Consider the following 57,671-nt stretch of genomic DNA (forward strand, 5'->3'; position numbering starts at 1 on the left):
AATCCTGTCACATCGGCGGCGATTACAACATCACCTACACCGACTGCTGGCAGTGCCATGAGACAGATTTCAACAATACGACGCAGCCGAATCATGTGAGTGCGCAGTTTGCACATGATTGCACGACCTGCCACACGACCACGACCTGGGTGCCATCGAGCTTCAATCACGCGCAGACGAACTTCCCGCTGACCGGAGCCCATGCATCGCAGGCCTGTGAGTCGTGTCACATCGGTGGTGATTACAGCATCACGTACACCGACTGCTTCCAGTGCCACGAGACGGATTTCAATAACACGACACAGCCGAATCACGTAAGCGCACAGTTTGCACATGACTGTACGACATGTCATTCGACAACATCATGGGTGCCTTCGAGTTTCAATCACGCGCAGACGAACTTCCCACTGACCGGAGCACATGCGACGCAGGCCTGTGAGTCGTGTCATATCGGAGGCGACTACAGCATCACGTATACCGATTGCTTCCAGTGTCACGAGAGCGATTTCAACGCGACCACGCAGCCGAATCACGTGAGCGCGCAGTTCGCGCATGACTGCAGCACCTGTCACACGACCACTGCGTGGGTGCCGTCCTCATTCGATCACGGACAGACACAGTTCCCGCTCACCGGAGCACACGCGACGCAGGCCTGTGAGTCGTGTCATATCGGAGGCGACTACAGCATCACGTATACGGACTGCTTCCAGTGTCATGAATCGGATTACAATGCGACGCAGAATCCGAATCATGCGGCGGGACAGTTCAGCAAGGATTGCACGACCTGTCACAGTCAGACAGCCTGGACGCCCTCGAACTTCGACCATGCGCAGACGAACTTCCCGCTGCAGGGTGCGCATGCGGCGGAGCCGTGTCAGTCCTGCCACGTTGGCGGGAACTATAACATCACGTATACCGACTGCTTCCAGTGTCATGCCGCTGATTACAACGCCACGCAGAATCCCGACCACGCGGCGGGACAGTTCAGCCAGGATTGTACGACCTGTCACAGTCAAACGGCCTGGACCCCGGCGACCTTCGATCACGCGCAGACGAACTTCCCGCTGCAGGGCGCACATGCGGCGCAGCCGTGCCAGTCCTGCCACATCGGTGGCAATTACACCATTACGTACGCGGACTGCTTCCAGTGCCATGAGACGGATTACAACGCAACACAGAATCCGGACCACGCGGCGGGACAGTTCAGCCAGGATTGCACGACCTGTCACAGTCAGACGGCCTGGACGCCTTCGAGCTTCGATCACGCGCAGACGAACTTCCCGCTGCAGGGCGCGCATGCGGCAGAGCCGTGCCAGTCCTGCCACATCGGTGGAAATTACAACATTACGTATACGGACTGCTGGCAGTGTCATGAGTCCGATTACAACAGCTCGGTCAATCCGGCGCATGCCTCGAACCAGTTCCCGCATGACTGCAGCACCTGTCATGACATGAACGCCTGGGCGCCTTCGAGTTTCGACCATGCCGCAACCGCGTTCCCGCTCACGGGCGCACATCAGGCGCGTCCATGCATCGACTGTCACACAGGCGGCAACTACGCGCTGACATATACCGATTGTTACCAGTGCCATCAGACCGATTATCAGAACACGAGCAATCCTCCACATGCGTCCAACCAGTTCCCACAGGATTGCACGACCTGCCATACCACCACCGCCTGGCAGCCTTCGACCTTCGACCACGCCAACACCGCATTCCCTATCACAGGTGCGCATACTTCAGCCACCTGTCTGGATTGTCATGTCGGTGGCAACTTCAACATCACCTATACCGATTGCTACCAGTGCCATCAGAGTGATTACAACCAGGCTACCTCGCCTGCGAATCACCAGGCCATGAATCTCAATCACGATTGCACCGTGTGTCACACGCAGTCCGCCTGGGAACCCGCATCAATCTTCCGCACCGCGCACAACGTCAACGCACCAACCGGTTTCCCGATATACGGCAGCGTGAAGCATAAGTATCAGGATGAGTGGAATAACTGTTCCGAGTGTCACACCACGAATGTAACGAGCACTTACTGCTGCACGAGCTGCCACGAGCACAGCAACAAGAATGAACTCGATAACGAACATCAGGGCGTATCGGGATACTCTTTCAGTAATTGCGTTTCCTGCGCCAACAGTGGCTGTCACCCCAACGGAAGGGAGCCATGACAGAGCAGGGCGGGTTCATGAAAGCGCTGGCGTTTTTCCTTTTCCTGCTGCTGTTCCCGGCTGCTGCGCTGCTGGCGCAGGACGACGGGACGCAGGAAGGTGGGATGAAAACGGTCGGGGGACAGGTGACGTACGTCACCAGTACGCAGGTCTACGGCAGCATCGGACGCAAGCATGGGTTGCGGGAAAACGACACGGTGCGTGTGCTGCAGAAAGGCAAATCCGTCGGCGTGCTCATGGTGGCGCACCTGGCATCGTCTTCGTTTTCCGCGAACATCCTCAGCAAGACGGGCACCATCGTCAAAGGCGACAGCGTCGTCGCCCGCGTGCCGCGCATCGTCGTGCCTCCTCGGACGGAACTCACCGGTGCCGACACCGCGAAAATGCGCACGGTGCAGCGCGAGGCGCCCCCCGCACTCGCAACGCTCGAAGCCGCTGCATCAGACAGCAGGGAATTCCGGATCCATGGACGTGTGTCCATGCAGTACTATGCATTGTTCAACAGCAGGATCAGCGGTGCGGCATTCACACAGCCTGCAGCCCGCGTCAACCTGATGATGGACAATATCATGGAGCTGCCGCTGCAGCTGCAGTATTACTCGAATCACCGCTATGACGCCCGCAGCGATGATGCACGCAGGGGAGTGACGCAGGACCGCTGGCGGCATCGCTTCTATCAGTTTGCGCTCAATTACGGGGAAGACGATGGTCCGGTGCGCGCGACCGTGGGACGTTTCGTGCCGTACACGGTGGGGGGAATAGGGACGGTGGATGGTGGAATGCTGCGCGTGCAGAACGATGCGTGGGAAGCCGGTGCCATTGCCGGATCGCAGCCGGGATATCAGAATTCGGAATTGAATTTCAGGGATCAGAAAGTCGCCGCGTACGGCGCCTACCGCAGTGGCGGGAATGCTGCGTATTTCAGGAGCAGCGCCGCGTTTGCACAGACGTACCGGGACGGTGCCGTCGACAGAGGGTATTTCTACCTCGTCAACAGCCTTTCGCTGGGCGGGAAAGTGACGCTGTATCAGAATGCGAGCCTCGACCTCTATGACGCGGACGATGGCAGCGGTCATTTCCAGCCGCATCTGACGGATTTGTACCTGTCCACAACCTGGCGTCCCATACGCTGGGTTTCCACAACCGCCTCGTATGCGAATCGCCGCAGCATTTTCTTCCTGCGCAGCTATGCAGGGATACCCGACTCCCTGTTCCGGGATGCGCGCCTGCAGAACTACAGGCTCAGTGCGGGAGTAAACATTCCCGGTGGCATGTACGCGTCGCTGACTGCGTCGCTTCGTACGCAGGACAACAGTTCGGAAACCGCACAATCGCTGGCGGGTAGGTTCACATGGTCGAATTTCCTTGAATCCCGCAGCAATGTGTACCTGCTCGGGAGCTGGGCCGACAACATATTCAATACGTCGACATCTTACGGACTCGAGATCAACAGGGATCTGCTCGAGGGATTGTACACCGCACTGCGTCTGCAGCAGTACCGTTATACCTACAGCGGGGACGGTTCCGGAGTCAATCGTACCACAGTCTCGCTGGATGCCTACTACCGGCTGAGCAGACTGTTTTATCTTTCGCTCAGCTACGAACATTACTGGGAAGGCGTCGTCACCAACGACAGGATTTACACGGAAATCAGCATGCGCCTCAGGTGAGGTGAAGCGGCGCAACAGCATGACTCGATGTTGAGACCTTGCGTCTGCGCTTCAGCTACCTGGCTTCGAGCCGTTTCATGATGAGGAATTCGGCGGTGAGGATGTAGTCGGCCGCAGTCGGGGTGTGTGGGAGGCCACCATAGTAATTCCCGGAGACAGGTTCAATCAGTTCCGGCAGCATTCCGTCATGTGCGTCGGCCTGTCGCGTCACTTCGGCGAACAGCGCTTCCGCCCGGGGGAGGTTGCCATTTGCGGCATAGGCACGAGCCAGACGCAGGGCGATCTGGGGACGCGCCTGCCGCGCGAACCAGTCCCCACCCGGCTCCGCGCTGTAGTACAGCGGCATGTCTTCGACGGCAAAACCGCGCTCGACGATATCGAGTGCCAGCGCAGCTTCCTTGCTGCCCCGCGGGAAGAGTCCCATGGTTATCGCATCGATAATGAAAGGGTGGAAAAAGCGACGCTGCACGGGAGACAGTGCATCCGCCTGATCCTGCGCGAGTATGTCGGCAGCAAGCGAAGCAACCGCATCCTCCGCCCGCTGCGCCGCCTGAGCGTAAAGGAAGCGCTTGAGATCGTCATGCATCACAGAGGCGTAACCGGACGCCAGGCGCAGGGAGCGTGCCGCGAGCAAGGTAGTCCACGGTGAAGGGAGGTCGGAGAGACCGGCGCCCCAGGGACTCTCGTCCTGCGCCAGTAGTCCCGCATCATCCAGCCTGTACATCAGCACATCAGCCACGAGCGATGAAAGCCGCGTCCAGTGTGGTGCGAGAAAGCTGCTGTCGGAAAACTGTTGTCCATCAATGATGGCGCCGCGCTTCCTTTCCTCACGCAATGCGTCGAAAGCGATCAGGTAGCGTGCCATGCCGTCATAACGCAGTACGGCATCATCGGCATTCTGCCACTGCCACTCCTCGCCCGTCCCGAAATACGCGGCGGGGGAGACGAGGTAGGGGAAGCCTACACCGTGCTGGGTGCCGAAGACATCGAAGAGCTTGTAGCGCTCATGTCCGGCAGCAGCGATGAAATCGAGTGCATGTTCCGCGGCATCGGCCATGCCGGCTCCGGCCAGTGCCTGAGCCGCCAGAAGGTGATCAGCGGCATGAGTCGCGGTGCGTGTGGGGGGCTGAAGGGCGGTGAGTATCTGTCCCTCCGCCAGACCGGGTTCCCGCACCTGGGTAGCGAGCAGGGTGCTGACGGCGCGGCGGTAGACGCGTTTCTCGGCGGGACGAAGGGATTCAGGAAGATAGCGCATGGTGGAAAGACGCCGTGTGCGCCGGGCGATTTCAGCATCGAGTCCGTACGCTTCTGCGCCACGTTCGAGAAATGCTTCCATATCGCGATCCACCAGTTCGGTGCAGCACGAATTGTACGCGAGAAGGTGATAGGTCATGCGGGAATCCGCTCCTTCCTCCTCGCGCTCTTCATAGCGCCAGTACGGGCGATCCATCACAAAAATTAATCCCGCTTCACGTTCATCTTCAGGACGCTGGCGCACGGCGACGACAAGGATGCGTTCGGCCGCATTGATCGGGTGATACCAGAATACTTCGCTGCCGAGGCTGCCCTGCGCGTGGCAGATGTCTGTTGCTCCGTAATACGAGAAGCTGTCAGGCAGCCACGCGCGCGTCACGCCGTCCGCATCCATGGTCAGTGAAAGCCGTGTCAGGATACGCTCCGTCGCAAGATCGGCATTGAAGCGCCCATAGGCATGCGGATGCGTCCAGAGTACCCGGCCACTGTCGCTGTCGATGGCTGAAACCATGACGCCGTTACTGATGAAATGCGGAGGAGTGAGTGGCGGTGCGTCAACGATTTCGTCGAGCACGCGGTGCATGTCCTGTGCGCGCACGATGCGGAAAATATTTCCCGTGATTCCGCCACGATCGCCGCGGTCGTAGACACGGACGGCGAGGAGATTGAATTCCTCACGAATGAAACGCGGCAGGGGATACACACGCAGCGATCGCAGTTCGGAACGCGCATCCGGAGGGAAGGAACCTGTTTTGCCGACGAGGACGCCGTTGAGAAAGGTCTCGTCGGCATCATCGACGCCGCTCATCACGAGCAGCAGGCTGTCATCGCGCATCGAGTCGGGGATGCGGAAACGCACGCGGTACCAGGCAAATCCGTCGACGAGGGGAAAACCATGCTGCTCCCAGGCACCAGGGACGGGAATGAAGTTCCAGTCTTCCTGTTCATCGATGTATTTCGAACGCCACACATCATCGTCACCGACGCGGAATGCCGCGAGTCCGCGCAGGTCAATGCTTGTGCTGTCCTGCGCCTCAACTGATTGGAGGGAAAAGGCGATGAGAACGAGAAAGAAGAAGGCGTGGCGCATCGGTCACCACCGTTCAAGCATGCTGTGCAGCAGTCGCGAAAAGCTGTCGGCGACGCGATCGGCCACCTCGGTAACCTCAGCATGGGAGACATGCTGAGGCATCGTGCTCGCCTTGTTGGTAATGCAGGAGAGCGCGAGTACGTCGAGTCCGAGTGCGCGCGCGGCAAGGATTTCGGGAAGGGTGGACATGCCGACGGCGTCGGCTCCGGCCATGCGGAAGAAACCGATTTCGGAGCGGGTTTCGTAGGTGGGACCCGAACAGAATCCGTACGTGCCTTCACGGAGTTCGATGCCTGTTGCTGCCGAAGCGCGGCGTGCGGCACCGAGCAGTGCGGGAGAAAATATCTCATGGCCTGGTGAAAGCGGGCTGGCGAGATAGCGCTCGAGTTCGAGTCCCATATGCTGCGTCACGGGAAGGGACAGCAGGTCGGTGATGAGCATGAAATCCCCGGCACGAAATGTCGGATGCAGGCCCCCGGCGGCATTGGTGACCAGCAGTTTCGAGGCCCCGAAATGCGAGGCGATGCGTGCGGGAAGCACGGCTTCTTCCGGACCGCGTCCCTCATACCCGTGCAGTCGTCCGCGAAACAGGAGCAGACGCTGCTCGCCGAGTTCGCAGAGTTGCAGTTCCCCCGCATGTCCCTCAACTGTTGAACGCGGGTAGGAGGGCAGATCCGTGGTCGGGATGCTGCGCAGACAGGGGAGATGCTGGCTGAAGCCGCCGAGTCCCGACCCCAGCACGACGGCGCCGTCGATGCTCCCATCGAGAAACTCACTGAGCGCCTGCTGCAATGTTCCGGGCAGGGCGTCGCCGATATGCGGTCGTTGCTGCATCAGAATCCTGTCAGTATTCCAGCGATGGTGGCTGTCATCATCGTCGCCAGGGTGCCGCCCAGCAGGGCGCGCAGTCCGAGACGACTGATGTCGGGACGACGTTCGGGGGCGAGGGGACCGAGTCCCCCCATGAGTATCGCAATCGAAGAAAAATTCGCGAAGCCGCAGAGGGCAAAGGCCGACATGGTGATGGCCTTGTCCGAGAACAGGCTTCCTGCCTTCAGCATTTCAGACATTTCGAGATATGCCACGAATTCGTTGAGCACGAGTTTGCTGCCCATGAGGCTTCCCACCTGGAAGGCTTCCGCCCAGGGAATGCCGATTCCGTACGCAAGGAATTGCATGACCAGGCCGAACAGCAGTTCGAGACTGAGTGGTTTGCCGAAGGTCGCGACGAGTGTGGTGTTGAGATCGCCGATGCGTCCTGCAAGTCCGAGCAGATAATTGGCCATTGCGATCAGGGCGATGAAGGCCAGCAGCATCGCCGCGATGTTGAGTGCAAGCTTGAGTCCATCCGACGCCCCGCTGGCGGCGGCATCGATGACGTTCGCTGCGTTTTTTTCGTGGGGAATATGCACGCGTCCGAGCGTCACCGGCTTCCCGGTTTCCGGGATGAGGATTTTGCTGATCACCATGCCTGCCGGAGCGGCCATGATACTTGCGCCCAGCAGTTGTCCCGCGAAACGCACCTGCGCCTCATGCACCGCGATGCCATGCAGTTCGGCGTATGAGAATCCGAGCATCTGCACGTATGCCGCCATCACGCCCCCTGCAATGGTTGCGAGTCCACCCACCATCACCGTCAGCAGTTCCGATTCAGTGAGGTCCTTCAGGAAAGGACGAATCATCAGCGGTGCTTCCGTCTGTCCCACAAAAATGTTGGCGGTGTTCGACAGCGTTTCCGCGCCGCTGGTACCGAGCAGCTTGACCATGATCCAGGCCATGCCCTGCACGATTTTTTGCATGATGCCGAGGTAGTACATGACGGACATCAGGGAGGCGAAGAAGATGATGGTGGGGAGTACCTGGAAGGCGAAGAAGAAACCGAGGGAGGCGGGCTGGCCGGGACTGATTGCGAGGTCGCCGAAGATGAACATGGCACCGTCGGTGGTGAATTGCAGCACCTTGACGAAGCCACGGCTGAGAAAATCGAATGCGACGCGGGGCCAGCCCAGTGGCGACCACAGGGCTGCGAGAGCTGTACCCTTGAGCACGAGGATGCCGAAAAACAGCTGCACCGAGAGTCCCTTGACCACCAGCGGCCACCGCACGCTGCGACGGCTGCGGGAAAAGAGCAGGGCGATACCGAGAATGAGCAGCATGCCCAGGAGTCCACGACCGATACTTTCGATCATCCGGCTTTCGTGACCTCCTCGAGATTGGTCGTAAAGCAGTTGCGGCAGCGGGCTTCGTAGGAATCGGCCGCGCCGACGAGCACACGGGCGTCATTACGTGTCACGCGCTGCGTCCTGTTCGCGGGATTTCCGCAGACCATGCAGATAGCCAGGGTTTTCGTGATGTATTCCGCCACGGCCAGCAGCTGCGGCATGGGTTCGAACGGTTTCCCGAGGTAATCCTGATCGAGTCCCGCCACAATCACCCGGTGTCCGTCATTTGCCAGTTTCTCGCAGACATCGACCAGGTCAAGATCGAAAAACTGTACTTCATCGATGCCCACGACATCCACATCACCGATGTTTTCGAGAATGTCGGCAGCGCAGCTGACCTGAATGGATGCAAGGGACACACCGCTATGCGACACGATGCGGTCTTCGGCGTAGCGGTTGTCAATTTCCGGTTTGTATATCGCTACGCGCTGACGCGCGATCTGCGCGCGGCGCAGGCGGCGGATCAGTTCCTCGGTTTTACCGCTGAACATGCTGCCGCAGATGACTTCAATCCATCCGGTATCTCGGGGAAGACTCTTGACGGGAATACTGTCGACCATGTGCTCTACATGCTGTAAATAATGGATATGGAGGTGCCGCGCAGCGGCAGGATCAACACGGAAACAATCGCCGCCGGCAGGAAGAAAAGTACAGCGATTTTTCTCCCGAATGAAATGCAGACGTGCAGTGGTCTGCCGTCGTGAGAAATCCCATTGCCGACTTGCAGAGGACGGCAAACATGCTGATATTTCCGTTACGACGAGAGCACATCCATTCGTGAAGAATATATACTCCATACTTACTCTCCTGCTCCTGCTTGTAGGACCCTCCTGCCGTTCGCTGTACGGACAGGAAGAGGTGTCGCTGTTCTATCTGCGTATCGACAGCGCGAGAACGTTTCTCGACACCGATCCTGTCAAGTCCGCCGCCATTGCCCAGCGGGCCTCGGCCATTGCCAGCAGGGACGAGCAGCGTCTCGAAGCCGCGGAACTGCGTGCACATGCGTTGGAACATGCAGGTGAGAATGTGATCGCGCTTTCAGCATTTGAGATGGCTGAAGGACTCTCACTTCGTCTCCATGACGCGCAGGCAAGGGGGCGGCTGCTGAACGGACTCGGCAGCGTCTATCGCAGTATGGGACGATATGATCAGTCACTCACCCTGCATCTCAAGGCGCTCTCGGTGTTCGATTCGCTCGGGAACGATCTCGGCCGGGCGCAGACCATGCACGACCTCGCGGAAACGCTGTTTGCCCTCGGACAGCTGCAGGAGGCGCGTCAGAACATCGACCGCTCCCTCCGCCTGCGGCTGGAACAGGACAACAAGCGCGGGATCGCACAGTCATACAGCAGTCTCGGCCGTCTGTATATGCAGTCCGGAGATATGGATTCCGCCCGTATCAGCTACACCCGCGCACTCGCGGAACTGAAATCCATCGGACTCCACAGTGCTCCGGTAGCGGAAAACTTCAGTCGTCTCGGCGATGTGTACCTGCGCATGGGTGATATCCGTGAGGCTCTCGATTCCTACAACCAGGCACTGTCCATTGCGGAAGCTGTCGGCAGCAGCAATCTCGCCGCGGAGATCAAAACGCATCTCGGACGCGGCTACCGCATGATCGGTGATCTGAAACGAGCCCGTGAAGCCCTGGCTTCAGCTGTGAAGCTGGCGGATGCCGGCGCAGTCGGAAGTGTGCTGGCCGAAGCGCTCGACGAAGCTTCGCAGGTCGAGAAACTTTCGGGCAATGATGACGCGGCATTCCGGCTGCTGCGCCGCTCGGTTGCCATTCGCGATTCAATGTTTTCGCTGCTCGATCGTGAACGTCTGGTCGAAGCGGAAAATCTGTATCGCAAAGAACGCAGCGGTATGGAGTTCAGGGATTTCGAGGAATCGCGCGAGCAGGATCTCCTGCTGTTCCTTCTTGTCGTTGCGGTTCTTTTACTCATCCTTGCCGGAATCGCCCTGTACCTGAGTCGCGTCAAAGCACAGGGCAGCAGGGAAATGGAGGCGAAGAGCAAGGAAATACGTGACATGAACGCCCGGCTGCAGACGCTCAACAAGGAGCTGGCGCAGTCCGAGGAAAAATACCGTATGCTCTTCGAGCGTCTTCCGGTCGGTGTCTTTCTCTACGACAATAGTCTGCAGCTCATCCAGGTCAATCAGGCCTTTGTCGATATCGTCGGCTCGACACGTGAACGCCTCGAAGGTTTTCAGATGACGGAGCTGAATGACGATCGCATCGTTCCCGCGCTGCGCAATGCCATCGAGGGCGAACTCGGTGCATACGAAGGGGAATACACAACGACGACAAGCCAGGTGCTCATCGACATTTCCATGCGCACTGCACCGCTGACATGGTCAGGAAGCAAGGCGCGGTATGGAATCGGCTTCATGCTTGATGTGACGAACTGGAAACGTATAGAACGCGATTTGATTGAGGCCAAGGAAATGGCCGAGATGGCTGATGGCATGAAGCACGCCTTCCTTACCAGCATCTCGCATGAAATCCGCACACCGCTCAACGTGATCATGGGATATTTCGGCATTCTGAAAGGCGATCTGCGCGACCGCCTGAGCGCCGATGAAATCGACCACTTCAACAAGGTCGACCTCGCGGTGCGGCGTCTGCTGCGTACCGTTGATCAGATTCTCAACCTTTCCATTCTCGAATCGGGCACCTACGCGGTCAGCAGGGAGGCATGTTCGGTTCTCGACATGATCATGGAGCTTGTTGAGGAAGTTCGTCCCCTCGCCGAGGATAAAGGACTGAAGGTGGATCTGATCCCATCCTGCGCGGATGTGACCGTGCATGTCGATCGCTACTCCATCGCGCAGGCGCTGCGCAACCTGCTCGACAATGCCGTCAAATTCACCGACGAAGGCACGATTCGCATCAGCCTCGAATGCCGGCACAGCGCATTGTCGGTCATTATCGAAGACAGCGGCATCGGGATGTCGGAAGAATACATCCAGCGCCTGTACCAGAGTTTCTCGCAGGAGGAAGGCGGGTATACGCGGGCGTATGATGGACTCGGACTCGGACTGACATTGACCAAACGCTATGTCGACGTGAACGACGGCAGCATCCTGGTCAAGAGCCGCAAGGGACTCGGTACGACTTTCACGGTGCATCTGCCTGTGGTATCCGAGGAGGAGAGGGAATCCGCACCGATACCCATCATCGACCCCGAACCTGCCAGGGAAGGCAAGGTGCATGTGCTCGTCGTGGAAGACGACATGGAGACGCAGAAATTCCTGCAGCTCATCCTCAAACCTCTGTACATGCTCTCCTTCGCTGACGACGCCATGGCTGCATGGTCCGTTCTTGAAAGTGAGGATATTGATATTATCCTCATGGATATTTCGTTGCGCGGTGATGAAGATGGACTACAGCTCACGCGACGCATCCGTCAGAATCCGGCCTATTCCGCGCTCCCCATCATCGCCGTCACCGCACACGCATTCGCAGACGATCGCCGACGCAGCCTCGAAGCAGGCTGTACCGACTATCTACCCAAGCCGTTTCGCATGAAACAACTGCGGGAAGTGATTACCCAGTACACATCCTGACTCCCTGGTGAGGAATGAAGAGAGCACTGCACTGACAGTGTCTGCAATGGATGTTTGCTTGAAAAAAAGAAATTCCTGGCTTATGGTCCTATAAAGGAGGCCGTATGAAAGACCGACCACTTAATCGCAGGGAATTCCTGGAACGCACCGGCAAAGCTGCTGGACTCGCCGTATTCGCATCAGGTGGAGCGTTTCTCCTCCATGAACCCGTACGCCATCCCTTCCGGCAGGAAGGCAGTGAAGTGCAGCGGCGTGACCTTCGGGCAAAAGGAAAAGACGCCAGACTGGCCATCGTGCGCGGATCGGAACAGTCGAAGGATCCCGCGCGCATGACTGCAGCGGCGCTTGCGGCGATGGGAGGGATGTCCGCCCACATACAGCCGGGTGAAGTCGTCGTGGTCAAACCCAACATCGGCTGGGATCGCAAACCCGAGCAGGCCGCCAACACGAATCCCGCTGTCGTCGGTGAGGTCGTCAAGCAGTGTTATGATGCCGGGGCCGCTCGTGTAGTAGTGACGGATGTCACCTGCAACGATGCCACGCGCTGTTTCAATCGCAGCGGCATTGCCGCCGCGGCGCGGGAGGCCGGGGCGGAAGTGCAGCTTCCGCAGGATGCGCATTTCCGGGAAGTGAATCTCGGTGGAGGAATGCTGGGAAAGCAGGAGGTATACGACATTTATCTCGAAGCCGACCGCTTCATCAATCTGCCCATCGCCAAGCATCACAGTCTGACACGTGCCACCCTGGGCATGAAAAATCTCTACGGCATACTCGGCGGCAATCGCAGTCGCCTCCACCAGGAAATCCATCAGAGCCTCTGCGACCTGGGCGCCTTCCTGCGTCCCACACTCACCTTGCTCGACGCCACACGCGTCCTTCTCCGTAACGGACCCCAGGGCGGCAGTCTCGCCGATGTCGAAGAACGTGGCATGCTGGTCATTTCCAATGATCAGGTGGCGCTCGATTCCTGCGGCGGCGAGCTGTTTTTCGATCTTGCGCCTGAGGACATGCCGTGGATAGCGCTGGCGGCGAAAGAGGGACTCGGCAGTGCGGACTGGCGCAGTTTGCCATTCGACGACATCACGATCTGATCCGCGGGCATGAAGACACCCAACACACGTTTCCGCACCTATCAGCGACTCCGCTGGCTTCGCCGCATTTCACAGGCGTTCTTCCTGCTTCTGTTTCTTTTTCTGCTGCTGCAGACCAATATCGGCGCGCTCGACTCGCCGGATGCCCTTCCGGAAATCTCGGCACCCGTCGATCTTTTCCTCGAACTTGATCCGCTCGTGGCCATCACCACGGTGATCAGTACGCATACGCTGTATCGCAACCTCTTTCTCGCGCTGATCGTCATTGTCGGTACGCTGTTCGTGGGACGCTTTTTCTGCGGCTGGGTGTGTCCGATGGGCACGATTAATCACATGATCGCGTATGTGCGATCCGGGGTCATGAAGGGGAAAAGGCGACTGGAGCGCAATCGCTGGAAACCGTATCAGAACATCAAATATGGCATTCTCGCCTTCATGCTGGCGGCGGCGCTGTACGGCTCGGCGCAGATCGGATTGCTCGATCCCATTGCGCTGCTGACACGATCGATGGCGCTGATCATCCTTCCCGGCTGGAATGTGCTGACGCATGACATCTATGCATGGAGCGTGCAGAGCAGCGGTCCTGCCGATTTCCTTCTCACTCCACTCGCCTGGCTCTCGCACCTGCTGTTGATCCGATCGAACGTCGTCGTGTTCGATCAGACTTTCCTGATACTGTTGCTGTTTGCCGGCATCCTGCTTGCAAACCGTTTCATTACGCGCTTCTGGTGCAGGGGACTCTGTCCCCTCGGCGCATTGCTGGGCCTCATGTCCAAAACCTCGATTCTCGGACTGGAAAAACACGCATCGCTGTGTACGGACTGTGGGAAATGCGGACTCAACTGCCAGGGTGGCGACAATCCCGAGCCGGGGGAGACATGGCATCAGACCGAATGCCATCTGTGCATGAACTGCGTCGCCAGCTGTCCCGAATCCGGTATTGATTTCCGCTTCTATCCTTCACGTGAGGAAAGCACGCAGGCGGTGAGCATCAAGCGTCGGACCGTGCTTGCTTCGGCGGGTGCCGGACTCCTGAGCATTCCCGTCCTTCGCGCAGCCACGCAGCCCGACGGCATCCCTGACCCCACGCTCGTGCGTCCCCCGGGTTCACTTCCGGAGAAGGAATTCCTTTCGCGCTGCATCCGCTGCGGGGAGTGCATGAACGTCTGTCCCAACAACGCGCTGCATCCGACCTTCATGCAGGCCGGTGCGGAGGGAATATGGTCGCCGATGCTCATGCCGCGCATCGGTTACTGCGAGCCCACCTGCGTGCTGTGTTCGCAGGTTTGTCCCACCGGCGCCATTGACGAACTCACTGAAACCGAGAAAGCCTGGGTGCCCGAAGCGGGGAAAGAGGAGACGGAGAATCCTCCGCTGCGCATCGGCACGGCATTCTACGACACGGGCCGCTGCCTGCCCTACGCCATGGCGAAAGAATGCATCGTGTGTGAGGAATGGTGTCCCACCACCCCCAAAGCCATTTACTTCGAAGAGCGCGAAGTACAGAACCGCGAAGGCGAGTATCTCTACCTGAAGCAGCCGCATGTCGATCCCGCGCTCTGCGTCGGCTGCGGCGCCTGCACCTACGCCTGTCCCGTCAAAGGCGCTCCCGCCATCACCATCAGCAGCGTCGGCGAAACCCGCAATCCCCGCAACCGCATCCTCCTTGACACCCACCGGAGCTGACATCCTATTGTGGTAGTTGTCTAACTTCCGTACGGAAATGCCGGACCAATTCCTGGCTTGACCAAAAAGAAAAGGGCTCGCATGCTATCTAATAGCAGCGAGCCCTGAAATGATGTCCAGCGGGGCGAACCCTATCGAGCCTACTCAGAGGCACTGGACCAATCTCATTCGCAAATTACTTTTCTGTATCTATATTGTCAAGTTAAAAAAACAGCTCAAGTGTTTCTGTTTGCTGTGCACTGCCCCAGGGCAGTTAACCTTTGCCCCGGGGCTGATGACCTTTGCCCCGGGGGGATTCACATTATATATTGATTCATGGTTGTGATGCGAGATGGCGCGAGGCCATATCCGCAACCTGCATAATTCCGAAAGGCACGGCAGCATATACATGACTAAATCCGTTGGTGTACTGACAGCGGGCGGCGACAGTCCCGGACTCAACGCCGCTCTTCGCGCGCTGGGCAAAGCCCTGGCCGGTTCCTACCAGATGAATCTCGTCGGTTTCCGCGACGGGTTTCGCGGACTCGTGGAGAACCGCATTATTCGTCTCGACAAGAACAATCTGTCGGGGATTCTTACGCTGGGAGGTACCATTCTGGGTACCAGCAGGGAAAAGCCGCATCGTATGCCCGTGGGCGGCAAGACGCTCGACATGCGGGATGTGATCGTCGAGAACTATCACAAGCATCATCTCGATGTGCTCGTATGCATGGGCGGCGGCGGCACGCACAAGAATGCCTGGAAGCTGGCGCAGAAGGGACTCAATATCGTCACGCTGCCGAAAACCATCGACAATGATATTGCAGGGACGGACATCACCTTCGGTTTCGATACGGCACTTTCGATCGCGACCGAGGCCATTGACCGCCTGCACAGCACGGCGCACAGTCATCACCGCATCATCGTGCTCGAAGTGATGGGACACAATACGGGCTGGCTGGCGCTCGGCTCGGGTGTAGCCGGCGGAGCAGATGTCATCCTCATCCCGGAAATCCCCTACGATCTCGACACCGTCGAAGCCAGTATTCAAAGGCGGAGCAGGGGAGGAAAGAACTTCAGTATTGTCGTTGTGGCCGAAGGTGCGCGTCCCACAGGCACCGAAGAAGGCGAAAGCGGCGATACCATGCAGCTCGCGCGTGAGCTGGAGAAGCGTACCGGACTCGAATCGCGCGTCACCATTCTCGGCCACCTCCAGCGTGGTGGGGCCCCCACGGCCTACGACCGCCTGCTCGCCACCCGGCTCGGTACCGCCTGTGCGAATTTCATTCATGAAGGGAAATACGGCATCATGGTCGCCTCGCAGGGAGAAGGTGTCGTCGCCGTTCCTCTCGAAGATGTTGTCGGCAAACGCAAATCCGTTCCCCTCGATCACCCGTGGATATTGAGTGCCCGGGGTGTGGGGACCTGCCTGGGAGACGGACGCACCCCCGGATAACCACTGCGCACACCCGGATATGCATTTCGCACACCCGGATAAGCGTTCCACACACACACACAAGTTGCTTTTTAAGCCTCATTTACCAATTATGCGGCAAAGTATTGATGTACTTGCGCATAACCGCTGCGCTATGTCGCAGCGAGACGGACCGATCCGAGCACGACCGGGAGACACTGGTGATAGAAGTCAAAAAACAGCGCCGCCTGAACAAGGAGCTCAAGCTTCTCGACGTATACGCAATTGCGACGGGCACGACGCTGAGCGCGGGCTTTTTCCTGCTTCCCGGCATTGCGGCAGCGCAGGCGGGGCCTGCCATGATTCTCGCCTACCTGATCGCCGCCATCCCGCTGATCCCCGCCATGTTCAGCATTGTAGAACTCGGCACGGCCATGCCGCGCGCCGGGGGAGTGTATTATTTTCTCGATCGCACACTGGGTCCCGTGACCGGGATGATCGGGGGACTCGGAACCTGGCTGGCGCTGGTGCTGAAAGTCGCCTTTGCACTGGTGGGCATGGGGGCGTATATCGGACTCTTTTACAGTGACCTCCCGATGACGGTTTTCGGAGTGGCGGTGGCCATCGCACTGGCAATCCTCAATATTTACGGGGCAGGGAAGAGCGGGCGTTTCCAGGTGTTTCTCGTGATTTTTCTGCTGGGCATGCTGGCCGTGTTTATCGGGGACGGGAGTGTGCATCTGCAGGCGGTGCGTTTCGAGGGCTTTTTCGATGCCGGCAGCGCCGCCCTTCTGTCGACTTCCGGACTCGTGTATATCAGCTACGTCGGCGTCACCAAGGTGGCCAGTCTCTCCGAGGAGGTGCAGAACCCGGAGCGCAATCTTCCGCTCGGCGTGTTCCTCGCGCTCGGCAGCGCCCTGGTGATATACGCGCTCGGGACCATCATCATGGTCGGCGTGCTGCCGATGGAGAAGCTCGCCGGAGATCTGACTCCTGTCGCCACGGCAGCGGAGCAGTTCCTGGGTCGTCCGGGTGTCGTCCTACTCAGTCTCGCCGCCCTCGCCGCCTTCATCTCCGTCTCCAATGCCGGGATGATGAGCGCATCACGCTATCCGCTCGCCATGGCGCGTGACCATCTCATGCCGCGCATCTTCTATCGTCTCAGCCGCAAGGGCACACCGGTCATTTCCATCCTTGTCACCCTCGCGGTGGTCGTGATCATCCTTGTATTTCTCGACGCAGCGGGCATCGCCAAGCTTGCAAGCGCCTTCCAGCTGCTGATGTTCGCCCTGGTGAACCTGGCGGTGATCGTCATGCGGGAAAGCCGCATCGACAGTTATGATCCCGGCTACCGTTCGCCGCTGTATCCATGGATGCAGATCCTGGGACTGCTGGCACCGATGGTGCTGATCGCGAATATGGGATTCATGAGCATTGTGTTTACGGTCGGACTCGTGGTTGTCGGGGTGGCCTGGTATTCCTGGTATGCGAAGGGACGCATCGGACGCACCGGAGCGATTTACCATGTGTTTGAGCGCCTGGGACGGTCGCGGTATGACGGACTCGATCAGGAACTGCGCGGTATCATGAAGGAAAAGGGCTTGAGGGATGAGGATCCCTTCGATCAGATCGTCGCACGCAGCATGGTCATCGATCTCAAGCAGCAGGTGACGTTTGAGAGTGTAGTCGACCAGGTGTCGGGCTGGCTCTCGCGCATCGTGCCGCATACAGCGGATGAAATCCGTCAACTCTTTATGGAGGGAACGCGCATCGGGGCAACGCCTGTTACCCATGGTGTGGCCCTGCCCCATCTGCGGGTCGACGGACTCGAGGAAGCAGAGATGATACTCGTCCGCGCGCGGGAAGGCATTCACATCTGTTTCAACAATCCCCTGACGGGCAAAGACGAGGAGGAAGACGTCGCAGCGACATTTTTCCTCGTCAGTCCCGAACGGAATCCCGGTCAGCATCTCCGTATCCTGGCACAGATTGCCGGACGCGTTGACGATGAGAATTTCATGAATTCATGGGAAAGTGCTGCCTCAACCGAAGAACTGAAGGAAGCCCTTCTGCATGACGAACGCTCGCTGCTGCTGACGATTCGCGATGCCGGGGAAACCGCACCGATGGTCGGACGCTCGCTGCGTGAACTGCAGCTTCCCGACGGCTGCCTGGTGACCTGGCTGCATCGAGGCGATGAAGTCATCGTCCCACGCGGCGGAACAGTGCTTGAAGTGGGCGACCGCATCACCGTCATCGGCGATCCCGCAGCCATGCGCACCTTTAGGGCCAATTATGTTGCGGGCAGTGCTCCCGCGCGGGGCTTTGCCGGACTGCGCAGAAAAATCTGACGACAGCTATAACATACTGACGACTGCGACCGTACAATGTGACGCATACGAGACACATGCGACGCGGATGTATTCACCTTCAAGCAAGGAGTTTTCATGAAACTGCTCGCCATTTGTTGTATTGTCCTGCTGTTTACCGCCTGTGACGACGACACGTCCGTCACCCCGCGCGATTGGACCGAGTTGACGCAGCAGCGTACCGCCTGGGAAAACCTGAACATCCACGACTACGAAATCACGCAATCGCGCCTCTGTTTCTGCTTCCACGGCGGAGCGCCCGTACGCCTTGTCGTCCGTGCCGACACGCTTGTCTCCGGCATGCTGCTTGAAGACAGCACCATGCTGACGCGGGAAGAATTGCAGTGGTACAAGACCGTAGACCAGCTCTTCGATTTTGCGCAGGACATCGATCCAAACGATGTGGCGCAATTCGATCTGGAATACGATTCACTGCAGCATTATCCATCACGCATCTGGGTCGATTACTCAGTGAACGTGGCCGATGAGGAGATGGGATACAACAGCGGGGACCTTACGCCCCAGTGATCCCGGAATATTGAATTCGACACACGAAAACACTTTTTCAACAACAGGACAGGATATTATGCAGGACATCTGGAACTATCTCGAGCAGGCTGTGCAGCTTTACGCGGTCGACATTGTCATTGCCATTGTCATCGTCATACTCGGACGCATTGTTGTCAAAATGCTGGGCGGCCTCGTCAGCAAACTGATGCAACGCAAGGGAGTGGACGAGACGCTGAACAAATTCGCCGTCAGCATCATCACGGCTCTGCTCATGGCTGTGGTGTTCATCGCTGCACTCGGACAGCTCGGTGTGGAAACCACGTCCCTCGTTGCTATTGTCGGTGCGGCCGGTCTCGCGGTGGGACTCGCCCTGCAAGGATCGCTCTCGAACTTCGCATCAGGTGTGATGCTCATCGTACTGCGTCCCTTCAAAGCCGGTGATTTTGTGGAAGCCGGCGGCGTGAGCGGCAGCGTGCAGGAAGTGTCCGTCATCACCACAACACTGCTGACACCGGACAAAAAGCGCGTCGTCATTCCGAACGCGCAGATCACGGGCGGCGCCATCACGAACTACTCCGTCGAGGAGACGCGCCGCATCGATTTCGTGTTCGGCATCGGCTATGACGATGACATCAAGAAAGCCAAGCAGGTGATGACGGAAGTCGTCAACAGCGACGAACGTGTGCTCAAGGATCCCGCTCCCACGATCGCCGTGCTCGAGTTGGCCGACAGCAGCGTCAACTTCGCCGTGCGTCCCTGGGTGAAAACCGCCGATTACTGGGCTGTGTATTTCGATATCACCGAGCGCATGAAGCTGCGACTGGACGAGGAAGGCATATCCATCCCGTTCCCTCAGCGCGACGTGCACCTGTTCCAGCAGACCAGCAACTGATTTGTCGATTATGAGGCAGTCCCGCAACAACGGCGGGACTGCTTCGTATGACTTGGAAATCATTCGCAACAGCACTGGTTTTCGATCGTGAGTTCAAAATCCTTTTCCCTTACATCCCGTACTGTCATTGGCGTCGTCGTGCTCATGCTCGGCGTCGTCCTTACCCTCGGCAATTTCGACATCATCGACGCCCGGGGAGTTCTCAGATTCTGGCCCGTTCTTCTCATTATTTTCGGCGGCGTTCGCCTGGTGGAACCCGGTCCGGGCAGCGGACGCATCTTCGGCGCTTTTGTGGCCGTCGTGGGCGTCATCCTGCTCCTGAACCGGCTGGACATCATCGACACGCGCATCTGGTCGTTCTGGCCACTGCTGCTGATCGCCATCGGCGGTGCGCTGATCTGGCGCACGCAGGGCTCGACCGAACATATCACCGAAGAAGCTGACGATCTCATTTCCGGCACTGCCATACTCGGCGGACTCGAGCAGCGCAGCACGTCACAGCATTTCAGGGGCGGCAATCTCAGTGCCATCATGGGCGGACATGAAGTCGACCTCCGTGACGCCGACATGCCCGAAGGCGAAATCGCCGTACTCGACATCTTCACACTCATGGGCGGCGTGGAACTCCGCGTCCCTGAGCAATGGAATGTCGCCCTCGAAGGCTCGGCCTTCCTCGGCGGCTACGAAAACAAAGCCCGCGGCAGCGCCACCTCCAACAAACGCCTCATCATCCGCGGACAATCCATCATGGGCGGCGTGGAGATAAAGAACTGATTTCTCTGTGCTCATCGTCCCCACGCTCCGCGTGGGGACGTCGCTTCCGAACGCTCTGCGTTCATTCTGACCATGGAAAGATCGAAAAATCGAAAAATGGAATCATACCAGGTCAATGCCCACTCGTGTGGCACTACTGAGCAGTCCCGTTTCGGCGGGACTGTTTTGCATTGGGGGCGAAATTGCTATGTTACCTTCTCATGTCGCGTTCATCTTTTTTCTCATACAGATCACTGATTTCCCAACTCAGAGGAGAAAACCATGGCATTTGAACTGCCCGATCTGCCCTTTGCGAAGGACGCGCTGAAGCCGTTTCTGACGGAAGAGACCTTTGACTACCATCACGGCAAGCATCACGCCGCCTACGTCAACAAAGCCAACGGAATGATCAAGGACACGCCGTACGACGACATGGCGCTCGACGACGTCATCGTCAAATCCGCGGCCGAAGGCAACACCGGCCTGTTCAACAACAGCGCCCAGATCTGGAATCACACCTTCTTCTGGAACTGCATGAGTCCATCAGGCGGCGGCGCCCCCACCGGCCAGATCGCCGAGCTGATCACCCGCGACTTCGGCGGCTTCGACGCCTTCAAGGAGCAGTTCACCAACGCGGCCACCGGACTCTTCGGCAGCGGCTGGGGCTGGCTGGCGATGAACGCCGAGAACAAGCTCGAACTGCTCCCGCTGTCCAACGCCGACACCCCCATGCATCACAACAAGCGCGCGCTGCTCACCATCGACGTCTGGGAGCACGCCTACTACATCGACTACCGCAACGCCCGCCCGAAATTCGTCGAAGGCTTCTGGGATGTCGTCAACTGGGACTGGGTAAACGCCCAGCTCTGATCCCCATCAAAATTTCACTCTCTCGAAAGAAGCACCCCGGTCGGAACCCTCTGGCCGGGGTGTTTGCTTGTGTTTCCAGTCGAAACCTTCAACCCAGTGGCGTTTGGATGCAGTGCGGAGAACCCAGGATGTGCCGGGCACTCCTGTCAGGCGGTCCGGCAGGGTACATCGTCCACACGTTGAATCGGCCAAAATGGTACTCCCTGAGACAGTTTTATGCAGATTCTGCATAATGGTGGCATCGAGGTGGGGATGGTGCTGGTGAGGTGGCGAAATTGGACCCGCTTCAATCTCGGTAAAACCTTCTCTACCAGGGTGTTAACGGCATCTGGCTTGCATTTTCAGATTTATTTCACCTTTTTTTGTCCACCATGGGCATTCGAGAGGTATATAGAGGTAAGGAAAGGCCGATGTAGATATCTCTCCCACCGGCCTGAACAGGTTTTGTGTTTCATCTATCGCAACGGTAAAGAACAATGAACTCAAATGCTATCCTGATCTGGACACTTGTTTTCTGCATGTGGGGACCGGTTGATGTGCTCGGGCAGCCAGGGGAAATCGCAAAGAACAGAGCCCTGAACGAAATATCGACCAACGAAATAAAAGAAATCGCACGAATTCGGGGTACAAACCACCCGGCCCTTGGCTGGAGTTCAGTGGAACTCGGTGATCTGAACAATGACGGGTATGACGATTACGCCATAAGCTCGTACATGGATACGACCTTCGTCTACCTCGGCGGCGACCCAATACCTGATGAACCGATATGCTTTGTACGTGGAGGTTCAGCAGGGCTGAGAGCTGGTGACGTCAACGGAGATGGGTTGGTTGATCTTGTCACGTCGATACGGCTCGGACAAGTGAATGACCCAGACCCGAATAATACAGGCAGAATTCGCATTTACATCAATACGGGGACGGCTCCATTCTTTAATTCCACTCCCAACTCGGTGTTGGAGGGCGACGGTGACAATGGTGAATTGATTTTTCTGGGAATTGGGGATGGTGGTAATAGGTTCATGGGGATAGATCTGGTAGACGTCAATGGTGATGGTGCATCAGATATGCTTGCGGTGGTATTTTCTGTGGAAGCGCATGACCAACGCTACTCAGTTTTCTTAGGTCCATACCCGTTTAGTCCGAGACCGGACATTTACCTCCCACCTCCGCATGGGGAGGAAGGGAGCGATTTGACTTCAACATATCGTACAGGGGATTTAAATGGTGATAAGTGTACAGACGTAATGATCCAAGGACTCTGGATTATTAACGACAGCACAAAGCCCATGGTCTGGGACGTGATATATGGAAATAAAAATCTTGAGTTCAATCCAAATGGTCCGACGTTACGAGCTGACACGGGATGGTATTTTGACTATGCTGGGCTATGCATAGCCGATATCAATGATGATGGATATGACGATATATTCGATACGGATCAGGATGGTTATTTACAAGGGAACGTCCCCTATTGGCACGGTCGGGCAGAAATACCGGATACCTTTGTTCCAGATGATTCATTAATGAATCCAGATCCACAGGTGCTTTACTATGCTCGTTCTGCGAATCCAGTTGGCGATCTCAATGGTGATGGAACCAGAGATGTGATGGTCGCCTGGGTAACTGATATATTTCCAGAGGCCTCGTCGTTTTATTTTTATGCGAATAGAAGCGACAACATAGGGAGGATCCCGTTTGGGTCGGTAGGCGTCAATGGTGATAACGCCTTCCTCGATGTAGGCAGAATCTACCCGGCCGGGGATGTAAACGGAGATGGGTATGATGACTTGATACTGTTGGGGCGGCCAACAAGAAAAAACGAGGTAAGTCTGAAAAATGGTTTTAGGCTCTATGGAGGAACGCCAAAGCTTGTGTCAGTTCAGCAAACTCGACCGTACCCGCAAAGCAGCAGCCTGACAGCGTATCCCAATCCTTCCTCCGGTTCAATCTCCCTCAGCTGGAACAATGCCATGAATCATCCTGCTCAACTCCGCATCGTGGACCAGCTCGGACGAGTAGTACACATTCAGAATATCCAACCAGGCACAACCTCCACTACCTGGAACGCCTCAAACGTTTCTTCAGGCGTGTACATTATGCAGATTCTGCATAATGGCGGAATTGAGGTCGGGAAGGTGCTGGTTAGGTGATGCAAGTGCGCCAAGCAGATGAATTAGTGCGCGCTGGGGAGCTGCTATTTACCTGTAAATAGGCGAACTCTATGCAGATATCACCCCGGTCGGAACCCTCTGGCCGGGGTGTTTGCGGTATGCTACCAGAGCTCGATTCGCCAGGCGGCGCCGAGTTCGACGGCGAGGTCGGTGGCGATGAGTTGGGAGAAGTCGAGGGTGGTTGAGGTTTCGCCCGGACTGTTCAGCCCGTAGGCGAAGGCGGCGTCGATTGCGAGGTTGGCGTCGGGACTCCAGGTGAGGCCGGCGTTGACGTAGTGGAGGGGAGGGGCGTGGCCGGGGAGGTCGCCGTAGAATTCGAGGAAGCCGTCGAAGCGCTCGAGGAAGTGGACGGAGACGAGGGCGGTGTAGTAGCCGATGGGGGTGGCAACGAAGCCGTCCCACCGTGAGCCGGCATTGCATGTCAGCCGCACACGCGATGAAAGTGCGTGACTCGCGACGAGCGAGAAATCGGGCGCCAGGTACAGTACCTGGAAGCCGCCGCTGCCGGTGTGCGGGAGTCCCAGCGCCGTGATCAGCGACACCGCGGGCAGCAATCCTTTCTCTTCGAAAAGCACGCTTTTGATTCCTACCGTCAGGTACTGCAATCCCGCATCCAGCTCGCGCTGCACGGGATCCGCGACTTCATCGCCGTCGTAGTAGTTGGGGTCGTAGGCCCAGTCCCACCGCCGGTAGGAGGATGAGAGACGCAGCTCGAAGGTCGGACCGAGTCCCACCCGCGCCATGCCCACGGGCAGCACAAGGATGTCATGCGAATAGATAGTACCGGGATTGACGAATGATTCCGGATCGTACGGCTTGAATTCGGCCCGCTCGTAACGGAAGCCAGCTTCGAGGGAGACTTCTCCCACTGGCAGCACGTACGGCGAATTCGTTCGGCCGGGACGCTCGGGGGACCATTGCTGTGCCTGCAAGGACAGCGTGGAAATAAGGAAAAGGGATATGAGAACGAGGGTTGCTTTCATGTCTGCTGTGCTGTCTGGTGATGCGCGGTGGCGTGGTTTCCCACACGATGCATTGTTCAGCGCAAGTTACGGTTTGGAGGGGACAAGCGGAAAGCGCCACGAGACGCCGACGCCCGCGAAATTGGCCATACGCGCATGCGGCACGTCCGTCACCGGTTCGCTCAGCGCCATTCCCGCCGAAAGATCCAGCTGCAGGTCGGGAGTGAGCAGATAGGTTACGCCGGCATCCGCACGATGCAGTCCGGGCATGTCCGCCGGCAGATCGCCGTATACTTCGGCGTAGGCGCCGAGTGATTCGGTGATTCCTGCTCCGAGCGCGAGGGAATAATACCCGATGTGTGAATCGTGTCCGGCAGCCCACGCCACGCCCAGGTTGTAGCCGAGTGAGAAGACGTCTGACAGCGTATGCGCGAAAGCGAGACGGATTTCCGGAAGAAGATATTCCATGTCGAAGTACTCCGATCCCGTTCCCGGGAGTCCGACATGCACAAGCACGGCGGACTGCGGGATGATGCCGTTTTCTTCGGTCAATGCCGCTTTCATGCCCAGGGAAAAGGGCTCGACGCCGAGTGTGTCATACAGATAATCCGGCCATTCCGCATGAGACCTGTCCTGCGGAAAATCAAACACGGTCCCTTTATCCCTCGTCACAGCGCCGCCGAGACGCAGCTCGAAATTCTCATTGATGCCGAAGCGGAGGAGGAAGCCGGGCAGCTGTGTGGTCCACGTATTGGCATAGTCCCTGCCCTGATACCGCAATGTGCCTTCCTCATACGTCACGCCCGCTTCGACCTGCAGCCAGCCGGCAGGAACGATGGATGCGCTCTCGGTCTGATCGGGACGATCGGTCACCAGCGGTTCGCGCTGCTGCGCTTGCAGTGAGGTGGAGGAGAGGATGAGCGTGATGATGAAAACGATGAATGGCGCGATGCGTCGCTGCTGCATGCTACTGTACCCTGTAGTGTATTCCTGAAAGAAACTCTTCGAAGCAGGACTGTGCCTGGGGGGTGGATGGAACGAGCTGAATGGCCTGCGTGCGTTCGATGGACAGGCTCTCCTCCCGTTCTCCGAGTTGAATCGTGGCGATGCCGCTTCCTTCATCCCTCATCTTCAGCGTGAGGGGCGCGCCGGGTACGCAACCGATATCCACCAGCCGGCGAAGGAAAAGCGTGTCGTGATCGGGCACGACCGCCACGCGTCCTTCATATCCTTCCTCCACTTCCGAAAGCTGCGTGCCTTCGAACGCCGGCATTTCCCCCTCAGCATCCGGAATCGGGTGTCCATGAGGATCGAAACGCGGCGAACCGAGCTTGCCGCACATGCGCTCTTCGAGATAATCGGACATATGATGCTCGAGCGCATCGGCTTCGTCGTGCACGAGATAGAGGGGATAATCCAGCTCCGTGAAGAGATAGCTCTCCGCGATGCGATGCCGGCGCAGAAGACGCACGGCAATCTCTCGTCCCTTCGCCGTCAGCTCAATCCCGCCATAGGAGACGTGCAGCAGCAGTTCCTGCGCCGCCAGACGCTTCACCATTCCCGTCACAGACGCCGGAGAAACCTCCAGAACGCGTGCAACATCCGTGAGCGTGGGGGAAGGACGTCCCTCATGCGTCAAAATGACCTTCAAATACTGTTCCGCGGTGCGCGTTGCCATTTTAACATATCCTAAAAATAAATTTTAACATGTGTTAAAATCCAATAACGGGCAGTGATCGGAGAAAATCAAGGGAGTGGAGGGAAAATCGCGGTGCAGGGGGAGCTAATTGACCAAAAAAGAACAGCTTAGCGGGATGCGGGGCATGTGCTCCCGCCTTGTATTTTCAGCCTCTCAATCGTACTTTTACTTTTTGCATCCAACGGGACAATTCCGGTCATGCACGAGTACATCGGCGCAGTTCATATCCACTCCAAATATTCCGACGGCACGGGCGAAATCTCCGATATCGCGCGCGCGGCGTCGGAGGTGGGATTGGATTTCCTGATGCTCAGCGACCACAACTCCCTGCGTCCGAAAAAGGATGGTCATGAGGGGTGGACCGACAATGTCGCGCTGCTCATCGGCTATGAGATCAACGATCGCGACGACCGCAATCACTACCTGGCGTTCGGGCTGGACAAGGAGGTGGGCGTGCGCATCGGGGCGAAGGAGTACGTGCGCCGCGTCAACGAACAGGGCGGCATCGGCTTCATCGCGCATCCGGACGAAAAGCGGAACAGCATGCCCGAGCATCCGCCGTATCCTTGGACGGACTGGGACGTCGAAGACTTTACGGGGATCGAGATCTGGAATCACATGAGTGAGTGGATGGAGGGACTCACGGAGGAAAACAAGTTTCAGCGCTTTATCCATCCCCTGCGATCCATCACCGCGCCGCCGCCCGAAACGCTGGCGCGCTGGGATGCGCTCAGCCGTTCGCGACGCGTGGTCGGCATCGGGGGAACGGATGCGCATGCCCACAAGGCCGACGTCATGGGCTTTTTCGACGTCGAAGTGTTTCCCTACAAAGTCATGTTCAAATCCGTCCACACACACGTGCTGCTCGACGAGCCGCTGCGCAAAGGTGATGCGGCGCATTTCGAAGAGGACAAGTGGCGGATTTACGAGGCGCTGCGCAAGGGACGCTGCTTCGTGGCCAATTCCTATCACGCCGATCCCCGCGGCTTCGCCTTCTTCGCCACCACGGCGACGGAAAGCTGGCAGCAGGGCGACGAAATTGAATTTCCCGGCGAGGGCAAACTGGCCCTGCATGTCGAAACGCCCCATCGCGCACGCCTGCGCCTGTTCTGCAATGGCGAACTGGTGCGGGAAAAAGACTCCCGGGAGATGGTACAGCCCGTGCATGCGCCCGGCGCCTGGCGCGTCGAAGCATGGCTGGAAGACAAGGGCTGGATTTTTTCCAATCACATCCGTATCGGCGATGCCGACGGAAACTGCTGAACACGGCCGCTCCGCCGCGAGGCGCGAATGCTCGCTCCGGTTCCGGCCACATCACCACCTGATATGCACTGCACGATCAATTCCCGCCTCCCACAGAACAGAGAAATCGACAAGCCGGAATCCAATTGCGGCGTCATCGGCGTCTACGGCGCACCCAATGCGTCGACGCTGACGTATTACGGACTCCATTCCCTGCAGCACAGGGGACAGGAGGCCTCGGGCATCGTTTCCTGCCGCCGTGGCAATGGCGACGAAAGCGGCACGAAGCTGAGGATATACAAAGGTCCCGGACTCGTGACCGAGGTCTTCTCGGATCCGGCCATCATCAACGACCTGCTGGTCGGCGATGTGGCGATCGGACACAACCGCTATTCCACCACCGGCTCCGATAACCTCGAGAACATACAGCCGTTCATGGTCAACTATCGTGATGGACAACTGGCCGTCGCGCATAACGGCAACCTGACCAACACGCGCTCGCTGCGCCGCAAGCTGCAGGAATCGGGCACGATTTTCCAGACGTCCACCGACACCGAGGTGTTCCTGCATCTCACCGCACGGAGCAAGGCCGAGACGCCGGAAGACCGCATCATGGACGCCCTCAATACCGTGCGCGGCGCCTATTCGCTGGTCATGATGCATGACGACACGCTGATTGCGGCGCGCGATCCCCACGGCATTCGTCCCTTGTGCCTCGGACGCCGCGGCGATGCGTGGATCGTCGCCTCCGAAACCTGCGCGCTGGATATCATGCAGGCCGAGTATGTGCGCGACATCGAACCGGGCGAAGTGCTGTTCTTCGACAGCCGCATGGAAGCCAACGGTGAGCCCGTGCAGCGCTGGCTCGACAACAAACCCGAGCAGCATCATCACTGCATTTTCGAGTACATCTACTTCTCGCGTCCCGACTCCCGCGTCTTCGAGGAAAACGTCGACAAGGTACGGCGCAAGCTCGGGAAGGTCCTTGCCGAAGAACATCCGGTCGAAGGCACGGAAGACGATCCGGTGTTCGTCATGGCCGTGCCCGACAGTTCGAATACCGCCGCGGTGGGATTCGTGCGCGGTGCGGTCAAGCAGGGCATCGAGGCGAGGGTGGAAATCGGACTCATCCGCAATCACTATATCGGTCGCACGTTCATCCAGCCCGGACAGGAGAAGCGCGAGGTGAAGGTGCGCATGAAATTCAACACGGTGAAAGGCGTGGTCGAGGGACGCAAGGTGGTGATCATCGACGACTCGATCGTGCGCGGCACCACCAGCCGTCTGCTCATCAACCTGATCCGGGAAGCCAATCCCCGCGAACTGCACGTGCGCATCAGCTCACCGCCCATCATGAATCCCTGTCCCTACGGCATGGATTTCCCCAGCTCGAGCGAACTCATCGCCGCGCAGAACGACGGCGACGTCGAGAAAATCCGCCAGGAAATCGGCGCCGACACGCTCGGCTACCTTTCAGTCGAGAAAATGCTCAGCTCCGTCAGCCACGAAGGCAAACGCAGCTACTGCACCGGCTGCTTCACCGGCGAGTATCCCGTTCCCGTCGAGGAAAACATGCGCAAGGACGAACACGAGGTCTGATGACGCGACGCCTTTCCATACTGCCTGCCATCCTCACACTCGGCGCACTGCTGCTTGCCGCTACAGGCGCCGTTGCGCAGAACAACGGCACCGCTTCGCAATCCAGCGGCACCGCTTCGCAGTCCAGCGGCACCGCTGCGCAGTCCACCGAACAGTACAGCGGACGCATCATCCTGCGTCTGCGATCCGATGCCACGCAACTGGCCGAGGGAAGCGTACAGGTGCTTTCCCCGCAGTTGCGGGAAACCCTGAGCCGCTGGCAGTCCGGTGAACTTACGCCGCTGCTGCCTCCCGCGGGTCCCACCGCCGCTCTCGCGAAAGCGGGGGAAGAGCATCCTCTTGCGGACGTCTACGTCTTCGCTCCCGCCCCGCAGTTCGACATCGAAACCGTGCTGCGCGATGTCGCCGCGCAGGGAGACGTCGTGTACGCCGAGCGTGAAGTGCTGTATCATCTGCATGCCGTGCCCAACGACAGCGCATGGTCCGCCCAGTGGGGCACACAGCGCATCGGCACCGTCGCCGCCTGGGATGTGACGCGCGGGTCGAAGGCTGTTCCGGTGGGAGTGATTGATACGGGACTCGATTACCTGCATCCTGACATGGAAGGTCAATACTGGATCAATGCGGCGGAGGATGCGAACGGTGACGGACGCTTTCAGCCGTGGCCGGTGGGGGAGACGCGCGCAGGGGTGAGCGGTGATTTTGATGGAATGGACAATGATGGAAACGGCTTCGTGGACGATGTGATCGGCTACGATTTCGTGGATCAGCCTGGCGAAGGGAATGCGGCCGGCGGGGATCACGACGTACCGGATCCCGATCCGTACGATGATATGGGACATGGCACCAGCGTGGCGAGTATTATCGCGGCGCGTGCGGACAACGGTATCGGCATCGCGGGCGTAGCGCCGGATTGTCCGGTGCTCATCCTCCGCGCTTTCGATGCGCGCGGCATCGGTGCGGAAAGCGACGTCGCCCGCGCCCTGGCATACGCTGTGCAAAACGGTGTGCGCGTCGTCAACATGAGCTTCGGCGACGTCATCTATTCCCGCGTCCTTCGCGACGTCATCCGCTGGGCATACGCGCGCAACACCGTACTCATCGGCTCGGCGGGGAATTCACAGTCCACCGCCCTGCACTACCCGAGCGCCTACGACGAAACCATTTCCGTCAGCGCCACGGCACAGAATGATATCCTCGCCGGATTTTCGAATTACGGACAGACCGTGGATATTGCCGCGCCGGGACTCGACATCGTCACCGCCGATCGTGAGGGACGCTATGGAAGCTTCAACGGCACCTCCGCATCCACGCCTTTCGTGAGTGCGGTTGCGGCACTGGTGCTTTCGGTGCATCCCGACTTCACTCCTGAGGAAGTCCGCGGCGTGCTCATCGCCTCTGCCGAGGATCTCGGTCAGCAGGGGTGGGACGAGCGTTACGGTGCGGGGCTCTTGCGGGCCGACCGCGCGGTGGCGCTGGAAAATCCTTCCTTCGTGCGGATTACCGCGCCGCGAACGGACTTCGCGACCAACGGTGAGGAAATCACTGTTGTCGGCACGGCGGCATCACCCGTGATGCGCGGTTACCGGCTGCAATACGGTGTGGGTGTCAATCCCACGCGATGGACGGACATCACCTCCACCGTGCAGCGCCAGGCCGTGGCCGAGACGCTCGCGGTGTGGAATGTGCGTACGCTGCCCGACAGCACATACACCCTGCGCCTGATGGCGGAAAGCGACCGCGGCGTTTCACTCGACGACCGCGTGGTTCTGCATATCGACCGCACAGCTCCGATCTTCCGCGGTGCCGGCATCGTGCCCGCCATCGAAGGCACGGCATACGGCGTGGGCGTGGGCTTTATCACTGACGATGTGACCATCGGAAAGGTGTGGTACCGCGAACTCAATTCCGGTCAGCAGTGGCAGTGGATCTCGGCGGAAGGGGAGACGGAAAACAATCTCTTCGCCGGCACCACGCATCGCGTGTATATGGGACCAAAGTATTTTCGTCCCGGCCGCCGCTACGAATTCTACATCAGCGCCGAGAATGCGGTGGGACTCGAATCCATCGCCCGCGCGGAAGGCGGGGGAAACTTCGAGCTGGAAATCCCCACTCCCGTGCGCACCTTCGGCTACAACCGGAAGCCGTATGGATTGCCGCTGCACCGGTTGTTCAGGAAGACGGCTGATCTCAATGGGAATGGACTGCCGGAGCTTTACGGCAACAACCTCGAAGACGATAATGCGTTTTCTGCCTGGGAGTTCAACGGACTGAATTTTACACGGGTCGATGGCGGCGCGCAGGGACAGGAGTTTCCGCGCGGCTGGGGTGATCTCGACGGCGACGGCAATGCGGAACTGCTGACCAGTTTCGTGCGCAACGGTTTTCTCTATCGCGGCGAGGCGAACGCATTTCCTTCGCAGCGCATCTGGGCGGATACGACCGACGGCGATTTCTGGTCCGTCGACATCGCCGACCCGGACGGTGACGGCGTGCAGGAAGCCATGGCCGTGATCGATGACAGCACCTTCGGATTTTTCCACTGGAACGGCACGCAGCTGGTCGAAGAAGCGCGCATCGTGAACAAGACCGGGGTTGATAGGGGTCCACGCAACAGTTACTCCGCTCCCCGCGCGGCCTACGGCGATTTCAACGCAAACGGAAAACCCGAGATTCTCGTCGGCGATGCGGATGGCGATTTCTTTATTGCCGAGTACAACGGTTCTTCCTGGGAGACCATCTGGTATTCGGAAAACGATTATACGCTGGGCAGTGAATTCGTGGAGGCGGGGGATTTCAACAATGACGGACGCGACGAGATCGCGGTAGGTTTCCGCACCGGCGGCGACGACGTCATTCCCTTCTGGTATTTCGCGATACTGCGGACGGGACCCGACAATGCGACGGATGTGCTGTGGAGCATGCAGTTTCACGGCGTGACCGAGAGCGCGGCGTACGGATCCTTCACCCGCATTCAGAACAGCCTGACCGCGGGCAATCTCGATGACGATCCCGAACCCGAACTGGTCATCACCACTTTCCCGGAACTATATGTGATCGACCATCGTCCGGGTGGCGGTTTCGAAGTCGCCTGGCAGTATCCGCTCGTGAACACCGATGCCGTAAGCATTGCGGATTTCGACCGTAACGGCATCCCCGAACTTGCCGTGGCCACGCCCGACAGCGTCATCTTCTTCGAGCGCAATCTTCCGTATGGCGGACCCCAGCCGCCGCGTGAAGTCACCGCGGTATACGAATCCGCCACCAGCGTGCGTGTCACCTGGGTGGCCGACGCCGGGGAAGCCCCGCAGTACCGTCTCTACCGCGGTTCCACTCCCGCCGCAATGGAACTCATGGGAAGCTTCAGCGGAGCAGTATCCGTCGCCGATCCCACCCTGACCGCAGGCGATACATTTATCTATGCTGTGACGGCAGTCGACAGCACGAAGGAGCCCGCGGAGAGTCCGAGAGTGTATTCCCGCATGCTGCATCCCCACGCCACACCTGTCATTTCCGAACTCACGTATTCGGGTGAAGGACAGTTGACGGCGGTGGTATCGCAGGACATGGGCAGCGTGCTGCCTTCGGTGCAGCGCTTTCTGCTCAACGGACAGCGTGAGCCGGAGAGCGTTGCGCTGATCGATCCGCGCACGCTGCTGCTTTCCTTCGGTGCGCTTGAGGACGGACAGTACGGTCTGACGCTGCGTGGACTACGCGACGAGGAAGGCATTCCATTCGAGGACCGCAGCTATGGTCCCATCGACGTGCAGAACGCCGTCCTCAGCGAATGCTTCATCGAACGCGTGGAATATCATCCTCCACGCAGTTTCGTTGTTGTGTTCAATCAGCCCGTGCAGCTGCCCGGAGCTGAAGTCGCCGCCAACTACGAACTGCAGCCCGCGGGATTTGCACAGTCCGCCGTGCTGGACAGCCAGGATCCCACCCGCGTGCGTATCGAAATGCCGGAAGGAACGCCCATCGGCGCCCTCGGCAAGGAATACGTGCTGAAAGTGCGTAATGTGCTCTGCGCCTCCGGTGCAGCATTTGGTGATGGTCCGGGAAGCACGGCCGGTGTGATACTCAACCGGCAGACACTCGAGGATGTGTTCGTCTACCCGAATCCCCTCAAGCCCGAGCACGCGCAGGATTTCATCACCTTCGCCAATCTCACGCCGCGCGCCACGATACGCATTTACACGCTGTCGGGACATTTCATCGCCGAGGTCGAAGAAACCGACGGCAACGGCGGCGTGCAGTGGGATACGCGCAGCGACCAGGGTGAGCTCGTTCCCTCGGGCATTTACGTCTACCGCGCTGCGGGCACGAACAGTGATGGAGTGGAAGTGGAAGCAGTACTACAGAAATTCGCCATTATACGGTAACACCATGGCAAAGCACGCGAACAAAGGAAACAGCAAAGGCGGAGGAAAGCAGAAGTCGCAGTCCGTCAAGGCGCAGCCTGGAAAGGCACAGCCTGGAAAGGCGCAGCCTGGGAAGGCACACTCCGGCAAGACGCAGCAGCAGCCGGCGGACCGCATCTGGACGCCATCGAACATGCTGAGTTTCCTGCGCATTCTTCTCGTTATCCCCTTCGCCATCCTGCTCGAGGATGCGTATGCGAATCAGCTCTTGCTGGGCGCGATCTGTCTGCTGGCGTATGCGACGGATCTGCTCGACGGATGGATTGCGCGCACGTTTGAAGGCGAGTCGAAGCTCGGACGCATCATCGATCCGCTGGCGGACAAGATTTACATCACCGTGGCCGTGATCATGATGGTGGTGTTGGAAATGCTGCCTGTGTGGTTCGTGCTGGTGGTCGTGCTGCGCGATCTCATCATTTTCGCCGGCGGCATGCATCTGAAATCCCGCACCGGCATTCTCGTGCAGAGCAATTGGCTGGGCAAGGCCACGGTGGTCGCCATCGGCTTCACGTTGCTGGCCACAATTTTTCATGACGGGGGACGCAACATGCCGCAGCAGGTGCTGATGATTATCAGCCTCGCGCTCATCGTGGTGTCCCTTTACAAGTACGGCGAGCGCTACCTGGATCTCATGCGCAAGCATGGATAGTCGCGCTGACGCAATTCAATCACGCATGGAACGGAAAAGAAGTATATCATGGGCTTTCTCGACAAACTGAAATTCAATCGCCTGAAGGAGGGACTCGCGAAAACGCGCGATTCCGTCATGCAGAAGGTCACTCGCGTCATCAAGGCCAAGCGCAAGATCGACGACGATCTGCTCGATGAGATCGAGGAGATTCTGATTCTCGGCGACGTGGGCGTTTCCACCACCACACGCATCATTGAGAATCTGCGCGAGCGCGTGCGCCGCGAACGTTTTGAAGACGCCGGTGAGCTGCACCGCCTGCTGCGCGAAGAAATCGCCGCGCTGTTCGAAAAGAACGATGTAACGACTGATGGAGCAGCGATCGAAATTCCTTCAGGCGTTTCCCCCTACGTCATCATGGTGGTCGGTGTCAACGGCGTGGGCAAGACCACGACCATCGGAAAGCTGGCCTACAATTACCGCAGCGCGGGGAAGAAAGTCATCATCGGCGCGGCCGACACTTTCCGCGCGGCGGCCAATGAGCAGCTCGAAGTGTGGGCGCAGCGCGCTGAAGTGGATATCATTCAGCAGAAGCACGGTTCGGATCCCGCCGCCGTGGCCTACGACACGCTGCAGAGTGCGCTGTCGAAAAACTCCGACGTGGTCATTATCGATACGGCAGGCAGACTGCACACGAAATCCAACCTCATGGAAGAGCTGAAGAAGATCAAGCGCGTGATGTCCAAGCTCATGCCCGACGCGCCGCATGAGGTCCTTCTCGTGCTGGATGCTACCACCGGACAGAATGCGATTCAGCAGGCGAAGCAGTTCGGCCTGGCGGTGGATGTGACCGGACTCGCGGTTACCAAGCTCGACGGCACGGCCAAGGGCGGCGTGGTCATCGGCATCTCTTCCGAACTCGCCATTCCCGTCAAGTACATCGGCGTGGGCGAGCAGATCAACGACCTGCAGGTGTTCGACGATGAAGCCTTCGTCCAGGCGCTCTTCGGCGACCTGCGTACCGAGGACGAAACCACCATTGAAGAGGAAGTGCGCGAGTAGACGCGGAGATAGCCCATGTTCATGCGCAAGCCCCGACATAAAAGCTTCGACTACACCCCGCGCTATTATGATCCGAAAAAGGATGAGGACGCGCGGCGGCGCAGGCGCTTTCACTTCGAAAGCAATTCGAGGAGAGGCACGACCAGGCCCATGATCGTGCTCATCCTGCTCTTTATTCTCGCGTATCTTTTATACACCAATTTCTCCTGAGTTTTATGGCATCAGTCGTACCGGCAAGTTCCATCCAGATCCTTCCGCAGCATCTCGCCAATCAGATCGCCGCAGGCGAAGTCGTGCAGCGGCCGGAATCCGTGGTGAAGGAATTGGTGGAAAACGCCATTGATGCCGGCGCCAGTCATGTCACCGTGAATATCGCCGCAGCGGGGAAGTCGCTGATACAGGTTATCGACGATGGACACGGAATGACCGAGGAGGATGCGCGCATGGCCATCGAGCGGCATGCGACCAGCAAACTGCGTTCGATAGAGGATCTCGAACAGATCCGCACCTTCGGTTTCCGCGGGGAAGCGCTGCCGTCGATTTCCTCCGTCGCGAAAGTGGAACTGCGCACGCGCATGGAAGATCAGGATGTCGCCACGCTGCTGCGCATCGAGGGAGGCGAAGTGCGCGAAGCGGATAAAGTTGAGGGTCCGGTCGGCACCTCCATCAGCGTCAAGAATCTGTTTTACAACACGCCCGCACGGCGGCAGTTCCTCAAATCCGACACCACCGAGTACCGGCATATAACGGACTGCGTGCAGCGCTTCGTGCTGTCCTACCCCGACGTACGCATCACACTCATCTCCGACGGCAGCACGGTATACGACGCGCAGCCTGCGGATCTGGCGGGACGCATCTCCTACCTCTTCGGCGACCGCGTGGCAGATTCGCTGCTCGAAGTGCATGAGGAAACAGACCTGATCACGGTGACGGGATTTGTGGGCAAGCCGAATTTTGCGAAGAAGTCCCGCGGCGAGCAATTCCTTTTCGTCAACGGACGCTACGTGGTGAGCCGCTATCTGAATCACGCCGTGGTCAGCGCCTACGAGCACATGCTCGAACAGGGTGCGTTTCCGATGTACATGCTTTTCCTGAACATCGATCCGCGGCAGGTGGACGTCAACGTGCATCCTTCCAAGCTGGAAGTGAAGTTCAGCAACGAGCGCAACATCTACACCATCGTCAACGCCGTCGTGCGCCGCAGCCTGTACAGTCACGACCTGACTCCCTCGATCGGCTTCCGTGAGAGCGGGGAAGGCGGACAGCCGCAGGACTTCACGCGCATGCGCATCGAATCGCCCGACGAAGCCTCCGCACGCACCGAGCGCAAATACGACAACTTCGATTCCCTCAGCCGCGGTATGGGAAGCAGTGGATTGGGCGCCGGATCAGGGGGCGGCAGCGGAACAGGTGGCAGCGGCGGCACGGGGTACGGCTCTCGTCCTTCAGACAGCGGCGGCGCGGGTTCGCGCATGGATCCCCGGCAGATCGACGATCTCTTCCGTTCGCTGGATGTGAGCGGTGAGGGTAGTCGCAGCGGCATGGCGGCCGAGCCCGAGCGTGAGACCGTCATCCTCCCGAGCGAGAAACCGATATCTGACACGCAGTTTCTCTGGCAGCTGCATAACAAGTATATTTTCACGCCGATCAAATCCGGTCTCATGATCATCGACCAGCACGTGGCGCATGAGCGCATCCTCTACGAGAAAGCGCTGGCTGCGCTTCAGGACGCCGCGCCGTTTTCCCAGCAGCTGCTCTTCGAGCACAGCACGCGGGTGTCGGCCGGTGATTATGCACTGCTGGAGGAGATCCGCGCCGAGTTCGAGCATCTCGGTTTCGTGCTGCGTCTGAAGGCGCCGCATGACGTCACCGTGGAAGCCGTGCCGCAGGACGTGCGTCCCGGCATGGAGGAAAGCATACTCGAAGAAATGATCGAGCAGTACCGAGAGTACAGCGCTTCTGGTGTGACCGACACCCGGCACAACGTGGCCGCTTCCTACGGCTGCCGCGCCGCGATCAAGGCGGGCGACAAACTGAATCCCGCCGAGATGCAGAATCTCATCGATCAGCTGTTCGCGACCTCGAACCCGTACGTTTGTCCCCACGGACGACCGATACTCATCAAACTCTCGCTCGGCGATCTCGACCGCCGTTTCGGCAGAAGCAGTTAACAATCATCCTTTCCCTACAGCACTATGGAAACACAGGTCTATACTCCGAAGAATCACATCCGCATCGTCACCGCCGCCTCGCTATTCGACGGCCACGACGCCTCGATCAACATCATGCGCCGCATCCTGCAGTCCAGCGGAGCCGAGATCATCCATCTCGGTCACAACCGCAGCGTCGCCGAAATCGTGGATGCCGCGATACATGAAGACGTGCAGGGCATCGCCATCTCCTCCTACCAGGGGGGACATATGGAATACCTGCGCTACATGAAGGATCTGCTGCGGCAGCGTGGGGCGGAACATGTTCGCATTTTTGCCGGTGGTGGAGGAGTGATCGTACAGGATGAGATCGACGCGCTGCACGCGTACGGTATCGACCGCGTGTTCTCGCCTGAGGACGGCAGGCAGTTGGGACTGCAGGGCATGATCAACATGGTGCTCGAAGCCTGTGATTTCCCGGCCGGCGCCGACAAGCGGCTCGACATCCGCGACGCCACGCTGTTTATCGGCGAGAAAGCTCTTACCGAGACCAACGGCGAACTGATGGCAGACCGTCGCCTTTTCGGCAGCGCACTGTCCTTGCTCGAATATCATCATGAAATTCACATCGAAGCGCCGAAAGGGAAGACCATTCCCGTGCTCGGCATTACGGGAACGGGCGGCGCCGGGAAATCTTCTCTCACCGACGAAATCGTGCGCCGCTTTCTCCGGAATTTCCCTGACATGCATATCGCCATTCTCTCGGTGGATCCTTCCAAGCGAAGGACCGGAGGAGCGCTGCTGGGCGACCGCATCCGCATGAATGCCATTGCCGCCACGGCGCCGGAGGGACACGAGCAGGTGTTCATGCGCTCGTTTGCCACGCGTGCGGCGAACACCGCGACCTCGGCCGCACTGCATCGCGCCATCGATCTCTGCAAATGTGCAGGGTATGATTTTGTGATCGTTGAAACTGCGGGCATCGGACAGAGCGATTCGGAGATCGTGGATCTGGTGGACGTCGCCATGTATGTCATGACCCCGGAATACGGGGCGCAGACGCAGCTCGAGAAAATCGACATGCTCGACCTGGCAGACCTCGTGGTGCTGAACAAGTTCGAGAAGCGCGGTGCGGAAGACGCATTGCGTGATATCCGCAAGCAGGTCAAGCGCAACCGCGGTACCTTCGAAGTGGCGGACGAAGATCTGCCCGTGTATCCGACCATCGCCAGCCAGTTCAACGACGCTGGCACCAATCACCTGTTCTATCAGATTGTGCAGTCCATCAACGAACGCACCGGCACGACATGGGAAACCGCATTCGGCCGGGAAGCGAAGGAACCGGATAAGTCCGCCGTCATTCCCCCCGAACGCGCGCGCTATCTTTCGGAAATTTCCGACACCGTACAGAAGTACAAGGCATGGATCGAGGAGCAGGCGGGCTTTGCCGAGCGTCTCGATCAGCTCGAAGGCGCACGCGCTTCGCTGGTGGAAGCCGGTTCGCGCCGCGAGCTCAACATCAGCGGCGAAGGCGGCGTGGTGGAAATCGGCAGTCACCAGGTGCGAGAGGAACTGCTGTCCGAGCTCGACCGCCAGATCGAGTATTACCGCGAGAACATCGCGCCCGAGAATCGTGATCTGCTCGAGCAGTGGCCCAATGCAGTGGAAGCGTATCGGCAGGACACCCTGACCACGCGCATCCGCGACCGGGAAATCGTCAGTCAACTGTTCCGTACCTCCCTTTCGGGGACGCGTATCTCACGCGTGGCCATGCCGCGGTATAAAGGACGCGGGGACATCCTGCGCTGGATTCTTCTCGAAAACGTGCCCGGCAGTTTCCCGTACACTGGCGGCGTGTTTCCCTTCAAGAGGGAAGGCGAGGATCCCACGCGCATGTTCGCGGGTGAAGGAACGCCTGAGCGCACGAACAGACGTTTTCATTACGTGTCGGAGGGACTCCCCGCCGCGCGGCTTTCAACGGCTTTCGATTCGGTTACGCTGTACGGTGAGGATCCCGATGAGCGTCCCGACATTTACGGCAAGATCGGCAACTCGGGTGTGAGCATCTGCACGCTCGACGACATGAAGAAACTGTACTGCGGCTTCGACCTCACCTCGCCGACGACTTCCGTATCGATGACCATCAATGGTCCCGCCCCCATGATCCTGGCCATGTTCATGAACACGGCCATCGATCAGCAGATAGAGAAGTGGCTGGTGCAGAACGGCAGCTTCGATGCGGCGCAGAAAGCCATTGATGCGCATTACAAAAAGATTGATCTGCCTCGTCCCACCTACACCGGAGCGCCTGATCTCGCAGCAATGCTGACGGAGTTGAACGACGTGGCGCAGTTCGAAGACGGCGGCAAGCCGCACCGGTATTTCGGACTCGGTACGCTGGGCGTATGCGGCGATTTCTTCGTGAGTGAAGGTCTGCTGCCGCAGGAGGAATACGACCGCATCCGTGCGGCGACAATGTCCTCCGTCCGCGGCACCGTGCAGGCGGACATCCTCAAGGAAGACCAGGCGCAGAACACCTGCATTTTCTCGACCGAATTCGCATTGCGTATGATGGGCGACATACAGCAGAACTTCGTGCGCAATCGCGTGCGGAATTATTACTCGGTATCGATCAGCGGTTATCACATTGCCGAGGCCGGTGCGAATCCCATCACGCAGCTGGCCTTCACCTTGGCGAACGGCTTCACCTATGTCGAGTATTATCTTTCGAGGGGAATGCACATCGACGAGTTCGCCCCGAACCTGTCGTACTTCTTCTCCAACGGCATTGACGCCGAGTACGCCGTGATCGGACGCGTGGCGCGGAGGATATGGTCCGTCGCCATGAAGCGTCTTTACGGCGGCAACGACCGTTCACAGAAGCTGAAGTATCATATCCAGACCAGCGGACGCAGTCTGCACGCCATGGAAATCGACTTCAACGACATCCGCACCACGCTGCAGGCGCTGTACGCCATTTACGACAACTGCAACAGTCTGCACACCAACGCCTACGACGAGGCCATCACGACTCCGACAGAAGAGAGCGTGCGCCGCGCCCTGGCGATACAGATGATCATCAACCACGAGCTGGGACTGGCGAAGAACGAGAATCCATTGCAGGGCTCTTTCATCATCGAAGAACTGACCGATCTCGTCGAAGAAGCCGTCCTCTCCGAATTCCGCCGCATTTCCGACCGCGGCGGCGTACTCGGCGCAATGGAGACCATGTATCAGCGTGGGAAAATCCAGGAAGAGTCCATGATTTACGAGCACAAGAAGCACACAGGCGAGCTGCCGATCATGGGCGTCAACACCTTCCTGCGTCCCGACCATCTGAAGAGCGGCGAAAAGCAGGCCATCGAGCTCATCCGTTCCACCGAGGACGAGAAAAAGCAGCAGATCGCCAACCTCCGCGCCTTCCAGCAGCGCAACCAGAACAATGGCTCCGCCGCCCTCGAGAGCGTCCAGCACACGGCCCAGGCCCACGAAAACGTCTTCGACCAGCTCCTCGAATGCGTCAAATACGCCTCCCTCGGCCAGATCTCCACCGCGTTATATGAGGTCGGCGGCCAGTATAGGAGGAATATGTAGGGGGGGATTCATGAATCCCCCCATCACCCCGGAAGTGGATTCATGAATCCCCCCAACGTAACCACGCTCTGCGTCGGGACGCCATGGAAAAATGGAAAGATAGAATGATGGAAACATCAGGTAACCGATCCGGAAGGTTATAGACGTAAGGGCGATTCACGAATCGCCCTGGATACACGGAAGGAAAGACCAAATCAGGAAAAATCATGAACATCTTATTCACCGGTCCCGCGGGACTGATCAGCGAATGGCTGGAATTATGCAAGGATCACAACTGTGTCGTGTATGCGCGCGGTGTGAAGAAGAAACTCGATGACGACGTGCAGCTGGTGCATGCGCTGGACGAAGCGCCGCATGTGGATCTCGTCATCGATCTGCACGTGCGGATGTCCAAGAACCGCCGCATTGTACTGAGCGACATCATTGCCGACCTGAGCCACGACGCGCCCATTCTGTGCAACACCGTATCCACCACCGCGACCGAGCTGGCATCGCGCGTGAAGGCGATGGACCGGCTTGTCGGACTCGCGGCGCTGCCCGGACTGACATCCTCAGATGTTATCGAAATCGCCTTCCCGTACGGTGCGAAGCACGGACATCAGGAAATGCTATCGGATTTCATTGCCGGACTCGGGAAGAGGATGGAAGTGGTGCGGGATGAAGTGGGACTCGTGACACCGCGCATGCTGGCAGTGATGATCAACGAGGCCGTGCTGATCTGTCAGCAGGATCTCACGGGGCAGGAGTCCATCGACGCGTTGATGAAGGTAGCCATGTCGGGTATGGGACCACTGTCCTGGGGACACCGCATCGGCTGGCGTCATCTGTACACTATCCTCAGCGCGATGCATGAAGAACTCGGTGGTGAGCGCTACCGTCCCGCGCCGCTGCTCAAGAAAATGGCCATGATCGAATGAGAACACACCCGGGTATCCTGACAGCCGTCCTCATCCTTCTCCTCATCGCCCCGACGCTGCAAGCGCAGGACGAAACCACCTCCGACATTCTTCGCAACGAAGAATGGATCAGCACCGGTCCGGCCGTGGGTCCCATCGTCACCTGGCACAACTTCCGGCAGGACAAATCCGGTGTCGACATCCTGCCCGGCGTGTACGCCACATACGACCTCATGCTCGCCCAGCCCTTCCCGCGCTGGTACATCACATTTCGTCCTTCCGTGAGCATACTCTATCCCACCGCCATGATCGACGCGGTATTCCGCTTCCGCCTGCCGATCCCGTTTGCCTTCTTCGGCGGCGCCAGCTTCGATCCGACCTGGACCCGCGAATTCGCCGAAGACCCCAACCACCCGGAATTCCAGTACGACCGCATCCTCTCCACCATCGGCCAGCGCAGTTTCGGCCTCATTGGCGCCCAGTACGTCACCAGCTTCGCCTTCTACGAACTCCAGTACCGTATCCAGCTCGAAGAAGGCGTTGACGCCTACTACCGCAAAGACGAAGCCAGTCCGCTCTCCTACACCGGAACGCGGCGGTACTTCCTCCTCTCCTTCGGAATGGGAATAAGATTGTAGATCCCAGATTGCAGATTCCAAATTGCAGATTGCAGATTACAAACTCAGCAGGAGCAGGGATTGCTTTCCTCTGAGTGTACCTGGGAGTCTGCTTTTCATCGTCCCCACGCTCTGCTACATGTTCATCGTCCCCACGCTCTGCTACATGTTCATCGTCCCCACGCTCTGCGTGGGGATGTCTTTATGCGCCGCTCTGCGGCGATTGGGACGACTAAATGAACGCGGAGCGTTCGGGAATCACGTCCCCACGCGGAGCGTGGGGACGATGAGCTGCTACGCCTGGGGACGATGAAGATATTTCCATCTTTCGATATTTCCATTTTTCCATCCCCCCGCATAGGGACTCCCTGGGAATTCCGTCCGTCACTCGTGTGTCTATCATCTGCGTCGGACTGAAATTCGTTCCACATTTCTGCGGGGGGACTGAGAGTGAAGCTTTCCACGAAATACAAGATGTACGGAGCGCAAGTGCTGTATCGGGCGCTGCGGATGCTGGGTGTGCCGCGGTTTCAGAGGAAGATAATCGACGGCATCACCTATGCGCTGGATCTGTCCGAAGGTATTGACCTGTCGCTGTATCTGACCGGGGGATTCCAGAAGCATCTTCTGCAGCGGGCGGGAGTATCAGGCACTGTACGCACCGTGTTCGACGTCGGTGCCAACAGCGGCGTCATGAGTCTTCAGTTCGTACAGCGCTATCCGGAAGCGACCGTGTATGCATTCGAGCCATCGGAGTACGCCAACCGGCGCTTCGACGAGAATCTCGCATTGAACCCGGAACTCGCCGAACGCATTGTGCGCGTGAAGAGCTTCGTTGCCGACAGGAAGGTCGTCCCTGATTCATATACCAGCTACTCCAGTTGGCGCGTGGATACGCTCCGGCGCAACGGCCATCCGCGTCATCCCGTCCATTACGGCGTCTCCCACGAAAGCGTCGACCGCTACACCACCCTCGACGATTTCTGCTCCGAGCACGCAATTCAGAGTGTTGATCTGATCAAGATTGACACCGATGGCTACGAGTACGAAGTGCTGCAGGGAGCCGCACGCATCCTCCGTGAGAACCATCCCACGGTCTTATTCGAACTCGCCCTGTACATGCTCGAAGAGCGGCACATCACCTATCCCGCGCTCGTCCAGCCCCTGCTCGACAACGGCTACTGGCTCAGCGACCTCCAGAGCTGGAAGCACGTCAGCATCGCCACCGTGCGCGAGCTGGTCCCACGCTTCGGTTCGATTGATGTGCTGGCCGTGCCGTGCGACCGTTAATTGACAAAGCGCTCCCAATACGCTAATATGCTTCTTACATGTTGTCAGAAATTGTTTCGGGGGAAATTTCATGTTTACATCCACAACTCAGACCGCGAACACGCAATACTGTCCTGAACCGATTCGCGGACTCATGCTCCTTCTCATGGCCGTTGTGTTCACCGGCATGCACGCGCAGGCACAGATTGTATGGACCCAATGCGCAATGCCGCACGCAGCAACGCCGCCGATTCTGCTGAGTGCGGAAGACAGTCTGCGCTGTTTCGCTTTCTTCGAGCAAAGCGGTTTCAGGACGGCCGATGGAGGAGAGACATGGTCGAAGACACTTGATATCTCCGGACACATGAAATGTTTTGATATGAGTGCTGACGGCAACGCAGTGCTCTTCGGTTCTGATGCTGTGTACAGCAGTTCGGATTTCGGGGTGACGTGGACAACAGAACCAAGACTGCCCGACAGTTTGCTTCCTTCACCGTACGAGAGCCTGTCCCAGGTTGAAATTCTTTCTCCTTCGGTGCAGATGCTTTGCTTCGACAGCACGTTTTACCGCATGGTCGATGGAAGCATCCTGCCGGATCCCGTTCTCACTGTCGAGCGAGACGTGGAGACGTTCACATTCAGCGATTCGCTTGTCGGGTGGGTAGCCGCTGGGGACAAGGTCATGCATACCACCGACGGGGGAGTGACCTGGTCGCAGCAGTACGTGGAAGATTGCACGGGACTCCTTGCTGCCTCCCGTGCCGGAGTGGCGATTGTGGAACGCGGACTGACTCCAAATCCGGACCCGGTTCTCACCTTCGATTTCGGCGCGACGTGGGAGGACATTCAGTGGCCGCAGGAGGCGGAACAGATCGTCTGGCCACGGGTGCCGGAGTATGATCCATTCTCTCACCGAGATGTCGGCATGATTCCTGGATGGCAGGAGGACCGCATCTGGCTGCAGTATCGACTCGGCAGCTATAACACGGGCTTGCTCTACGAGCTGAAGGAGGGATCGGCGCGCTACCTCGGAATCGTTCCGCAGGCGGACACGCTCGTCTCGGTGATGGATGGCTCATTCTGGGCTACAGCACAGGGGATTTCCCGCGGAAAAGATTTGCGTGTACAGCTGCCAATCGTCGTCGCAGAGAACGTGAGCTCACGCGATGCTCTCTGCGGTCTCGTCACGCTGAAGGAAGGGGCAGGTCCCGCATGGACAGAGGCCGAGATTGAGCGCAGCAGTTCAGATTCCACATGGAAGCGCATGGGTACACTCACCGCGCCGTTGCGTGTATTGAGAGATACGACAGTAGAGGAGGGACAGTCCTACCGCTACCGGGCGCGCATCACAACGGAAAGCGATGTGGCGCTGGTGTACAGTGACATCGTGCATGTCGGAGGAGAAACGGTTGTGGACCTGCTGGAATACCTGCTTCCGGCGCCAGGCACGAAGCTTACCTATACGCAGGAGCAACTGCGGTGGCCGGGACCGGTTGTCGTAGGAAGCCTGACCGAGACCTACACATACGTGGGCACATCCGATACGCTGGGATTCGGACGCGTGCACGTGTTTCGGGGAGAATCCTTCACACATCCGGATACGGTTCTCTACGAGAGCACTGTCGGTATACTTGAACTCCTGAGTGACCCACCATCGGTGCAGTTTCTGAGGGAGCCGGATTATGGATACGGCCTCGTCTGGCCGACGTTTGCGCGATATCCGGATTCCACCGGTGAAGCGTACTATTCAACGATATACGAGTTGGATGATTTCGGGGTGTGGCATTTCGAACGCTACATTCCGCTGTCGTCGTATGCACCTGAAGACGATGAGATTGACTTTTCCGTTCAGGAGTATTTCCCAGCATACAACGACAGAACCATCAACGTTCAGGCTCGACATGGACTCGGAATCACCATGATGTCAGCTTACACGCACATCATGCCTTCACAAGTCGAGTACCGAATCTCCCTGGACAACATTACCGGGGCCGGGGACATTCCAACTCCCGGTACTCTACAGCTCCACACGAACTGGCCGAATCCCTTCACTTCAACAACGAGCATCGCCTGGTCCCTCGATCGAGCCGGCACAGTGCGCATTGCGCTCCACGACGCACTCGGGAGGGAAGTACGTGTCCTTACTGACGGATTCAACGACGCCGGTCGACACATGTACCAGCTTAGCGCTACGGGACTCTCCCCGGGCCTCTACTTCATCCGCGCCACGACACATGGCAGAACACAGGTCCGGAAGATGGTGATTCAATGACACGACGAATTCCCCAGGCGGTATGACGGGAAATATGCAGATTCTGCATAATGACAGGATCGAGACGGGGAAGGTGGTGATGAGGTGATCGTATCCTAAAACAACTGGTGGTCTTATTTTAGGATACGGGGCCAGCGTAAAATAGCGGCATTTGTTGTTTTAGGATGATGGTGGATCCTAAAATAAGATGGGATGTGAAGACTCAGTTTTCGGATACCCAATTCACCCCAGATTCAGCTTTTTCACTTCTTCCTTTGAAACGCTGATGACCTCCCCGGAAATTGCTTCACGGTGTTCCGGGTCGATGCTGTCGAGTTCAAATCCCGCCTGGAGGTTCATCCAGAATTTCTCTGAAGTGCCGAATCGACGCGACAGGCGATAGGCCGTGTCCGCGGTGATGCTTCTCTTACCGTTCACGATTTCATTGATCCGCCTCGGTGAAACACCGATCTGCCTGGCGAGGAGATTCTGTGAAAGTCCCAGCGGCTTCATGAATTCTTCGATTAGGATTTCTCCTGGATGGATGGGGGTGGAGACGTCATTTTCGGAAAATGGATCAAGCATACTCACCGTCCTTACTTAATGGTAGTCTATGATCTCTACGAAACTTGCTATGCCATCATTCCAGCTGAAGCACAATCGCCACTGACTATTGATTCGTATGCTGTATTGTCCAGCACGGTCTCCACGTAACTTTTCAAGATGGTTTGACGGGGGAGTGCGCAAATCGTCTATGGTGACTGCTGCGTGGAGCAATTTCAACTTTCTTTTTGCAGCACGTTGAATGTGTTGTGGCAACTTCTTTGAGGTAGAGCCTTGCCAAATATCGCGTGTTTCCTCGCAAGCAAATGAAGCGATCATTTAAAAAGTTCTCCCTAAACTATGACGCATGACGTTATATGTCAAGTCTATGTGTGATGCATGCCAATAATGAACAGGAGACCGGATCGATGCCAGTCAGATCGCAATGACTCCTGAGATTTACCGACAGTCGTGTTTATTCCGGGGTGCTGGACAGTGACTGCTGTCGCTGTTCGAGCTGGTGTTGGAGGCTGCGACGATGGTGGGATTTGAGGAGTGCGCCGAGCGGTGTGCGGTCTACGCTACAGTTGGTGTAAGCGGAGAGGCCGGCGAGGGTGAAGCCGCCGGTGGACATGCTCTCGGTCAGGTCGAGGATGCGTGTGAGGATGTGGAGGTCGTGATGCAGATTGGCGTTGACGGGATCCCAGGGGAAGAGGCCGGATGCGTATCGGTCCCGCAGGGGATTGCGCAGGTAGATGGGTTTATCCGGGGCGTCTTCGCGAATGGCGATGAGGCGGAGGGAGTCGGGTGCGATGTGCGCGCCGTCGAAGTGGCGGAGGTACATCTCGGGGGTGGCGGCGGAGTCGAGGCGGATTTCCAGCGAGCCCGCGTAGAGCTTGCGCATGTCGGTGATCAGGGCCAGCCACTCGGTGGCGGAGACGCTGGGCTCTCCGAAGAGGGCGTCGAGCAGAATGGCGTCGGCGCCGGAGGTGGTGGCGTGACCTGCGAGGTCGAGGAGCAGGACGCGGTAGGACTGCAGGAAGGCCGCCCCAAGCTCGCCTTGAGGAGCTGTCGACAGTGTGTCGCCGTTCCAGTACAGCGGCACCAGCGTGATGCCGAAGTCCTGCTCGCGCAGATTGTGGATCATGTCCGTTGTCGCGCGCAGGTCGAAGCTGTTGTATTCGAGATTGCGGGAGGTGGCCTGCCAGACGGGGAGAGGGACTTCCAGCCAGTTGATGCCGTATTCTTTCATCTGCGCTGTTGCGCGATTCCTCTCAGTGGCTTCCTTTTCCATGAAATTCAGCGGGAGCATGACAGCCCGACGGAACTGTCCCCTGTGGTACGGAGGCATTTCCTGCTCAACTGATTCACTGCCTCCGAGTATGTCCTTCAGCAGTCCCCCCTGCGACACGATGTACACGATGGCGACCAGCATGGCCGCGGCAATGAACCACGCGGCCCGGCGTTCGCGTCCCGCTGCTCCGGCATCATTCCGCATGCGCGTTTTCCTCCTCCACTGCTGCGGTAGCTTCCGCGAGCATTGTTTCGATTTCAATGAGCAGGTCGCGTACGGCTTCGGGACCCCCGATGTTCTGCACGATCATGCGCACCTGACGGCTGTCCTGCTCGAGCTTCACACGGTCCTTGTGCGACAGCACCCACGCCATGAGGTGCTGGAAATGCCGCTCGTAGAAGATTTCATCCTCCGGCGGCGGCAGGGCGATGTTCAGCTGTCCCTGCTCCAGCGTCACGCGGGCGAGTCTGATGCGTGCGGCAATCAATCGCACCTGCACGCTGAATATCAGCGCCTTGCCTTCCTCAGGCAGCGAGCCGAAGCGATCGGTGAGTTCCTGTTCTATCTCCGTGATTTCTTCGTCCGTCACGCAGTTGTACAGCCTCTTGTAAAGGTCGAAGCGCTCGGTGGAATTGCTGACGTAGCTGTTCGGGAGGTAGGCGTCCATCCCGAGTTCCATGACCACGTCGGCCCTGGGACGCACTTCCTGCTCTTCGTCGGCAAACAATCCTTCAAACTCTTCCGCCTTCAGTTCGGCCACGGCTTCTTCCAGCGTGAGCATGTACAGGTCGAAACCGATTTCTGTGATGAAGCCGTGCTGCTCGGCGCCCAGAAGATTGCCGGCGCCGCGGATTTCCAGATCGCGCATGGCGAGCTGGAAGCCGGTGCCCAGTTCGGAAAATTCTTCGATCGCCTGCAGGCGCTTGAGCGCATCGCGCGTGAACTTCGCCTGAGGGGGAATGAGCAGGTAGGCATAGGCCTGCGTGTTCGAGCGTCCCACACGTCCCCGCAGCTGATACAGCTCGGCCAGTCCGAAATGATTGGCCTTGTTGATGAAAATCGTATTGGCGTTCGGGATGTCGAGTCCGCTCTCAATGATTTTCGTGGCGACGAGGATGTCGACTTTCTTCTCCATGAAACGCATCATCACGCGCTCGAGCTCGGACGATTTCATCTGTCCATGCGCCGTCGCGATGCGCACGCCGGGGAGATAGCTGCGCAACGTGTCGGCGAGGATTTCCAGATCCTGCACACGGTCGTTGACGAAAAATACCTGTCCACCGCGCTGCAACTCGCGCTCCACTCCTTCCACAATGGTTTCCTGTTCGAAGGGGAGGATGTGCGTGATGATGGGGAGGCGGTTGCGTGGTGGCGTCTCGATCACCGAGAGATCGCGTGCACCGAGCAGTGAGAAATTCAAGGTGCGGGGAATGGGCGTCGCCGTCATCGTCATCGTGTCCACATTCGCACGCAGCTCCCGCAGCTTTTCCTTTGCCGCGACACCGAAACGGTGTTCCTCATCGACGATGAGCAGACCGAGATTCTTGAAATGCACATCCTTGCTCAGCAGACGATGCGTACCGATGAGAATGTCCACATTTCCGCGCGAAAGCTTTTCCACGATTTCCGTCTGCTGCTTGCGGGACTTGAAGCGGGAAAGGGATTCGACGATGACCGAGTAGCGTCCCAGGCGATCGCGGAAGGTGTGGTAGTGCTGCTGTGCGAGGATAGTGGTTGGAACGAGCACAGCGACCTGCTTTCCATCCACCACGGCCTTGAACGCCGCGCGCACGGCCACTTCGGTTTTGCCATAGCCCACGTCGCCGCAGACCAGGCGGTCCATCGGCACGGCTTCTTCCATATCATTCTTCACATCCACCGTCGCCTTGGCCTGGTCGGGGGTGTCCTCGTAAATAAAGGACGCTTCCATTTCCTTCTGCCACTGTCCGTCAGGCGAGAACGCGTATCCTTCACTGAGCTTGCGCTTCGCGTAGAGCTGAATCAGGTCGCGCGCGATATCCTTGAGTCGCTTCTTGGTTTTCGCCCGTGCGCGCTCCCAGGCACCGGAGCCGAGTTTTGACAGCTGCGGCGTGTGTCCCTCTTCCGAGCTGTATTTCGACAGCTTGTGGATGTAGTTCAGGTTGACGAAAAGCGCATCGTCGTCCATATACGTCAGGCGCGCGGTTTCCTGCAGTCCGCCATTCACCGTGATGGTCTCGAAGCCCTGGAAGCGTCCGATCCCCTTGTCCGTATGCACGACGTAGTCGCCGATGCGCAGCTGCTTCATCTCGCGAAGGGAGAGTCCTTTCGTCCCATGCGACGCCCGCTTGCGAATGTGATGCCGGTTGAACACCTGGTGTTCGGTGAGCACTGCGACGCGGAGGGAAGGGAGGAGAAAGCCCTCGGTGAGGGGACAGTAGCGGATCTGGTATTGCAGCGGCGGAAGGGCGGGCGCGTCATCTTCCTGTTCCTCGGCGCTGTGTAGGAGGTCCTCAAGTCGGGAGGACTGCTGGGGAGAATCCGCCACCAGCCAGGTGCTGTATCCTTCTTCCTGCAGGCGGACGAGAAGTTCCTGCAGCTGACGAATCGAGCCGTTGAGGGAGGGCTGGGATTCCGACCCGAGATCGCGGCTTTCACTGCAATGGGCATCCATGACACCGAAAAGCAGTGTGGCAAAACGTTCGCGCAACTGTGCCGGAAGATCCGCCGCCGCGGTATCCGCCGCTTTCGCGTCGATGGCTTCCACACCGTCCATCACCAGCAGTGCATCCTTCGAGAAGAAATCCGGCATGCCGCTGTGGGCGACTTCGGCCTCGTCATCGAGGAAAAGCGATGCCACGAACGCCGTTTCCTCGAGGGGAGTAATACTGCGCTGATTCAGGGCGTCGAACTCGCGAATGGAATCGATTTCGTCGCCAAAAAATTCAATACGGATGGGATTGTCGAAACCGACGGGGAAGACGTCGACGATGCCTCCGCGAAGTGCGTATTCACCCGTGGCGGAGACAAATTCGGTCTGCTCGAATCCCCCGAATGCCACGCGTTTGATCAGTTCGAGTTGGGGGATGGTGTCGCCGCGTGCGAGGTGCACGGACTGCTCACGGATATCCTTCACCGAGGGGAATTCCTGCGCCACGGTGTGGATGTCTGTCAGCACGAGACGCACCGGCTGCTCGGTGAGCGAGCGCAGAGCATCGGCATTCTCCGCAAAGGTGCTGGAAATGTTGCGGATCTTCTTCTGCATGCGCGAATAGCGCTCCCCGATGTACAGCACGCGCTGCTCATCGAGAAGCAGGGTGCAGTCATTCCACAGCTCCTGCGCCGCGGCAGCATCGGGGGCGACGACAACGATCTGTCGTTCGGCGCGTGTAAACAATTCTGCAAGCAGGATGCCCTTAAGCGAACCGTGCACGCCATGGAGCTGAAGACAGTTCTGCTCCGTCGGCAACGCCTTCACGAGCGTCCCGAATAGTGTGTCACGCCGCAGCGCGTCGAGGAAAGCGGTGTCGGGGAGGAAATCCTGCATGTTCTTCGTCGCAGCACTCACGCCGAGTCGCCGTCCTTTGCCTGCGAAGCGAGTTCAGCGCAGAGATCCTGCAGGTAGGTGTAATCGTAGATGCCCGTATGGTGTCCATCAGCCCAGGTGAGCTGAATTGCGTAATGTCCCTGTTGCTTGACATCCGTGAGGGTCAGCGCATCAGCGGTGAATAGCGGGATGTAGAATGCGCCTTTTTCCTTCTGATCTGCCTGGCAGGTGGCGCAGGGACAACGTTTACGCAGGAAAACGAGCGGGAAATGACAGGTTTTTCCGTCAGACCAGGTGATATCCAGCGTTTTGCGGTCCTCAGCCAGACGGATACGTGAGGGAGTGAGCTGTGCCATGCGTGGTCGTGAAATCCTCAAAAAATACGATGAAACAGTCCCGGAATTCGCGGTCCGGAACGCCGCGGCGCATTGCCTTTGATACGCCCGCAGTCTATTTTTACATGTTACGCATTTTTAGACAAATCTTCTGGCTTCACATGCAATTTTATGAAAAACTGGACGCCGTTTCCACCCGAAATACCAGCCTTGTGTGCGTGGGACTCGATACCGATCCCGCCAAGATTCCGCAGCATTTGCAGGAGCAGCCCGATGGCGTGATCGCTTTCAACCACGCAATTATCGAAGCAACGTCCGATCTCGTCCAAAGTTACAAATTGAACCTCGCGTTTTACGAGGCGCTGGGGAAAGAGGGATATGACATCGTGCGTAAGACGCTCGAAGCCATTCCCGATCATGTGGTCACCATCGGCGACGCGAAGCGAGGCGATATCGGGAATACATCGCTCATGTATGCACGGGCCATGTTCGAGGATTTCGGTTTCGACGCCACCACCGTCGCGCCGTATATGGGATACGACTCGGTCGAACCCTTCCTGCGTTACGGCGACAAAGGGGTGTTCGTGCTCGCGCTGACGTCCAATAAAGGTTCACGCGATTTCCAGTACCTGGAAGTGGACGGCAAGCCGCTGTATACGCATGTGGTCCGCACCGTGGCCGAGTGGAATGAGCATCGTAACATCGGCTTCGTGGTCGGTGCGACGCATCCCTCCGAACTGGCGGACATCCGTTCGATGGTCGGCGATGTGCCGCTGCTGATTCCCGGACTCGGTGCGCAGGGCGGAGATGTCGAGCAGAGCGTACGCGCGGGGTGTACAGTCGAGGGACTCCGTGGCGTATTCAATTCCAGCCGCGGCATCATCTATGCCGGCGACGGTGAGGACTTCGCAGACCACGCACGCGACGCGGCGATGAAGTTGCGTGAGCAGATCAATCAGTATCGCGGACAGTAATGACGACAGCCTTTTTCGATATTATCTCGGGTATCAGCGGCGACATGACGCTGGGTGCGTTCGTGAGCGCTGGCGTGTCGTTCGACGCATTGAAAGCCGAGCTGGCGAAACTCCCGCTCAAGGGCTATACGATTTCACAGCGCACGCTGATGCGCAGTATGGTGGCGACGGTGAAAATCGATGTGGAGATGGATGCGGGTGAGCACGAGCACCATCATCGCGGACTCCATGCCATCGAGGAAATTATCACCACGAGCGGACTTTCCTCCCGCGTGCAGGAACGGGCGATGGACATGTTCCGTAACCTGGCGCATGCCGAGGCGCGGGTGCATGATACGACGCCGGATAAAGTGCATTTTCACGAAGTGGGCGCGGTGGATTCCATTGTCGATATCGTGGGCGTCGCCATCTGCATGGAACTTTCCGGGGTGGAGCGGGTGTATACGTCCCCGGTGCGCACCGGTTCGGGCGGCTTCGTCAACACGCAGCACGGACGCATGCCCATTCCCACTCCCGCAACAGTGGAATTGCTGAAAGGATATCCCACGGAACTGACCGACATCCCCTACGAACTGACCACTCCCACTGGCGCAACCATCGTGGCCACACTGTCTGACGGCATGCTGCCCCCGGAAGCCGGTTTCATTCCGCGTTCGATTGGCTATGGCAGTGGAGGAAAAGACATTCCAGGGACGCCGAATATGCTGCGTCTGATGATCGGGGAAGTGGACGATCAGCCGCGGGACGAAACGCTGCTGCAATTCGACACGAATATCGACGACATGAATCCGGAGCTGTTTCCTTTCGTGCTCGAGCGTTTGCTCGCGGCAGGAGTAAACGACGCCTGGCTGACCCCGATACAGATGAAGAAAGGTCGTCCCGCCATGCAGCTCAGCGTCCTTGCCGTCCCTGGTCTGCGAGATGACGTTCTTCAACTGCTCTATGCCGAAACCAGTACCGCGGGCGTGCGCGTGCAGGAAATTCGCCGCCACCGTCTTCCGCGTGAACAGCGTCGCTGCATGACGCGCTTTGGCGAAGTCGTGGTCAAGGCTGTGGGTGAAGGAGAGGACATCCTGCTCATCCCCGAGCATGAAGAATGCCGCCGCGTTGCGCAAGAACACAATCTTCCGTTAATTCAGGTATATCGTGAAATCGAACAGGATCTTGCCCAGCTGTAACCGGAGCTTGATGAAACGCCTGCTGAACATACTTCTCTTCATCCTTCTCGCCACCACCGCGGTGCATGCGCAGGAGGATCTCGTGCGTCCCGAAGAAGTACCGCAGGATCTGCGGGATGCGATCATCGAGGAATATTTCGGTGAGAATTTCTCGCTTGCCATTCTGTGGGAGCATTATCGTACCGAGACACTTCTTCTGCTGATTGTGGCGCTCGGCTTCATCATCGGCGTACGGAATTACGCCAAGAGTCTGGCTCGGCAGGAGCAGCGAGTATTCGACACCCTGCAGTCCAACGCCGTGATCATCTTCGACCGTGCCGCCGATCTGAAAATGATCAATCGCGCGGCGAAGCAGCTGCTCGGACTCGATGAGTACGTTTCCATGACGGAGGACTACAAGTATTATCTCAAGAACGCTCCTTCGCCCGAAATCCTCGAAGTGTTCGATGAACTGCAGAATTCCCGTCACGCGGTGGAGCGGGAAGTAGTTTTCAATCACGGCAAGGTCATGCGCACGCTCATCGTCAAAGCCTATCCGCTGTACACCGAGAGCAAGCGGCACGACGGTTACATCATGATCATCGCCGATATCACCGAAGCGATTGAGAAAGACCGGCGTGTCAACTGGTCCGGCGTCGCCCAGCACGTGGCGCACAAGGCCAAGACGCCGCTGTCCACCATCACCCTCACCGCACAGCACCTCGAGATGGTGCTCAGCGAGCGGGATGATGACAGTGATTCGGCGGAAACGACGCGCTACATTGATCGTATCGTAGGTGAGTCACGCAAGCTCAATGAAATCGTGCACAATCTCACGCGTCTTGCGAACAAGGAGCAGATGAACCTGCTGCCCAACGATGTGAACATCGTGCTGCAGAACATCGCCGATGAATATCGTTCCAAGGTCACGCGCAACGTGGAAATCATCACGCATTTCTACCGGAACATCCCGAAGGTGGGAATCGACATTGCGCATTTCCCCGAAGCCGTGGAAAACCTGCTCGACAACGCCGTGCGCGCACTTGGTTCGCGTGAAGGACGCATCATTATTGCCACGGCACCGGGACAGTGGATCAATCGTCCCGGAGAGTACGTGGAAATCACCATACAGGACACCGGCGTGGGTATGGATGAGGAAGTGAAAAAGAGTATCTTTCGGCCATTCTCCACGCACAGCAAGGGCGGGACGGGACTCGGTCTCGTCATCGTGCAGAAAATCATCCAGGAGCATCACGGCGAGATCACGTTCAACTCATCGCCAGGACTCGGTACCACGTTCCAGATTCGTTTACCCGTCACCAAATATTGACGCAAAACCATGGAAAAACCCCTCATACTCATCGTCGACGACGAAGAAGACTTTTGCCAGACCGTATCCGACATCCTCGAGCATTCCGGTTATCGCACTGTCGTCAAGCAGAATCCCGTTGAAGCCCTCGAGCTTTTGCAGGTGCAGCAGGTAGACCTCGTGCTGCTCGACATCCTGATGCCGCAGATGGACGGCAGGCAGGTGCTGACCGAAATCGTGCAGGCACATCCCGAGATTCCCGTCATCATGATTACGGGACAGGCATACAACGTTCCTGTCGCCATTGAAACGGCGAAAAAGGGAAGTTTCTCCTTCCTTGCCAAGCCCATTGACCTCGTGCAGCTGAAGGAATCCGTCAAAATGGCGCTCGACAGCAAGCGTCCCAAGGTCATTTCCAACACCATCGAAGAAGTGATGAAGGAAGTGGGCATTGTGAGCGCCAGTAAGTCCATCGAACAGATCATGGGCATGGCCGAGAAAGTCGCCAAAACCACCGTCTCGGTGCTCATCACTGGCGAAAGCGGTGTGGGGAAGGAAGTGCTCGCTACGTCCATCCACAAGCTCAGCAATCGCCGCGAGAAGCCTTTTGTCAGTGTCGACTGTGGGACGCTCACCGAAACGCTGCTCGAATCAGAGCTCTTCGGTCACGTCAAGGGTGCCTTCACCGGCGCGCACACGGACAAGAAGGGACTGTTTGAAATCGCCGATGGCGGGACGATTTTCCTCGATGAAATCGGCAACACCACCGTCACCTTCCAGCAGAAGCTGCTGCTCGTGCTCAACAACGGCAAAGTGCGCCGCGTGGGCGATACGCAGGAGAAGGATGTTGATGCGCGCGTGATCAGCGCAACAAACAAGAACATCCCCGAGCTGATTGAACGCGGGGAATTCCGGGACGACCTGTATTTCCGTCTCAACAAGTTCGCCATCCACATTCCGCCCCTGCGGGAGCGTTCCGAAGACATTCCGCCGCTCATCAGGCATCTGCTGTCCAAAGCCTGCAAGGAGCACAACCTGCAGAATCATTTCTTCTCGCCGGCGGCACTGGATCTGATGACGAAACAGGACTGGCGGGGTAACGTGCGTGAACTCGATTCTGTCGTCACCAAGCTCGCCATCTTCGCTGAATCCGAGGAAATCGACGTCCACACCGTGGCGCACGCCCTCAAAGCCGAAATCCAGGGACAGCGCTCGTATCAGATCGACAATCGTCCCCTCATGGAACAGGTCGAAGACTTCGAGAAAAAGCTCATCATCGAAGCCCTGCGCGCCAACGGCGGCAATCAGACACGCGCCGCAGAACAGCTCGGCGTCGAACGCACGAACTTCGTCAAAAAAATGCGCAAGCACGCCCTGCACAAGGAAGACTTCGCATAAGGAAAAAGCAGAGTTCGCCTCCCGCGATTTTTCGCCGCGAGCTCTTGCATTTTTATCCGGCTCAATCTATATTTGTATTCACCTCGACGCACTGAAAATACGAGGTGAATCTGCGGGAATAGCTCAGTTGGTAGAGCGCAACCTTGCCAAGGTTGATGTCGCGAGTTCGAGTCTCGTTTCCCGCTCGAAGCACAAAAAAAGTCCCGCGCTATTCGCGCGGGATTTTTTTTGTGCTCGATGGCGAGGGCGAGGGCGAGAGCGAGGGCGAGGGCGAGAGCGAGGGCGAGGGCGAGGGCGAGAGCGAGAGCGAGGGCGAGAGCGATGGCGAGGGCGAGGGCGAGAGCGAGAGCGATGGCGATGGCGAGAGCGATGGCGATGGCGAGAGCGATGGGTTTTTGGGGTGTTTTTAGAGGTTGTTTTCAGGATGTTTGTATAGACAATCTAGTTCATCACTAATAGGGAGTATTGTGTGATGTTTGCACATGAACAACTGGACGTTTATCAATGCGCACTTGAATTTGTTGAGTGGTCATCGAGAATTCGACAACGACTTAATTCAATGCAGCGAAACATCAATGATCAACTACAACGCGCAGAAGAGTCCATACTTCTGAATATTGCGGAAGGAAATGGCAAACGCCGTGGTCCAGACCGTAGACGGTATCTGGAATCCGCACGCGCAAGTGCAGGCGAATGTGCAGCAGCCATCGATATTCTAAGGGTCACAAACAGAATAAGTGAATCTCAGGCCGAGACAGGAAAGGAGCTTCTCGATCGCATTGCAGGGATGCTAACGAAAATGATCAAGTGATCGCACTCGCCATCGCTCTCGCACTCGCAATCGCCATCGCTCTCGCACTCGCAATCGCCATCGCTCTCGCACTCGCACTCGCACTCGCACTCGCACTCGCTCTCGCCATCGCTCTCGCACTCGCAATCGATCTTATATTCTCTTCACAGCGAGTTTGTGTGCGGTTTTCTCTCTCCACCTCGTCCATGCGTAGTCGAGGTATCCTCCCATCTC

43 protein-coding genes and 1 tRNA gene (1 of these 44 running past the window's edge) are annotated in these 57,671 nt (G+C 58.1%); 31 read left to right on the top strand and 13 right to left on the bottom strand.

The genetic code is table 11. The features are described 5' to 3' along the window. Both KQI65_16520 and KQI65_16525 read left to right on the top strand, forming a co-directional pair. The coding region (locus KQI65_16520) for a hypothetical protein (GenBank protein MCB2206350.1) at positions 1 to 2,180 on the top strand (2,180 nt) is incomplete at its 5' end. Further along, the gene (locus tag KQI65_16525; GenBank protein ID MCB2206351.1) at positions 2,177 to 3,850 is read left to right on the top strand and encodes a hypothetical protein; all 1,674 of its coding nucleotides are present in this window, start codon (positions 2,177 to 2,179) and stop codon (positions 3,848 to 3,850) included. The genes KQI65_16520 and KQI65_16525, both read left to right, overlap by 4 nt. Positions 3,851 to 3,905: 55 nt before the next feature. Here KQI65_16525 and KQI65_16530 read toward each other — a convergent pair whose 3' ends face one another. Genes KQI65_16530 through KQI65_16545 form a run of 4 tightly spaced genes read right to left on the bottom strand, consistent with a single transcriptional unit; the run spans position 3,906 to position 8,976 of the window. Then, entirely contained in the window at positions 3,906 to 6,194 is a 2,289-nt protein-coding gene (locus KQI65_16530; protein MCB2206352.1) for a hypothetical protein, read from the bottom strand. 3 nt (positions 6,195 to 6,197) lie between these two features. Next, positions 6,198 to 7,028, bottom strand: a complete 831-nt coding sequence (locus KQI65_16535; protein MCB2206353.1) for a purine-nucleoside phosphorylase — start codon at positions 7,026 to 7,028, stop codon at positions 6,198 to 6,200. Continuing rightward, positions 7,028 to 8,383 carry a NupC/NupG family nucleoside CNT transporter gene (locus KQI65_16540; GenBank protein ID MCB2206354.1) on the bottom strand — a complete coding sequence of 452 codons (1,356 nt, stop codon included), beginning with the start codon at positions 8,381 to 8,383 and terminating at the stop codon, positions 7,028 to 7,030. Before KQI65_16540 ends, KQI65_16535 begins: the two co-directional genes overlap by 1 nt. Beyond that, the gene (locus tag KQI65_16545; protein MCB2206355.1) at positions 8,380 to 8,976 is read right to left on the bottom strand and encodes a thymidine kinase; all 597 of its coding nucleotides are present in this window, start codon (positions 8,974 to 8,976) and stop codon (positions 8,380 to 8,382) included. Before KQI65_16545 ends, KQI65_16540 begins: the two co-directional genes overlap by 4 nt. A 217-nt stretch (positions 8,977 to 9,193) precedes the next feature. Between KQI65_16545 and KQI65_16550 the strand changes: the two genes are divergently transcribed. The 10 genes from KQI65_16550 to KQI65_16595 all read left to right on the top strand — a co-directional run bounded on the left by KQI65_16550 (position 9,194) and on the right by KQI65_16595 (position 23,700). Continuing rightward, positions 9,194 to 11,986 carry a tetratricopeptide repeat protein gene (locus tag KQI65_16550; protein ID MCB2206356.1) on the top strand — a complete coding sequence of 931 codons (2,793 nt, stop codon included), beginning with the start codon at positions 9,194 to 9,196 and terminating at the stop codon, positions 11,984 to 11,986. A gap of 104 nt (positions 11,987 to 12,090) precedes the next feature. Further along, positions 12,091 to 13,077 carry a DUF362 domain-containing protein gene (locus KQI65_16555; GenBank protein MCB2206357.1) on the top strand — a complete coding sequence of 329 codons (987 nt, stop codon included), beginning with the start codon at positions 12,091 to 12,093 and terminating at the stop codon, positions 13,075 to 13,077. Between the two features lie 9 nt (positions 13,078 to 13,086). Next, positions 13,087 to 14,763, top strand: coding sequence for a 4Fe-4S binding protein (locus KQI65_16560; GenBank protein ID MCB2206358.1), 1,677 nt, complete (start codon positions 13,087 to 13,089; stop codon positions 14,761 to 14,763). 388 nt (positions 14,764 to 15,151) lie between these two features. Further along, on the top strand, positions 15,152 to 16,198 hold the full coding sequence (locus KQI65_16565) for a 6-phosphofructokinase (GenBank protein MCB2206359.1): 1,047 nt from the start codon (positions 15,152 to 15,154) through the stop codon (positions 16,196 to 16,198). Positions 16,199 to 16,305: 107 nt separating this feature from the next. Beyond that, positions 16,306 to 18,507, top strand: a complete 2,202-nt coding sequence (locus tag KQI65_16570; protein ID MCB2206360.1) for an amino acid permease — start codon at positions 16,306 to 16,308, stop codon at positions 18,505 to 18,507. Between the two features lie 96 nt (positions 18,508 to 18,603). Further along, on the top strand, positions 18,604 to 19,053 hold the full coding sequence (locus KQI65_16575) for a hypothetical protein (GenBank protein MCB2206361.1): 450 nt from the start codon (positions 18,604 to 18,606) through the stop codon (positions 19,051 to 19,053). Positions 19,054 to 19,111: 58 nt separating this feature from the next. Further along, positions 19,112 to 19,927, top strand: a complete 816-nt coding sequence (locus tag KQI65_16580) for a mechanosensitive ion channel (protein ID MCB2206362.1) — start codon at positions 19,112 to 19,114, stop codon at positions 19,925 to 19,927. 87 nt (positions 19,928 to 20,014) lie between these two features. Next, on the top strand, positions 20,015 to 20,701 hold the full coding sequence (locus KQI65_16585) for a cell wall-active antibiotics response protein (protein ID MCB2206363.1): 687 nt from the start codon (positions 20,015 to 20,017) through the stop codon (positions 20,699 to 20,701). A gap of 261 nt (positions 20,702 to 20,962) precedes the next feature. Next, entirely contained in the window at positions 20,963 to 21,550 is a 588-nt protein-coding gene (locus KQI65_16590; GenBank protein ID MCB2206364.1) for a superoxide dismutase, read from the top strand. Between the two features lie 476 nt (positions 21,551 to 22,026). Continuing rightward, the gene (locus KQI65_16595; GenBank protein MCB2206365.1) at positions 22,027 to 23,700 is read left to right on the top strand and encodes a T9SS type A sorting domain-containing protein; all 1,674 of its coding nucleotides are present in this window, start codon (positions 22,027 to 22,029) and stop codon (positions 23,698 to 23,700) included. Positions 23,701 to 23,822: 122 nt separating this feature from the next. Here the strand turns inward: KQI65_16595 and KQI65_16600 are convergent, their stop codons facing one another. The 3 genes from KQI65_16600 to KQI65_16610 form a co-directional block, all read right to left on the bottom strand. Next, the gene (locus tag KQI65_16600) at positions 23,823 to 24,704 is read right to left on the bottom strand and encodes a transporter (protein MCB2206366.1); all 882 of its coding nucleotides are present in this window, start codon (positions 24,702 to 24,704) and stop codon (positions 23,823 to 23,825) included. Between the two features lie 66 nt (positions 24,705 to 24,770). Beyond that, complete coding sequence (locus KQI65_16605; protein MCB2206367.1) at positions 24,771 to 25,649, bottom strand: transporter; 879 nt, start codon at positions 25,647 to 25,649, stop codon at positions 24,771 to 24,773. Between the two features lies 1 nt (position 25,650). Next, positions 25,651 to 26,361 (bottom strand): metal-dependent transcriptional regulator, encoded by a 711-nt coding sequence (locus tag KQI65_16610; protein ID MCB2206368.1) that lies wholly within the window; start codon positions 26,359 to 26,361, stop codon positions 25,651 to 25,653. Between the two features lie 219 nt (positions 26,362 to 26,580). On the opposite strand from KQI65_16610, the gene KQI65_16615 reads away from it, so the two are divergent. From KQI65_16615 to KQI65_16670, 12 genes are all read left to right on the top strand, one after another. Beyond that, complete coding sequence (locus tag KQI65_16615) at positions 26,581 to 27,645, top strand: CehA/McbA family metallohydrolase (GenBank protein ID MCB2206369.1); 1,065 nt, start codon at positions 26,581 to 26,583, stop codon at positions 27,643 to 27,645. A 63-nt stretch (positions 27,646 to 27,708) separates the two neighbouring features. After that, positions 27,709 to 29,223, top strand: coding sequence for an amidophosphoribosyltransferase (locus tag KQI65_16620; GenBank protein ID MCB2206370.1), 1,515 nt, complete (start codon positions 27,709 to 27,711; stop codon positions 29,221 to 29,223). Beyond that, on the top strand, positions 29,223 to 33,605 hold the full coding sequence (locus tag KQI65_16625; protein MCB2206371.1) for a S8 family serine peptidase: 4,383 nt from the start codon (positions 29,223 to 29,225) through the stop codon (positions 33,603 to 33,605). Before KQI65_16620 ends, KQI65_16625 begins: the two co-directional genes overlap by 1 nt. A 4-nt stretch (positions 33,606 to 33,609) precedes the next feature. Next, positions 33,610 to 34,293 (top strand): CDP-alcohol phosphatidyltransferase family protein, encoded by a 684-nt coding sequence (locus KQI65_16630; protein ID MCB2206372.1) that lies wholly within the window; start codon positions 33,610 to 33,612, stop codon positions 34,291 to 34,293. A gap of 48 nt (positions 34,294 to 34,341) precedes the next feature. After that, positions 34,342 to 35,334, top strand: a complete 993-nt coding sequence (gene ftsY / locus KQI65_16635) for a signal recognition particle-docking protein FtsY (protein ID MCB2206373.1) — start codon at positions 34,342 to 34,344, stop codon at positions 35,332 to 35,334. A gap of 15 nt (positions 35,335 to 35,349) precedes the next feature. Then, positions 35,350 to 35,544 carry a hypothetical protein gene (locus KQI65_16640; protein ID MCB2206374.1) on the top strand — a complete coding sequence of 65 codons (195 nt, stop codon included), beginning with the start codon at positions 35,350 to 35,352 and terminating at the stop codon, positions 35,542 to 35,544. Positions 35,545 to 35,549: 5 nt separating this feature from the next. Continuing rightward, positions 35,550 to 37,505 carry a DNA mismatch repair endonuclease MutL gene (gene mutL, locus KQI65_16645; protein ID MCB2206375.1) on the top strand — a complete coding sequence of 652 codons (1,956 nt, stop codon included), beginning with the start codon at positions 35,550 to 35,552 and terminating at the stop codon, positions 37,503 to 37,505. Between the two features lie 24 nt (positions 37,506 to 37,529). Continuing rightward, positions 37,530 to 41,078 carry a methylmalonyl-CoA mutase family protein gene (locus KQI65_16650; GenBank protein MCB2206376.1) on the top strand — a complete coding sequence of 1,183 codons (3,549 nt, stop codon included), beginning with the start codon at positions 37,530 to 37,532 and terminating at the stop codon, positions 41,076 to 41,078. Positions 41,079 to 41,284: 206 nt separating this feature from the next. Then, complete coding sequence (locus KQI65_16655; protein MCB2206377.1) at positions 41,285 to 41,995, top strand: hypothetical protein; 711 nt, start codon at positions 41,285 to 41,287, stop codon at positions 41,993 to 41,995. After that, positions 41,992 to 42,612 carry a hypothetical protein gene (locus tag KQI65_16660; protein MCB2206378.1) on the top strand — a complete coding sequence of 207 codons (621 nt, stop codon included), beginning with the start codon at positions 41,992 to 41,994 and terminating at the stop codon, positions 42,610 to 42,612. Before KQI65_16655 ends, KQI65_16660 begins: the two co-directional genes overlap by 4 nt. A gap of 498 nt (positions 42,613 to 43,110) precedes the next feature. Then, the gene (locus KQI65_16665) at positions 43,111 to 43,881 is read left to right on the top strand and encodes an FkbM family methyltransferase (protein ID MCB2206379.1); all 771 of its coding nucleotides are present in this window, start codon (positions 43,111 to 43,113) and stop codon (positions 43,879 to 43,881) included. Between the two features lie 70 nt (positions 43,882 to 43,951). After that, on the top strand, positions 43,952 to 46,132 hold the full coding sequence (locus tag KQI65_16670) for a T9SS type A sorting domain-containing protein (GenBank protein MCB2206380.1): 2,181 nt from the start codon (positions 43,952 to 43,954) through the stop codon (positions 46,130 to 46,132). A 222-nt stretch (positions 46,133 to 46,354) separates the two neighbouring features. Here the strand turns inward: KQI65_16670 and KQI65_16675 are convergent, their stop codons facing one another. The 5 genes from KQI65_16675 to KQI65_16695 all read right to left on the bottom strand — a co-directional run bounded on the left by KQI65_16675 (position 46,355) and on the right by KQI65_16695 (position 51,830). Then, on the bottom strand, positions 46,355 to 46,696 hold the full coding sequence (locus tag KQI65_16675; protein ID MCB2206381.1) for a HigA family addiction module antidote protein: 342 nt from the start codon (positions 46,694 to 46,696) through the stop codon (positions 46,355 to 46,357). A 15-nt stretch (positions 46,697 to 46,711) separates the two neighbouring features. Next, positions 46,712 to 46,993, bottom strand: coding sequence for a type II toxin-antitoxin system RelE/ParE family toxin (locus KQI65_16680; protein MCB2206382.1), 282 nt, complete (start codon positions 46,991 to 46,993; stop codon positions 46,712 to 46,714). Between the two features lie 136 nt (positions 46,994 to 47,129). Beyond that, positions 47,130 to 48,152 (bottom strand): hypothetical protein, encoded by a 1,023-nt coding sequence (locus KQI65_16685; protein MCB2206383.1) that lies wholly within the window; start codon positions 48,150 to 48,152, stop codon positions 47,130 to 47,132. Beyond that, the gene (gene mfd, locus KQI65_16690) at positions 48,142 to 51,474 is read right to left on the bottom strand and encodes a transcription-repair coupling factor (GenBank protein ID MCB2206384.1); all 3,333 of its coding nucleotides are present in this window, start codon (positions 51,472 to 51,474) and stop codon (positions 48,142 to 48,144) included. The genes KQI65_16685 and mfd overlap by 11 nt, the downstream gene beginning before the upstream one ends. Before the next feature lie 17 nt (positions 51,475 to 51,491). Then, the gene (locus KQI65_16695; GenBank protein ID MCB2206385.1) at positions 51,492 to 51,830 is read right to left on the bottom strand and encodes a DUF971 domain-containing protein; all 339 of its coding nucleotides are present in this window, start codon (positions 51,828 to 51,830) and stop codon (positions 51,492 to 51,494) included. Positions 51,831 to 51,970: 140 nt separating this feature from the next. On the opposite strand from KQI65_16695, the gene pyrF reads away from it, so the two are divergent. The 7 genes from pyrF to KQI65_16730 all read left to right on the top strand — a co-directional run bounded on the left by pyrF (position 51,971) and on the right by KQI65_16730 (position 57,458). Continuing rightward, a complete protein-coding gene (gene pyrF, locus KQI65_16700) occupies positions 51,971 to 52,783 on the top strand; it encodes an orotidine-5'-phosphate decarboxylase (GenBank protein MCB2206386.1) in 813 nt (270 codons plus the stop codon). Then, complete coding sequence (gene larC, locus KQI65_16705; GenBank protein ID MCB2206387.1) at positions 52,783 to 53,961, top strand: nickel pincer cofactor biosynthesis protein LarC; 1,179 nt, start codon at positions 52,783 to 52,785, stop codon at positions 53,959 to 53,961. The genes pyrF and larC overlap by 1 nt, the downstream gene beginning before the upstream one ends. Before the next feature lie 10 nt (positions 53,962 to 53,971). Further along, positions 53,972 to 55,270 carry a hypothetical protein gene (locus KQI65_16710; protein ID MCB2206388.1) on the top strand — a complete coding sequence of 433 codons (1,299 nt, stop codon included), beginning with the start codon at positions 53,972 to 53,974 and terminating at the stop codon, positions 55,268 to 55,270. A 9-nt stretch (positions 55,271 to 55,279) separates the two neighbouring features. Next, positions 55,280 to 56,647, top strand: a complete 1,368-nt coding sequence (locus KQI65_16715) for a sigma-54 dependent transcriptional regulator (GenBank protein MCB2206389.1) — start codon at positions 55,280 to 55,282, stop codon at positions 56,645 to 56,647. Between the two features lie 112 nt (positions 56,648 to 56,759). Further along, positions 56,760 to 56,832: transfer RNA gene (locus KQI65_16720), tRNA-Gly, on the top strand. After that, positions 56,803 to 57,057 (top strand): hypothetical protein, encoded by a 255-nt coding sequence (locus KQI65_16725; protein ID MCB2206390.1) that lies wholly within the window; start codon positions 56,803 to 56,805, stop codon positions 57,055 to 57,057. Before KQI65_16720 ends, KQI65_16725 begins: the two co-directional genes overlap by 30 nt. 62 nt (positions 57,058 to 57,119) lie before the next feature. Continuing rightward, positions 57,120 to 57,458: a four helix bundle protein gene (locus tag KQI65_16730; protein ID MCB2206391.1), complete on the top strand. Its 339-nt coding sequence runs from the start codon at positions 57,120 to 57,122 to the stop codon at positions 57,456 to 57,458. Between the two features lie 132 nt (positions 57,459 to 57,590). Here KQI65_16730 and KQI65_16735 read toward each other — a convergent pair whose 3' ends face one another. Beyond that, positions 57,591 to 57,671: the 3' end of a phosphatase PAP2 family protein gene (locus tag KQI65_16735; GenBank protein MCB2206392.1), read on the bottom strand. The gene runs 864 nt beyond the window's last position; the window shows 81 of its 945 coding nt (coding positions 865-945); its start codon lies off the right edge, out of view; it ends in the stop codon at positions 57,591 to 57,593.

The sequence above is a fragment of the bacterium genome, from assembly GCA_020444325.1.
GTDB lineage: Bacteria > Bacteroidota > Ignavibacteria > SZUA-365 > SZUA-365 > BM516.

Coding starts and splice junctions, on each gene's coding strand:
- ftsY (MCB2206373.1), top strand. CDS start 34,342: ATGGGCTTTCTCGACAAACTGAAATTCAATCGCCTGAAGGAGGGACTC.
- KQI65_16610 (MCB2206368.1), bottom strand. CDS start 26,361: ATGGCAACGCGCACCGCGGAACAGTATTTGAAGGTCATTTTGACGCAT.
- KQI65_16660 (MCB2206378.1), top strand. CDS start 41,992: ATGAGAACACACCCGGGTATCCTGACAGCCGTCCTCATCCTTCTCCTC.
- KQI65_16675 (MCB2206381.1), bottom strand. CDS start 46,696: ATGCTTGATCCATTTTCCGAAAATGACGTCTCCACCCCCATCCATCCA.
- KQI65_16620 (MCB2206370.1), top strand. CDS start 27,709: ATGCACTGCACGATCAATTCCCGCCTCCCACAGAACAGAGAAATCGAC.
- KQI65_16570 (MCB2206360.1), top strand. CDS start 16,306: ATGTACTTGCGCATAACCGCTGCGCTATGTCGCAGCGAGACGGACCGA.
- pyrF (MCB2206386.1), top strand. CDS start 51,971: ATGCAATTTTATGAAAAACTGGACGCCGTTTCCACCCGAAATACCAGC.
- KQI65_16605 (MCB2206367.1), bottom strand. CDS start 25,649: ATGCAGCAGCGACGCATCGCGCCATTCATCGTTTTCATCATCACGCTC.
- KQI65_16590 (MCB2206364.1), top strand. CDS start 20,963: ATGGCATTTGAACTGCCCGATCTGCCCTTTGCGAAGGACGCGCTGAAG.
- KQI65_16625 (MCB2206371.1), top strand. CDS start 29,223: ATGACGCGACGCCTTTCCATACTGCCTGCCATCCTCACACTCGGCGCA.
- KQI65_16575 (MCB2206361.1), top strand. CDS start 18,604: ATGAAACTGCTCGCCATTTGTTGTATTGTCCTGCTGTTTACCGCCTGT.
- KQI65_16530 (MCB2206352.1), bottom strand. CDS start 6,194: ATGCGCCACGCCTTCTTCTTTCTCGTTCTCATCGCCTTTTCCCTCCAA.
- KQI65_16560 (MCB2206358.1), top strand. CDS start 13,087: ATGAAGACACCCAACACACGTTTCCGCACCTATCAGCGACTCCGCTGG.
- KQI65_16640 (MCB2206374.1), top strand. CDS start 35,350: ATGTTCATGCGCAAGCCCCGACATAAAAGCTTCGACTACACCCCGCGC.
- KQI65_16555 (MCB2206357.1), top strand. CDS start 12,091: ATGAAAGACCGACCACTTAATCGCAGGGAATTCCTGGAACGCACCGGC.
- KQI65_16685 (MCB2206383.1), bottom strand. CDS start 48,152: ATGCGGAATGATGCCGGAGCAGCGGGACGCGAACGCCGGGCCGCGTGG.
- KQI65_16535 (MCB2206353.1), bottom strand. CDS start 7,028: ATGCAGCAACGACCGCATATCGGCGACGCCCTGCCCGGAACATTGCAG.
- KQI65_16695 (MCB2206385.1), bottom strand. CDS start 51,830: ATGGCACAGCTCACTCCCTCACGTATCCGTCTGGCTGAGGACCGCAAA.
- KQI65_16600 (MCB2206366.1), bottom strand. CDS start 24,704: ATGAAAGCAACCCTCGTTCTCATATCCCTTTTCCTTATTTCCACGCTG.
- mutL (MCB2206375.1), top strand. CDS start 35,550: ATGGCATCAGTCGTACCGGCAAGTTCCATCCAGATCCTTCCGCAGCAT.
- larC (MCB2206387.1), top strand. CDS start 52,783: ATGACGACAGCCTTTTTCGATATTATCTCGGGTATCAGCGGCGACATG.
- KQI65_16680 (MCB2206382.1), bottom strand. CDS start 46,993: ATGATCGCTTCATTTGCTTGCGAGGAAACACGCGATATTTGGCAAGGC.
- KQI65_16670 (MCB2206380.1), top strand. CDS start 43,952: ATGTTTACATCCACAACTCAGACCGCGAACACGCAATACTGTCCTGAA.
- KQI65_16525 (MCB2206351.1), top strand. CDS start 2,177: ATGACAGAGCAGGGCGGGTTCATGAAAGCGCTGGCGTTTTTCCTTTTC.
- KQI65_16540 (MCB2206354.1), bottom strand. CDS start 8,383: ATGATCGAAAGTATCGGTCGTGGACTCCTGGGCATGCTGCTCATTCTC.
- KQI65_16615 (MCB2206369.1), top strand. CDS start 26,581: ATGCACGAGTACATCGGCGCAGTTCATATCCACTCCAAATATTCCGAC.
- mfd (MCB2206384.1), bottom strand. CDS start 51,474: ATGCAGGATTTCCTCCCCGACACCGCTTTCCTCGACGCGCTGCGGCGT.
- KQI65_16650 (MCB2206376.1), top strand. CDS start 37,530: ATGGAAACACAGGTCTATACTCCGAAGAATCACATCCGCATCGTCACC.
- KQI65_16710 (MCB2206388.1), top strand. CDS start 53,972: ATGAAACGCCTGCTGAACATACTTCTCTTCATCCTTCTCGCCACCACC.
- KQI65_16725 (MCB2206390.1), top strand. CDS start 56,803: ATGTCGCGAGTTCGAGTCTCGTTTCCCGCTCGAAGCACAAAAAAAGTC.
- KQI65_16730 (MCB2206391.1), top strand. CDS start 57,120: ATGTTTGCACATGAACAACTGGACGTTTATCAATGCGCACTTGAATTT.
- KQI65_16545 (MCB2206355.1), bottom strand. CDS start 8,976: ATGGTCGACAGTATTCCCGTCAAGAGTCTTCCCCGAGATACCGGATGG.
- KQI65_16630 (MCB2206372.1), top strand. CDS start 33,610: ATGGCAAAGCACGCGAACAAAGGAAACAGCAAAGGCGGAGGAAAGCAG.
- KQI65_16565 (MCB2206359.1), top strand. CDS start 15,152: ATGACTAAATCCGTTGGTGTACTGACAGCGGGCGGCGACAGTCCCGGA.
- KQI65_16595 (MCB2206365.1), top strand. CDS start 22,027: ATGAACTCAAATGCTATCCTGATCTGGACACTTGTTTTCTGCATGTGG.
- KQI65_16655 (MCB2206377.1), top strand. CDS start 41,285: ATGAACATCTTATTCACCGGTCCCGCGGGACTGATCAGCGAATGGCTG.
- KQI65_16580 (MCB2206362.1), top strand. CDS start 19,112: ATGCAGGACATCTGGAACTATCTCGAGCAGGCTGTGCAGCTTTACGCG.
- KQI65_16715 (MCB2206389.1), top strand. CDS start 55,280: ATGGAAAAACCCCTCATACTCATCGTCGACGACGAAGAAGACTTTTGC.